General features: G+C 37.6%; 56 protein-coding genes, 1 tRNA gene and 1 pseudogene (2 of these 58 cut by a window edge). 36 read left to right on the top strand and 22 right to left on the bottom strand.

Features of this window, described 5'->3' with window-relative positions; all coding sequences use genetic code 11:
• From mutL to dksA, 6 genes are all read right to left on the bottom strand, one after another.
• Positions 1 to 459, bottom strand: partial view of a DNA mismatch repair endonuclease MutL gene (mutL, locus tag DV415_RS03000; protein WP_118791520.1) — the 5' portion only. It extends 1,431 nt beyond the left edge of the window; 459 of the gene's 1,890 nt are visible here — the first part of the coding sequence; its start codon is at positions 457 to 459; its stop codon lies beyond the left edge, outside the window.
• Positions 460 to 1,830: an N-acetylmuramoyl-L-alanine amidase gene (locus tag DV415_RS03005; RefSeq protein WP_118791519.1), complete on the bottom strand. Its 1,371-nt coding sequence runs from the start codon at positions 1,828 to 1,830 to the stop codon at positions 460 to 462. It lies immediately after the preceding gene.
• A 7-nt stretch (positions 1,831 to 1,837) separates the two neighbouring features.
• The gene (gene tsaE / locus DV415_RS03010; protein ID WP_118791518.1) at positions 1,838 to 2,314 is read right to left on the bottom strand and encodes a tRNA (adenosine(37)-N6)-threonylcarbamoyltransferase complex ATPase subunit type 1 TsaE; all 477 of its coding nucleotides are present in this window, start codon (positions 2,312 to 2,314) and stop codon (positions 1,838 to 1,840) included.
• Between the two features lie 75 nt (positions 2,315 to 2,389).
• Positions 2,390 to 2,872, bottom strand: a complete 483-nt coding sequence (folK, locus tag DV415_RS03015) for a 2-amino-4-hydroxy-6-hydroxymethyldihydropteridine diphosphokinase (protein WP_118791517.1) — start codon at positions 2,870 to 2,872, stop codon at positions 2,390 to 2,392.
• A gap of 8 nt (positions 2,873 to 2,880) precedes the next feature.
• Positions 2,881 to 4,239, bottom strand: coding sequence for a polynucleotide adenylyltransferase PcnB (gene pcnB, locus DV415_RS03020; protein WP_118791528.1), 1,359 nt, complete (start codon positions 4,237 to 4,239; stop codon positions 2,881 to 2,883).
• 248 nt (positions 4,240 to 4,487) lie between these two features.
• Positions 4,488 to 4,925, bottom strand: coding sequence for an RNA polymerase-binding protein DksA (gene dksA / locus DV415_RS03025; RefSeq protein ID WP_005630220.1), 438 nt, complete (start codon positions 4,923 to 4,925; stop codon positions 4,488 to 4,490).
• 259 nt (positions 4,926 to 5,184) lie between these two features.
• On the opposite strand from dksA, the gene DV415_RS03030 reads away from it, so the two are divergent.
• The 6 genes from DV415_RS03030 to DV415_RS03055 all read left to right on the top strand — a co-directional run bounded on the left by DV415_RS03030 (position 5,185) and on the right by DV415_RS03055 (position 13,903).
• A complete protein-coding gene (locus DV415_RS03030; RefSeq protein WP_118791516.1) occupies positions 5,185 to 7,551 on the top strand; it encodes a DNA internalization-related competence protein ComEC/Rec2 in 2,367 nt (788 codons plus the stop codon).
• A gap of 40 nt (positions 7,552 to 7,591) precedes the next feature.
• Positions 7,592 to 9,355: a lipid A ABC transporter ATP-binding protein/permease MsbA gene (msbA, locus tag DV415_RS03035; RefSeq protein WP_118791515.1), complete on the top strand. Its 1,764-nt coding sequence runs from the start codon at positions 7,592 to 7,594 to the stop codon at positions 9,353 to 9,355.
• Between the two features lie 72 nt (positions 9,356 to 9,427).
• Positions 9,428 to 10,426 (top strand): tetraacyldisaccharide 4'-kinase, encoded by a 999-nt coding sequence (gene lpxK / locus DV415_RS03040; RefSeq protein ID WP_118791514.1) that lies wholly within the window; start codon positions 9,428 to 9,430, stop codon positions 10,424 to 10,426.
• A gap of 70 nt (positions 10,427 to 10,496) precedes the next feature.
• Entirely contained in the window at positions 10,497 to 11,261 is a 765-nt protein-coding gene (kdsB, locus tag DV415_RS03045; protein WP_118789100.1) for a 3-deoxy-manno-octulosonate cytidylyltransferase, read from the top strand.
• Position 11,262: 1 nt separating this feature from the next.
• Complete coding sequence (gene uvrC, locus DV415_RS03050; RefSeq protein WP_118791513.1) at positions 11,263 to 13,092, top strand: excinuclease ABC subunit UvrC; 1,830 nt, start codon at positions 11,263 to 11,265, stop codon at positions 13,090 to 13,092.
• Positions 13,093 to 13,189: 97 nt separating this feature from the next.
• Positions 13,190 to 13,903 (top strand): TerC family protein, encoded by a 714-nt coding sequence (locus DV415_RS03055; RefSeq protein WP_118791512.1) that lies wholly within the window; start codon positions 13,190 to 13,192, stop codon positions 13,901 to 13,903.
• A gap of 52 nt (positions 13,904 to 13,955) precedes the next feature.
• On the opposite strand, the gene uxuA is transcribed toward DV415_RS03055, so the two are convergent.
• Genes uxuA through DV415_RS03080 form a run of 5 tightly spaced genes read right to left on the bottom strand, consistent with a single transcriptional unit; the run spans position 13,956 to position 20,149 of the window.
• A complete protein-coding gene (gene uxuA / locus DV415_RS03060; RefSeq protein WP_118791511.1) occupies positions 13,956 to 15,140 on the bottom strand; it encodes a mannonate dehydratase in 1,185 nt (394 codons plus the stop codon).
• 19 nt (positions 15,141 to 15,159) lie between these two features.
• A complete protein-coding gene (locus DV415_RS03065; RefSeq protein ID WP_005691025.1) occupies positions 15,160 to 15,915 on the bottom strand; it encodes an FCD domain-containing protein in 756 nt (251 codons plus the stop codon).
• Positions 15,916 to 15,930: 15 nt separating this feature from the next.
• A complete protein-coding gene (locus DV415_RS03070) occupies positions 15,931 to 18,306 on the bottom strand; it encodes a glycoside hydrolase family 31 protein (RefSeq protein WP_118790213.1) in 2,376 nt (791 codons plus the stop codon).
• A 21-nt stretch (positions 18,307 to 18,327) separates the two neighbouring features.
• Positions 18,328 to 19,629: a TRAP transporter large permease gene (locus DV415_RS03075; protein WP_118782171.1), complete on the bottom strand. Its 1,302-nt coding sequence runs from the start codon at positions 19,627 to 19,629 to the stop codon at positions 18,328 to 18,330.
• A gap of 1 nt (position 19,630) precedes the next feature.
• Positions 19,631 to 20,149 carry a TRAP transporter small permease gene (locus DV415_RS03080; RefSeq protein ID WP_105877363.1) on the bottom strand — a complete coding sequence of 173 codons (519 nt, stop codon included), beginning with the start codon at positions 20,147 to 20,149 and terminating at the stop codon, positions 19,631 to 19,633.
• Between the two features lie 205 nt (positions 20,150 to 20,354).
• On the opposite strand from DV415_RS03080, the gene DV415_RS03085 reads away from it, so the two are divergent.
• From DV415_RS03085 to DV415_RS03105, 5 genes are read left to right on the top strand one after another with little or no spacing between them, the layout of a single operon-like run.
• Positions 20,355 to 21,347: a TRAP transporter substrate-binding protein gene (locus DV415_RS03085; protein WP_112102169.1), complete on the top strand. Its 993-nt coding sequence runs from the start codon at positions 20,355 to 20,357 to the stop codon at positions 21,345 to 21,347.
• 51 nt (positions 21,348 to 21,398) lie between these two features.
• On the top strand, positions 21,399 to 22,343 hold the full coding sequence (locus tag DV415_RS03090) for a sugar kinase (protein ID WP_118790214.1): 945 nt from the start codon (positions 21,399 to 21,401) through the stop codon (positions 22,341 to 22,343).
• An 11-nt stretch (positions 22,344 to 22,354) separates the two neighbouring features.
• Positions 22,355 to 23,200, top strand: coding sequence for an SDR family oxidoreductase (locus DV415_RS03095; protein WP_192879082.1), 846 nt, complete (start codon positions 22,355 to 22,357; stop codon positions 23,198 to 23,200).
• Positions 23,201 to 23,209: 9 nt separating this feature from the next.
• On the top strand, positions 23,210 to 24,613 hold the full coding sequence (uxaC, locus tag DV415_RS03100) for a glucuronate isomerase (RefSeq protein ID WP_118790216.1): 1,404 nt from the start codon (positions 23,210 to 23,212) through the stop codon (positions 24,611 to 24,613).
• A gap of 8 nt (positions 24,614 to 24,621) precedes the next feature.
• Entirely contained in the window at positions 24,622 to 25,260 is a 639-nt protein-coding gene (locus tag DV415_RS03105) for a bifunctional 4-hydroxy-2-oxoglutarate aldolase/2-dehydro-3-deoxy-phosphogluconate aldolase (protein ID WP_118775217.1), read from the top strand.
• Positions 25,261 to 25,313: 53 nt separating this feature from the next.
• Here DV415_RS03105 and DV415_RS03110 read toward each other — a convergent pair whose 3' ends face one another.
• Positions 25,314 to 25,640, bottom strand: a complete 327-nt coding sequence (locus DV415_RS03110) for a zinc ribbon domain-containing protein YjdM (protein WP_118790217.1) — start codon at positions 25,638 to 25,640, stop codon at positions 25,314 to 25,316.
• Positions 25,641 to 25,743: 103 nt separating this feature from the next.
• Between DV415_RS03110 and DV415_RS03115 the strand changes: the two genes are divergently transcribed.
• Entirely contained in the window at positions 25,744 to 26,298 is a 555-nt protein-coding gene (locus DV415_RS03115; protein WP_118790218.1) for a YtfJ family protein, read from the top strand.
• Positions 26,299 to 26,354: 56 nt separating this feature from the next.
• On the opposite strand, the gene DV415_RS03120 is transcribed toward DV415_RS03115, so the two are convergent.
• Positions 26,355 to 26,444 (bottom strand) — tRNA-Ser (locus DV415_RS03120).
• Between the two features lie 180 nt (positions 26,445 to 26,624).
• Between DV415_RS03120 and DV415_RS03125 the strand changes: the two genes are divergently transcribed.
• From DV415_RS03125 to DV415_RS03145, 5 genes and pseudogenes are all read left to right on the top strand, one after another.
• Complete coding sequence (locus DV415_RS03125) at positions 26,625 to 27,287, top strand: Bax inhibitor-1/YccA family membrane protein (protein ID WP_105182504.1); 663 nt, start codon at positions 26,625 to 26,627, stop codon at positions 27,285 to 27,287.
• Positions 27,288 to 27,346: 59 nt separating this feature from the next.
• Positions 27,347 to 28,411 carry a YcjF family protein gene (locus DV415_RS03130; protein WP_118791510.1) on the top strand — a complete coding sequence of 355 codons (1,065 nt, stop codon included), beginning with the start codon at positions 27,347 to 27,349 and terminating at the stop codon, positions 28,409 to 28,411.
• Positions 28,411 to 29,084 (top strand): annotated as a pseudogene (locus DV415_RS03135) (TIGR01621 family pseudouridine synthase). The gene DV415_RS03130 and the pseudogene DV415_RS03135 overlap by 1 nt, the downstream one beginning before the upstream one ends.
• Before the next feature lie 47 nt (positions 29,085 to 29,131).
• Positions 29,132 to 29,935, top strand: coding sequence for an exodeoxyribonuclease III (xthA, locus tag DV415_RS03140; protein WP_118790220.1), 804 nt, complete (start codon positions 29,132 to 29,134; stop codon positions 29,933 to 29,935).
• A gap of 9 nt (positions 29,936 to 29,944) precedes the next feature.
• Positions 29,945 to 30,721, top strand: coding sequence for a TIGR01619 family protein (locus DV415_RS03145; RefSeq protein ID WP_118790221.1), 777 nt, complete (start codon positions 29,945 to 29,947; stop codon positions 30,719 to 30,721).
• A 52-nt stretch (positions 30,722 to 30,773) separates the two neighbouring features.
• Here the strand turns inward: DV415_RS03145 and mreD are convergent, their stop codons facing one another.
• The 4 genes from mreD to DV415_RS03165 form a co-directional block, all read right to left on the bottom strand.
• Positions 30,774 to 31,262 carry a rod shape-determining protein MreD gene (gene mreD, locus DV415_RS03150; protein WP_118790222.1) on the bottom strand — a complete coding sequence of 163 codons (489 nt, stop codon included), beginning with the start codon at positions 31,260 to 31,262 and terminating at the stop codon, positions 30,774 to 30,776.
• Entirely contained in the window at positions 31,262 to 32,317 is a 1,056-nt protein-coding gene (gene mreC, locus DV415_RS03155; protein WP_118790223.1) for a rod shape-determining protein MreC, read from the bottom strand. The genes mreD and mreC overlap by 1 nt, the downstream gene beginning before the upstream one ends.
• Before the next feature lie 83 nt (positions 32,318 to 32,400).
• Complete coding sequence (locus DV415_RS03160) at positions 32,401 to 33,456, bottom strand: rod shape-determining protein (RefSeq protein WP_005637582.1); 1,056 nt, start codon at positions 33,454 to 33,456, stop codon at positions 32,401 to 32,403.
• Between the two features lie 135 nt (positions 33,457 to 33,591).
• Positions 33,592 to 35,370, bottom strand: a complete 1,779-nt coding sequence (locus DV415_RS03165) for an ABC transporter ATP-binding protein/permease (RefSeq protein WP_118790224.1) — start codon at positions 35,368 to 35,370, stop codon at positions 33,592 to 33,594.
• A 205-nt stretch (positions 35,371 to 35,575) separates the two neighbouring features.
• Here DV415_RS03165 and DV415_RS03170 point away from each other — a divergent pair, with 205 nt between their 5' ends.
• The 11 genes from DV415_RS03170 (at position 35,576) to miaB (ending at position 47,009) form a co-directional block, all read left to right on the top strand.
• Complete coding sequence (locus DV415_RS03170) at positions 35,576 to 37,231, top strand: putative transporter (RefSeq protein WP_118790225.1); 1,656 nt, start codon at positions 35,576 to 35,578, stop codon at positions 37,229 to 37,231.
• Between the two features lie 125 nt (positions 37,232 to 37,356).
• Positions 37,357 to 37,665 (top strand): ribosome silencing factor, encoded by a 309-nt coding sequence (gene rsfS / locus DV415_RS03175; RefSeq protein ID WP_118790226.1) that lies wholly within the window; start codon positions 37,357 to 37,359, stop codon positions 37,663 to 37,665.
• Positions 37,666 to 37,718: 53 nt separating this feature from the next.
• Entirely contained in the window at positions 37,719 to 38,186 is a 468-nt protein-coding gene (gene rlmH, locus DV415_RS03180; protein ID WP_005649848.1) for a 23S rRNA (pseudouridine(1915)-N(3))-methyltransferase RlmH, read from the top strand.
• Positions 38,187 to 38,207: 21 nt separating this feature from the next.
• A complete protein-coding gene (gene mrdA, locus DV415_RS03185) occupies positions 38,208 to 40,163 on the top strand; it encodes a penicillin-binding protein 2 (protein WP_118790227.1) in 1,956 nt (651 codons plus the stop codon).
• The gene (rodA, locus tag DV415_RS03190) at positions 40,153 to 41,268 is read left to right on the top strand and encodes a rod shape-determining protein RodA (protein ID WP_005630284.1); all 1,116 of its coding nucleotides are present in this window, start codon (positions 40,153 to 40,155) and stop codon (positions 41,266 to 41,268) included. The genes mrdA and rodA overlap by 11 nt, the downstream gene beginning before the upstream one ends.
• 52 nt (positions 41,269 to 41,320) lie before the next feature.
• Positions 41,321 to 42,181, top strand: a complete 861-nt coding sequence (locus DV415_RS03195; protein WP_118790228.1) for a septal ring lytic transglycosylase RlpA family protein — start codon at positions 41,321 to 41,323, stop codon at positions 42,179 to 42,181.
• A gap of 15 nt (positions 42,182 to 42,196) precedes the next feature.
• On the top strand, positions 42,197 to 43,378 hold the full coding sequence (locus DV415_RS03200) for a D-alanyl-D-alanine carboxypeptidase family protein (protein WP_065246864.1): 1,182 nt from the start codon (positions 42,197 to 42,199) through the stop codon (positions 43,376 to 43,378).
• Positions 43,379 to 43,481: 103 nt separating this feature from the next.
• Positions 43,482 to 43,760 (top strand): DUF493 family protein YbeD, encoded by a 279-nt coding sequence (gene ybeD, locus DV415_RS03205; protein WP_118790229.1) that lies wholly within the window; start codon positions 43,482 to 43,484, stop codon positions 43,758 to 43,760.
• 1 nt (position 43,761) lies between these two features.
• The gene (lipB, locus tag DV415_RS03210) at positions 43,762 to 44,400 is read left to right on the top strand and encodes a lipoyl(octanoyl) transferase LipB (protein WP_118790230.1); all 639 of its coding nucleotides are present in this window, start codon (positions 43,762 to 43,764) and stop codon (positions 44,398 to 44,400) included.
• Positions 44,401 to 44,451: 51 nt separating this feature from the next.
• A complete protein-coding gene (lipA, locus tag DV415_RS03215; RefSeq protein ID WP_118790231.1) occupies positions 44,452 to 45,414 on the top strand; it encodes a lipoyl synthase in 963 nt (320 codons plus the stop codon).
• 170 nt (positions 45,415 to 45,584) lie between these two features.
• On the top strand, positions 45,585 to 47,009 hold the full coding sequence (gene miaB, locus DV415_RS03220) for a tRNA (N6-isopentenyl adenosine(37)-C2)-methylthiotransferase MiaB (RefSeq protein ID WP_114909325.1): 1,425 nt from the start codon (positions 45,585 to 45,587) through the stop codon (positions 47,007 to 47,009).
• A 70-nt stretch (positions 47,010 to 47,079) separates the two neighbouring features.
• Here the strand turns inward: miaB and ung are convergent, their stop codons facing one another.
• A complete protein-coding gene (gene ung / locus DV415_RS03225; RefSeq protein ID WP_118790232.1) occupies positions 47,080 to 47,739 on the bottom strand; it encodes a uracil-DNA glycosylase in 660 nt (219 codons plus the stop codon).
• 268 nt (positions 47,740 to 48,007) lie between these two features.
• Here ung and grcA point away from each other — a divergent pair, with 268 nt between their 5' ends.
• From grcA to era, 5 genes are all read left to right on the top strand, one after another.
• Positions 48,008 to 48,391, top strand: a complete 384-nt coding sequence (grcA, locus tag DV415_RS03230; RefSeq protein WP_005628746.1) for an autonomous glycyl radical cofactor GrcA — start codon at positions 48,008 to 48,010, stop codon at positions 48,389 to 48,391.
• 167 nt (positions 48,392 to 48,558) lie between these two features.
• Positions 48,559 to 50,355 (top strand): translation elongation factor 4, encoded by a 1,797-nt coding sequence (gene lepA, locus DV415_RS03235; protein ID WP_114891690.1) that lies wholly within the window; start codon positions 48,559 to 48,561, stop codon positions 50,353 to 50,355.
• An 8-nt stretch (positions 50,356 to 50,363) separates the two neighbouring features.
• Positions 50,364 to 51,413 carry a signal peptidase I gene (gene lepB, locus DV415_RS03240; protein ID WP_118790233.1) on the top strand — a complete coding sequence of 350 codons (1,050 nt, stop codon included), beginning with the start codon at positions 50,364 to 50,366 and terminating at the stop codon, positions 51,411 to 51,413.
• A gap of 1 nt (position 51,414) precedes the next feature.
• The gene (gene rnc / locus DV415_RS03245; RefSeq protein ID WP_005628729.1) at positions 51,415 to 52,098 is read left to right on the top strand and encodes a ribonuclease III; all 684 of its coding nucleotides are present in this window, start codon (positions 51,415 to 51,417) and stop codon (positions 52,096 to 52,098) included.
• On the top strand, positions 52,095 to 53,003 hold the full coding sequence (gene era / locus DV415_RS03250) for a GTPase Era (RefSeq protein ID WP_009766812.1): 909 nt from the start codon (positions 52,095 to 52,097) through the stop codon (positions 53,001 to 53,003). Before rnc ends, era begins: the two co-directional genes overlap by 4 nt.
• 63 nt (positions 53,004 to 53,066) lie before the next feature.
• Here the strand turns inward: era and rsmC are convergent, their stop codons facing one another.
• Positions 53,067 to 54,059 (bottom strand): 16S rRNA (guanine(1207)-N(2))-methyltransferase RsmC, encoded by a 993-nt coding sequence (gene rsmC, locus DV415_RS03255; protein ID WP_118790234.1) that lies wholly within the window; start codon positions 54,057 to 54,059, stop codon positions 53,067 to 53,069.
• Positions 54,060 to 54,153: 94 nt separating this feature from the next.
• Here rsmC and DV415_RS03260 point away from each other — a divergent pair, with 94 nt between their 5' ends.
• From DV415_RS03260 to rimI, 3 genes are read left to right on the top strand one after another with little or no spacing between them, the layout of a single operon-like run.
• Entirely contained in the window at positions 54,154 to 54,741 is a 588-nt protein-coding gene (locus DV415_RS03260) for a YdgH/BhsA/McbA family protein (protein WP_118791509.1), read from the top strand.
• A gap of 1 nt (position 54,742) precedes the next feature.
• A complete protein-coding gene (gene holD, locus DV415_RS03265) occupies positions 54,743 to 55,147 on the top strand; it encodes a DNA polymerase III subunit psi (protein WP_118791508.1) in 405 nt (134 codons plus the stop codon).
• A gap of 2 nt (positions 55,148 to 55,149) precedes the next feature.
• On the top strand, positions 55,150 to 55,590 hold the full coding sequence (gene rimI, locus DV415_RS03270) for a ribosomal protein S18-alanine N-acetyltransferase (RefSeq protein ID WP_118782148.1): 441 nt from the start codon (positions 55,150 to 55,152) through the stop codon (positions 55,588 to 55,590).
• Between the two features lie 45 nt (positions 55,591 to 55,635).
• On the opposite strand, the gene fdhE is transcribed toward rimI, so the two are convergent.
• From fdhE to fdxH, 3 genes are all read right to left on the bottom strand, one after another.
• Complete coding sequence (fdhE, locus tag DV415_RS03275; RefSeq protein WP_118791507.1) at positions 55,636 to 56,544, bottom strand: formate dehydrogenase accessory protein FdhE; 909 nt, start codon at positions 56,542 to 56,544, stop codon at positions 55,636 to 55,638.
• 73 nt (positions 56,545 to 56,617) lie between these two features.
• Positions 56,618 to 57,334 carry a formate dehydrogenase subunit gamma gene (locus tag DV415_RS03280; protein WP_005628717.1) on the bottom strand — a complete coding sequence of 239 codons (717 nt, stop codon included), beginning with the start codon at positions 57,332 to 57,334 and terminating at the stop codon, positions 56,618 to 56,620.
• Positions 57,327 to 57,671: the 3' end of a formate dehydrogenase subunit beta gene (fdxH, locus tag DV415_RS03285; RefSeq protein ID WP_005635030.1), read on the bottom strand. The gene runs 588 nt beyond the window's last position; 345 of the gene's 933 nt are visible here — the last part of the coding sequence; the start codon falls outside the window, past its right edge; it ends in the stop codon at positions 57,327 to 57,329. Before fdxH ends, DV415_RS03280 begins: the two co-directional genes overlap by 8 nt.

Raw genomic sequence — 57,671 nt, forward strand, 5'->3', positions numbered from 1 at the left:
GTTGAAAAAAAGATTGGCGACTTCAACTGTCGTGCCGACAGGATGTGATGCGGGTTTAATCGTTGTTTCCATATCACGACCTTGCGCATAAACTTGCCAAGCTTCAGTTTGCGCTTCAGTGCGAGAAGTCAGCGTTAAGCGTGATACCGAGCTGATACTAGCCAATGCTTCGCCTCTAAAACCCAAACTTAAAATGGCTTCTAGATCGTCAAGGTCGGCTATTTTACTCGTAGCATGTCGGGCTAACGCCAGGCTTAATTCTTCTTTTGGAATGCCACAGCCGTTGTCACGAATGCGGATTAAATTTGCCCCACCATTTTCGATATCGATTTGGATTTTATTTGCACCTGCATCAAGGCTATTTTCCACTAATTCTTTCACCACAGACGCAGGGCGTTCTACCACTTCACCGGCAGCAATTTGGTTCGCAAGTTGTGGGGAAAGAATTTTAATTGGCATTTATTTTTCTCTTAATTTAATTTTTTGTCCGCTCAGGGCTTTACCATCTTTTAATTTTGGATTCAGTTTTAAAATTTGCTTGACTGAAATATTGTATTCTCGCGATACAGCATAGATCGTTTGATCTTTCTGAATTATATGGTAAAGCGGAATTTCTTTTTTCTCATCAGATTTTTTAGTGGATGAGGTTTCCTCTTTTTTTGTTTTATTTGAGGATTTATTTTTATCTGTTTTATTTTCTGATTTTTCTACTTTTAGAGTATTGGTTTTTTCAGTGGTTTTCTCTGCCTTTTTTACCGTACTTTCTTTATTTTGGGGTGAGTTTATTTTGGAATCTTGTGGCTTCTGAGTTTTTCCATTATCTGGAATTTTTACGGTTTCACCAATCCAAAGTGCTTGGCGTTTTAGTTTATTTAACCCCATAATATCTGATACTTTAACATCATATTTATTCGCAAGGTTTCCTAAACTTTCTCCCTTTTTCACAATATGACGAATACCACTGTCTTTTATGTTATTTTCATTTGTATTTTGTTCGGAAGTGCGGTTATTTTTTTCTGAATTTTTTGTGTCATTTTGTTTGATATTTTGAACAAAATCATCATTAACAAAGGGTTTTACTTTTCCACCTCGGAATGTAACCAGCCCTTCATAAATCATATAAGCAATGCGGCGACGATAGGCTTGAGAGTTAAGTTTTTTTTCTTCTTCTGAATTGGAAAGAAATCCCGTTTCTACCAACACAGAAGGAATATCTGGCGAACGTAGAACACCTAGACTTGCATGTTGTGGCGTACTGCGACTTAATGTTGTTACTTTAGCAAAATGGTGCAAAATATGTTCGCCTAACGCATAGCCAGTACGTTGGCTATGTCCGAATTGCAGATCAAGTACAGTCTGGTCAAGGTATTTATCATTATTGTGTGAAAGTACTTTTCCTGCGCCACCGAGTAGTTCAGAGCGTTTTTCATCGTCTTCTAACCATTGACCCATTTCATCATTAGCTCGACGGTTTGATAACACCCAGACTGATGCACCGCGGCGCTCAGGTGATTCAGATGAGTCCGCATGAATGGAAATGAGATAATTCGCTTTAAATTTTCGTGCGATTTCTGAACGTTCTGGCACGGAAATATAATAATCACTTTTACGCGTTAATACACCGCGAAAATGTGGATCTTTATCTAATAAGGCTTTTAATTCTTTTGCAATCGAAAGGGTGACATTTTTTTCATAAATGCCCAAGTTTCGGCTGATTGCACCGGGATCTTTCCCCCCATGACCTGGGTCAATCGCAATCGTAATAGGAGCTGCAAAAATAGAAACGCTAAATATTGAGAAAAAAAGAAAAAATAAAATTTTAGTTTTCATAAATAAGTTAATTAGAAAATTCGCTTATAATATTTTTACCCAAATTTGTTTGTGCGATTAATTCAATATTTCGTGCATCATCATAATAATCAATATTTACTAAAATATCAGCTTCTGGCAATATGCCTTGACCTTTTTCAGACCATTCAATTAAGCAAATGCTACCCGTATTAAAATAATCTCTAATACCCATAAATTCGAGTTCTTCAGGATCTGCTAACCGATATAAATCAAAATGATAAATCATTTTGCCAGCAATATTGTATTCTTCAACCAGCGTATAAGTTGGGCTTTTTACATTACCCTGATGACCGATACCTTGCAGCATTCCGCGTGTCAGCGTTGTTTTTCCTGCGCCAAGATCACCGTTAAGATAAACCATAATTGCTTTTTCAGTATGCAATTTTAAAAGAATTTCCGCGAATTTTTTGCCGAAGCGGAGCATAGAAAATTCATCAGGGATATATTGAGTTAAGCTTTCCATAACGGGTCATGAATGAAGAAAAATGTGGGCAGATTCTACCGCACTTTTGAGGTTCATAAAAGTGCGGTGAAATTTCTAGGGATTTAATTTTATCATTTCATGGTCAGCAAATTGCTTGACCAAATCTGCTAGTGGCTGAGCGTTAGGTAAGACCAAATCCGATGCGATTTCAAATAACGGCACAATGACAAACTCACGGTTATGCATATCATAATGGGGAATCGTTAAGCGCTCGTTTTGAATAATTTCATTGCCGTAGAGCAAAATATCCAAATCTAATGTACGCTCACCCCAGCGGCGTAAACGTACTCGACCTTGCTCGTTTTCAATGCGCTGTAATTCATCTAATAGTGCAAGTGGGCTAAGCTCGGTTTTAATTTTTGCAACAGCATTCACATAATCGGGTTGATCTTGTGGACCGAGCGGTTTACTTTTATAAAAAGAGCTCGTCGTTACCAAATGAGTGTTTGGTAACTGACTTACCGCTTTAAGCGCAGTATGTAATTGTTCTACTGGTGTGTTTAAATTGCTACCTAGGGCAATATATGCAGTAATCATCTCTTCCCTTATTCTGCTGAGCGTGTTGTTTTACGACGGCGTGGGCGATAGTATTTTTTCTTTGGTTTAGGATGTAGGCGTTGTTGCTCGTGTATCAACTGTTCGCGCTGTTCACCATTGCTGAATTGATATTCGTGCCACCATTTGGCTAATTCAATCGTTTCTCCACCTTCAATTTCTGCACGCATAGCCAGTAAATCAAAGCCAGCACGGAATTTTGGATGTTCCATGGTGCGTATTGATGCTGAACCAGTACGTTTTAATAATTGCAGTTGTAAGAACCAAATATCACGAATAACCGCAGTATGACGACGTGGTGCAGCTAAAGCACGGCAGAACAAATCTAAAACTTCATTACCCGCCAAAGCATAAGCATCATGATTATTTAAACCGCCTTCATTTTTCAAGATTTCCACTTTTTCGCGTAATGGATACCAGAAAAATGCCGCAAATAAGAATGCAGGATTAATACGAAGTTTATCCGCAACACGTTCATCCGTAGAAGTCAGGGCGGTAACGATCATGCGTTCTGCAAAACTATCTTCTTTCTCTGTAAAATATGGGCTTAATGCAGGGAAAAGTTGTTCAAATAAACCATATTGGCGTAATAAACGATAGGTTTTTACCCCTTGTCCTGCTTGTAATAATTTTAAACTTTCATCAAATAAGCGAGCTGGCGGAATATTTTTTAATAAAGGCGCAAGTTCACGAATTGGTTGTTCGCTTGGTTTTTCAAGGAACATATCAAGTTTTGCCATAAAGCGAATTGAGCGCAGCATCCGCACAGGATCTTCTTGATAACGTGTAACTGGATCACCGATTAAGCGTAGTTTTCCCGCTTTGAGATCCTTAATGCCCTCGAAATAATCTCGTAACGTATTATCTTGTGGATTGTAATACAGCGCATTGACCGTAAAATCACGGCGTACTGCATCTTGTTCGATCGTACCGTAAACATTATCGCGCAGTAACATTCCTTCATTACTTTGCTTTGCTTGATTTTCATTGCGAGCATCACTGTGATTGGCACGGAAGGTGGCGACTTCAATAATATCTCGACCAAACATAATATGTGCTAATCGGAAACGGCGGCCCACTAAACGGCATTGGCGTTGAAAAATATTTTGGATTTGCTCAGGACGGGCGTTGGTTGCAACATCAAAATCTTTTGGTTTTTTACCGAGTAATAAATCGCGGATACATCCACCGACAATATAAGCCTCAAAACCTTGGCGTTGCAGTTTTTCCACTACGGTGAGTGCATTACGGCTAAAATCACGCGGTGAAATATTAAATTGAGCCGCTTTAATCACATTTTTATCGTAGCGGTGTGGTTGTTCTGGTTTTTTTGCCCGCGCTTGTGACATTTGACTATTAGAACGCTCAACTCGTTTAGAATGAGCACTTGTTTTGGCAACCTCTTTTGATTTTTTTGTCTTCTTGCCAAACAAATTTTTGATATAAGTAAGAATAATTTACTCCGTTTTTTTAGTTGGAAATAAATGAGTTAGCTCTTTTTCTGTAAAGAAAAAGGTAAGGTGATTTTTCCGCATTTTTAAGTGCAAAAAAGTGCGGCTAATTTTAACCGCACTTTGGTATTTTTCAATAGAATGAATTAACCAGCGACTTGTTTTTCGCGGATTTCAGCTAAAGTTTTGCAATCAATGCAAAGATCTGCTGTTGGGCGTGCTTCTAAACGGCGAATGCCAATTTCTTCACCACAACAATCGCAGTAACCAAAATCATCGGTATCAAGTTTTTTCAAGGTAGCTTCAATTTTTTTCATTAGTTTGCGTTCGCGATCACGATTACGCAATTCTAGACTAAATTCCTCTTCCTGAGTTGCTCGGTCTGCGGGATCGGGGAAATTGGTTACTTCATCCTGCATATGTGCAACGGTGCGAGAAGCTTCTTCCACGATTTGCTCGTGCCAAGCATTAAGAATTTTTCTGAAATGAAGAATTTGCTCTTCATTCATATATTCTTCATCTTTTTTCATTTGATAAGGCTTTACGCCTGCTAAATCTAGCAAGCTCAATGATGCTCTTGACATCTCTCACTCCTAATACATACAGAATTTAAGCGCGGACTTCACGACTTCCTGTCTTGTTATTTTAGTTTGTTCCTGATTGCTATTTTAGGAACCCAATTTTTGCGGGCGGTATAAATATCAGAAGTTGTTTGTTTTAGCAAGTAAATTTTCCTGAAAAATTTATTTTTACGATATGGATCGCAAAATCTGAGGCAACCGTTTGCATATTTAAATAAAACTAGCCTAGGCTTAGAGAGACTGGAATTAATCTTTTATAAAAATGAAATTAAACTTAATAACTTTAGCTGTCTTGTTAATTGTCGCAGATTTAACGTTGTTATTTCTACCGCAGTCATGGCTACTGCCTTGGCAAGTTGCTCTCGTTATTGCGTTTGCTTTGATTTTTCTTTTTATCTTTATTCGCAGAAACTTCTTAGTTTTTCTTGCTTTTTTTGTCGTTTTTCTAGGGTATGCACACCATTCGGCGATTAGCTTGTTACAACAAACACAAAGTATTACCGCTCAAAAGCAAGTGGTGACGTTTGAGATCCAAGAAATTTTACACCAACAGGATTATCAAACTCTTATCGCCACAGCAACATTGGCGGATAACTTACGAGAGCAACGAATTTTTTTAAATTGGAAAGCGAAAGAGCTTCCTCAATTATCGGAAATTTGGCAAGCGGAAATTTCCTTACGCCCCCTTTCTGCGCGATTAAATTTTGGCGGATTTGATCGGCAACAATGGTATTTTTCAAAAGGAATTACTGCTGTTGGAACCGTAAAAAGTGCGGTGAAAATTGCTGATGTTTCATCATTGCGTGCAGAAAAATTGCAACAAGTGAGAAAGCAAACGGAAGGGTTATCACTACAAGGTTTATTGATCGCGTTAGCTTTTGGCGAACGGGCTTGGTTAGATAAAAACACTTGGTCAATTTACCAACAAAGCAATATCGCGCATCTTATTGCCATTTCTGGCTTACATATTGGGTTGGCTATGGGAATTGGATTTTGCTTGGTGCGTGTTATGCAAGTATTTTTATCCACCAGTTTTATTCATCCTTATTTTCCTTTAGTTTTTGGTGTTTTATTTGCTTTAATTTATGCGTATTTGGCTGGTTTTAGTGTGCCCACTTTTCGTGCCATTTCAGCACTTGTTTTCGTTTTCTTCATTCAAATAATAAGGCGACATTATTCGCCCATTCAGCTTTTTACGGTGGTTGTCGCTTTTTTGATTTTCTGCGATCCATTAATGCCGCTTTCGGTCAGTTTTTGGCTTTCTTGTGGGGCGGTTGGGTGTTTGATCCTCTGGTATAGTTATGTTCCTTTTTCACTTTTTCAATGGAAAAATCGCCCTTTTCCTCCAAAAGTGCGGTGGATTTTTAGTTTATTTCATTTGCAATTTGGGTTATTGCTCTTTTTTACACCTTTGCAACTTTTTCTATTTAATGGCTTATCGCTGAGTGGATTTTTAGCCAATCTTATCGCCGTTCCACTTTATAGCTTTTTGCTTGTTCCTTTGATTTTATTTGCTGTTTTTACCAACGGTGCGTTTTTTTCTTGGCAATTTGCAAACAAGCTGGCTGAAGTGATTACTGGGTTAATTTCTGTTTTTCAAGGAAATTGGCTCACGGTTTCATTTAATTTAGCATTGGTTTTAACCGTACTTTGTGGCGGAATTTTTATGTTAATTATTTGGAGTATTTACCGAGAATCCGAGATTTCATCATCAACCAGGCAAGTAAAACGAGCAAGATTTTTTACATTAAATCTTAGTAAACCTTTGCTAGAAGATGATCGAATCAACGTTTTACGATGTTCTTTTGGCATTATGTCGCTTTGTTTTATGATTTTGTTATTTAAACAATTGAACAAGCCAACTTGGCAGGTAGATACTTTAGATGTGGGGCAGGGCTTGGCAACGTTGATTGTGAAAAATGGTAAAGGGATTCTCTATGATACAGGCCCTGCATGGCAAGGAGGGAATATGGCTGAATTAGAAATTTTGCCTTATTTGCAAAGAGAAGGGATTACTTTGGAAAAGTTGATTTTGAGCCACGATGATAACGATCATGCAGGTGGTGCTTCGACAATCTTAAAGATGTATCCCAATGTGGAATTTATTACCCCTTCACGAAAAAACTATGGGGAAAATCACCGCACTTTTTGTACTGCTGGACGTCATTGGGATTGGCAAGGGCTACATTTTCAAATACTTTCGCCGCATTCTATTGTGGAGCGAGCAGATAATGCCCATTCTTGTGTGATTTTAGTCGATGATGGAAAGCATCGAGTTTTGCTGACGGGCGACGCTGAAGCAAAAAATGAGCAAATTTTTGCCCGTACTTTAGGTAAAATTGATGTGTTGCAAGTGGGGCATCACGGAAGTAAAACATCTACAAGTGAATACTTGCTTTCTCAGGTTAGACCAGATGTAGCGATTATTTCTAGTGGGCGTTGGAATCCGTGGAAATTCCCTCATTATTCGGTTATGGAAAGGCTACATCGCTATAAAAGTGCGGTAGAAAATACCGCTGTTTCGGGGCAAGTGCGGGTAAATTTTTTTCAAGATCGATTAGAAATCCAGCAAGCTCGCACAGAATTTTCCCCTTGGTATGCGCGTGTAATTGGATTATCAAAGGAATAAAAGGTACAATGCGCGCAATTTTTACCATTAGATAGCGATTATGCAAGAGCAAAAATTACAAGAAAATGATTTTTCAACTTTACAAACGTTTAAGCGTTTATGGCCAACAATTAAACCTTTTAAAGCGGGGCTTGTTGTTTCGGGCATAGCATTAGTTTTGAATGCGTTGGCTGATTCAGGTTTGATTTACTTGTTAAAACCTTTGTTGGACGATGGTTTTGGCAAGGCAAACCATTCATTTTTGAAAATTATGGCTTTTGTCGTCGTTGGAATGATTTTTTTGCGTGGGGTCTCTAACTTTATTTCTAATTATTGTTTAGCATGGGTATCAGGCAAAGTTGTCATGACAATGCGTCGTCGTTTGTTTAAACATTTGATGTTTATGCCAGTGAGTTTCTTTGACAGAAATTCAACAGGTAAATTACTTTCTCGTATTACTTATGATTCGGAGATGATTGCAAGTTCTTCTTCAGGATCTTTGATTACTATTGTGCGAGAAGGGGCATATATTATTTCACTATTGGCAGTAATGTTTTACACAAGCTGGGAATTAACCCTTGTTTTATTTGTTATCGGGCCAATTATTGCGGTATTGATCACTATCGTTTCAAAAATTTTCCGTAAATTGAGTAAGAATTTACAAGATTCAATGGGGGAATTAACCTCTGCAACGGAACAAATGCTAAAAGGGCATAAAGTGGTGCTTTCTTTTGGTGGGCAATTAGTGGAAGAAGAACGTTTCGATAAAGTGAGTAACGATATGCGTCGTAAAGGTATGAAAATGGTCACTGCAGATTCCATTTCCGACCCTGTTGTGCAGATTATCGCTTCTCTTGCTTTGGCTGCAGTATTGTTTTTAGCGACGACTCCGTTGATTGCAGAAGATAACTTAAGTGCGGGTTCTTTTACGGTGGTTTTCTCATCTATGTTGGCGATGATGCGTCCATTAAAATCTTTAACGAACGTAAACTCTCAATTCCAACGTGGAATGGCAGCATGTCAAACTTTATTTGCCATTTTAGATTTGGAGCCAGAAAAAGATAACGGCACTTATCAAGCTGAACCCGCGAAAGGGGCGTTGGAATTTAAAAATGTGAGTTTTGCATATCCAGGAAAAGAGGAACTTGCATTAAATAATATTTCTTTCAGCGTGCCAGCAGGAAAAACCGTAGCCCTAGTGGGGCGTTCTGGATCGGGTAAATCAACCATCGCTAATTTAGTGACGCGCTTTTACGATATTGAGCAAGGCGAAATTTTACTGGATGGCGTAAATATCCAAGATTATCGTTTATCTAATTTACGTGAAAACTGCGCTGTGGTTTCTCAACAAGTACATTTATTTAACGATACCATTGCGAATAATATTGCTTATGCAGCACAAGATAAGTATTCTCGCGAAGAAATTATTGCTGCAGCAAAAGCGGCTTATGCTTTAGAGTTTATCGAAAAATTACCACAAGGTTTTGATACGGTCATTGGTGAAAACGGTGCGAGCTTATCCGGTGGGCAACGTCAACGTTTAGCGATTGCTCGTGCTTTATTGCGTAATTCTCCAGTATTAATTTTAGATGAAGCCACATCTGCACTAGATACGGAATCAGAACGAGCAATTCAATCTGCATTAGATGAATTGAAGAAAGATCGCACTGTTATCGTAATCGCCCATCGTTTATCAACCATTGAAAATGCGGATGAAATTCTTGTGATTGATCACGGAGAAATTCGTGAGCGCGGTAACCATAAGGCATTGCTTGAACAAAATGGCGCCTATAAACAATTACACAGTATGCAGTTTAGTGGCTAATTTATTGATTATCGAAAACGCGAGTTGAAAAACTCGCGTTATTTTATCCGCACTTATTAGAAAGGATTTTCTATGCCCTTCTGGTATTCCAACTCCAAACTTATTTGGCTCTTATCGCCTTTTTCTTTATTGTTTTGGTTGATTAGCCAAATTCGTCGCGCCTTATTCTCTTTGGGGCTCAAGTCTTCTTATCGCGCACCAAAACCAGTGATAGTTGTGGGAAATTTGTCTGTTGGTGGAAATGGCAAAACGCCTGTGGTTGTTTGGCTTGTGGAAGAATTAAAAAAACGAGGTTTACGCGTAGGTGTGATTTCTCGTGGTTACGGAAGCAAATCTAAAACTTATCCGTTATTCGTCACTGAAAATACGCATCCGATTGAAGGTGGTGATGAGCCTGTATTGATCGCTAAACGCACCAATACGCCAGTTGTGATTTCTCCGAATCGCCAGGAAGCGATTGAATTACTCTTAAACCAAGCAGAGTGCGATATTATTATTTCTGATGATGGTTTACAGCATTATAAATTACAGCGTGATTTAGAAATTGTCGTAATGGATGCTGAGCGCGCGTTGGGAAATGGTTTTGTATTGCCAGCAGGCCCATTGCGTGAATTACCAAGTCGATTAAAATCCGTAGATTTTGTAATCACTAATGGTGGAAAAAATCAGTATTCAGATGCGGTTATGCGTCTTGTGCCTCATTTCTCGATTAATTTAAAAACCAATGAAAAACGCCAATTAAATGAATTTAAATCAGGTGTTGCTATCGCAGGGATTGGCAATCCACAGCGTTTTTTCACTATGTTAGAAAACTTAGGGATTCAATTACAGCAAACTCAAGCATTTCAAGATCATCAACATTTTGAAGCCTCTCAATTAGAAAAACTTGCTGAAAATCAACCGCTCTTTATGACGGAAAAAGATGCCGTAAAATGCCAATCTTTTGCCAAAGATAATTGGTGGTATGTCCCTGTGGATGCGGAGATTATTGAGGCTGAAAAACAACGTGAAAATTTACCGCTCTTTTGGATCAAAATAGACAAACTTGTGGCGCAATATAGAAATAGCTAAAAGGATTAATCCCCAGTTGTTTTGATTGCTTGCCGATAAAGCTGAAATATTAAAGAATAAGGAATAAATTATGTCATTTACCGTGATTATCCCCGCTCGTTTTGCATCAAGTCGTTTGCCTGGAAAGCCTCTTGCTGATATTGCTGGTAAGCCAATGATTCAACATGTATTTGAGAAAGCACTGCAGTCTGGGGCAAGCCGAGTGATTATTGCCACCGATAATGAAAATGTTGCTGATGTTGCCAAAAGTTTTGGCGCGGAAGTGTGCATGACTTCGGTTAATCATAATTCTGGTACAGAACGTTTAGCGGAAGTTGTAGAAAAATTAGCGATTCCTGACAATGAAATCATTGTCAATATTCAAGGCGATGAGCCTTTGATTCCACCCGTTATCGTGCGACAAGTGGCAGATAATTTAGCAAAATTTAATGTCAATATGGCAAGTCTTGCGGTAAAAATTCATGATGCTGAGGAATTATTCAATCCAAATGCAGTGAAAGTATTAACAGATAAAGATGGCTATGTGCTGTATTTTTCCCGTTCGGTTATTCCTTATGATCGTGATCAGTTTATGAATTTACAGGATGTTCAGAAAGTACAGCTTGCGGACGCTTACTTACGTCATATTGGCATTTACGCATATCGTGCGGGTTTCATAAAACAATATGTGCAATGGGCACCGACTCAACTTGAAAATCTAGAAAAACTTGAGCAGCTTCGCGTGTTATATAACGGCGAACGTATTCACGTAGAACTTGCGAAAGAAGTGCCTGCAGTGGGGGTGGATACCGTTGAAGATTTGGAAAAAGTGCGGTCAATTTTAGCGGCGAATTAAAATGTTTGATGCTAAAAAGTTCTTAGCGGATGTCTCTCACGAACCTGGTGTTTATCGTATGTATGACGATAAGGATCAGGTTATTTATGTTGGGAAAGCAAAGGATCTAAAAAAACGTCTTTCAAGCTATTTTCGTAAAAATCTGAGCAGTAAAAAAACAGAGGCCTTGGTGGCGTCAATTCATCATATTGACACCACGCTAACTTCATCTGAAACGGAAGCTTTACTGCTAGAGCATAATTTTATCAAGCTTTATCAGCCTCGCTATAACGTATTATTGCGTGATGATAAGTCCTATCCATTTATTTTATTAACCAAAGAACGTCATCCAAGAATCACGTCCTATCGTGGGTCTAAAAAATTTGCCGGTGAATATTTCGGACCTTATCCTCACGCAGGAGCCGTGCGTGAAACGTTATCACTTTTGCAAAAACTTTTTCCTGTTCGCCAATGTGAAAATTCCGTTTATTCCAACCGCTCTCGTCCTTGTTTGCAATATCAAATTGGGCGTTGTTCTGCGCCTTGTGTACAGGGATATGTTTCCGATGAAGAATATAATCAGCAAGTTGAATTAGCCCGTTTATTTTTACAAGGCAAAGATCAACAGGTGTTAGATTATTTAATTGGTAAAATGGAGCAGGCAAGCAGAAATTTAGATTTTGAACAGGCGGCGCGTTATCGTGATCAGATTCAGGCGGTACGTTCGGTTATTGAAAAACAATTTGTATCCAATGAGCGTTTAGATGATATGGATATTATGTCCATCGCTTACCAACATGGTTTAGCCTGTGTACAAGTGATGTTTATTCGTCAAGGAAAAGTGCTCGGCAATCGTAGTTATTTCCCAAAAGTACCTGCCAATACGGATTTATCTGAGCTTACAGAAACTTTTGTGGGGCAATTTTATTTACAAGGTCATCAAGGACGAAGTATCCCGAATAGTATTATTGTCGATCGTCAATTAGCTGAAAAATCAGAGCTTGAGCAACTTCTTACTGATCAAGCGGGCAGAAAAGTGACGATTCAAGAAAGTGTAAAAGGCGATAAGAGTAAATATTTACAGCTCGCACAGGTTAATGCTAAAGCGGCTTTAAATGTACAACTTAAACAATCTTCACGAATGTCAGAGCGTTATCAAGCGTTGTGTGAGTTGTTAAATCTTCCTGAAATTAAGCGTATGGAATGTTTCGATATAAGCCACACGATGGGCAATCAAACGGTAGCATCTTGTGTTGTCTTTAATCAAGAAGGTCCAATGAAATCTGATTATCGTCGTTTTAATATTGAAGGGATTACTGGCGGGGATGATTATGCTGCGATGGAACAAGCGTTGCAGAAACGTTATGAGCGTGATTTAGAAGAAGATAAAATTCCCGATATTATTTTTATTGATGGTGGAAAAGGGCAATTAAATCGTGCATTGAATGTATTCCAACATCTTCAAGTAAAATGGGATAAAAATAGACCGCACTTAATTGGCGTGGCAAAAGGTGTGGATCGTCGAGCAGGGCAGGAAGTACTGATTATCAGCAAACAAGACCGCCAAATTCATTTACCTGATGATAGTTTGGCATTGCATTTGATTCAACATATCCGCGATGAAAGCCATAACCACGCCATAAGCGGACACCGTAAAAAACGTCAAAAAGCCTTTACACAAAGTGGTTTAGAAACTATTGAAGGGGTCGGTGCTAAACGTCGTCAAGCTTTACTTAAATATCTTGGTGGTTTACAAGGTGTGAAAAAGGCGACCTTAGATGAAATAGCCTCTGTACCGGGCATTTCCCCTAAACTTGCTGAAAGGATTTTTGAAACGCTTAAAAACGACTAATCAATCATTTCTCAAATATAAATAACGATTGCTTTTCATTATAAAGCCATTATGATCCGCACTTTCGGATTTATTTAACTCTATTATAGGAAAAATTATGTTTGAATGGATTACTGATCCAGAAGCGTGGATATCACTTGCGACACTTGCTGCTTTGGAGATCGTTTTAGGGGTCGATAATATTATTTTTATTAGTATCCTAGTAGGGCGTTTACCTGAAAGCCAACGCCAATCTGGTCGTATTCTCGGGCTTGCTTTGGCAATGCTGACAAGAATTTTACTTTTAATGTCACTGGCGTGGATGATGAAGCTTACTGCACCGTTATTTACTGTGTTTAATCAAGAAATTTCTGGGCGTGATTTGATTTTATTAATCGGTGGTTTATTCCTGATTGTAAAAAGTTCAGGCGAAATTAAAGAAGCAATCAATCATCAAGACCATCATGAATCGGAAAGAAAAAATAAAGTGAGTTATCTTGGCGTATTAATTCAAATTGCAGTGCTAGATATTGTATTTTCTTTAGATTCCGTGATTACAGCAGTAGGTATGGCAAGCCACCTTCCTGTGATGATTTTGGCGATTATTATTGCCGTTGGCGTGATGATGTTTGCGGCAAAACCAATCGGTGATTTTGTAGATACGCATCCAACGTTGAAAATTCTGGCTTTAGCTTTCTTGGTTTTAGTGGGAATTAGTTTAATTGCAGAAAGTTTAGATATTCACATCCCGAAAGGTTACATCTATTTTGCAATGGGATTCTCTGTTGTGGTCGAAATGATCAATATTCGAATGAGAAGATTGATGAAATAAATTAGAAGTGCGGTCGATAAAAATAATGTTTTTTATGACCGCACTTTTTCTTTTACTTATTGAAATACACTTTTTTTAGTGCCATCTCTAAACCGCGAAATTCAGCTAGACCTTTTAACCGACCAATGGCAGAGTAGCCAGGGTTGGTTTTTTTACGTAAGTCATCCAACATTTGATGCCCATGATCTGGGCGCATTGGGATTAAACGTGTTTCTCCTTGGCTTAATCGACGATATTCTTCGTTTAATAAAGCTTTTACTACATTAAACATATCTACGTCTCCTTCTAGATGAGCTGCCTCATGGAAGGTTAGTGGATTATCTTCACGTTGAGTAGAACGTAAATGAGCGAAGTAAATACGATCAGAGAATTGTTCAGTCATTTTTACTAGATCATTATCGGAACGTACGCCATAAGAACCGGTACACATTGTAAAACCATTTGCTGGTAATGGTTGAGTTTCTACAAACCATTGCATATCTTCAATAGTTGAAACTATGCGTGGTAAGCCTAAGATTGGGCGTGGAGGATCATCTGGATGAATCGCCATTTTGATTCCTACTTCTTGGGCAACAGGTACGATCTCATTTAAAAAATAAGCCAAATGCGTACGGAATTTTTCGGGTGAAATATCTTTATAGCGATCTAATTGAGTTTGAAATTCATCAAGAGTGTAACCTTCTTCAGCCCCAGGTAAGCCCGCAATAATATTGCGAGTTAATTGCGCTATATCTTGCTCTGACATCTTGTCATAATAGGTTCTGGCAGCAACTTGTTCTTCTTGATTATAGGCTTTCTCTGCATCAGGACGTTTTAAAATATGAAGTTCAAATGCTGCGAAAGCGATATGATCAAAGCGCAATGCTTTAGAACCATCTGGTAATTCATAAGCGAGATCAGTACGAGTCCAGTCTAAAACAGGCATAAAATTGTAACAAACCGTGTCAATTCCGCATTGAGCAAGATTGCGAAGAGTTTGTTTATAGTTATTAATCCATTTTTGATAATTTCCAGTCTGAGTTTTAATCTCTTCATGAACTGGTACACTTTCCACTACTGACCAGCTTAAACCAGCATTCTCTATTTCAGTTTTGCGTTTTTTAATTTCTTCAATACTCCATATTTCACCGTTAGGAATATGGTGAAGTGCAGTGACTATACCAGTTGCGCCTGCTTGACGAATATCAGATAAAGAAACAGGATCTTTTGGTCCATACCAACGCCATGCTTGTTCCATTTTTAACTCCTATAGTTTTCTAACGATCAACAACAATTGGACTCATATTAAATAGATAACCATCAAAATTAGGATCATCTACATCAGATAATTCAAAAAGTTTTTGCTTAACATTTTCTAAATGTTGCCACATTGCTTTTTTTGCCATTGCAGGATCTTTTCTCTGCAGGGCTGTAATAATATTTTCATGATCTTGTAACCAAAGGTGACGATAACTTTGATTTGGAATATGAAGATGTAAACCTTTCCACATTTGACTATTAGTACGAAGATCCCACAGTGCTTTTTGCATTTGTAAGATAACTTCATTTTGGGTTATTTCTGCTATAGTACGATGAAAATCTTCATCTGCCACATAATCTTCATCACCTTGTTCAAGAGTATTTCGCTCTCTTGCTAGAATGTCTTTTAATTTAGTAATATCTGCTCTTGTCACTTGTAATGCTGCAAATTCAGCCATACTACTTTCTAATAATTGGCGAGCTTGTAAAAGTTCAAAAGGGCCTACATCAACCTTATCTAAAAATTCATCATTACTTGCAGTGCGTTGTGGCAATGCAATCACATACACTCCAGAACCTTTGCGTACTTCAACAAGGTTTTCTAATTCAAGCATAATTATGGCTTCTCGAATGACTGTACGGCTTACATCAAAATAATCAGCCAAGTCTCTTTCTGCTGGTAGTTTGTCGCCTATTTTATATTGATGATTATTTAGCTGTTGTTTTAATTCATTTCCTATCTTCTTATAGGATCGCAAGTCATCAATGTTCATAAATTTTTCCTAATTTTAATCTGATAAACTCAATTTATAGCCTTTAGTGACTGTTTTACCATTAATGATCAATTTTCTATTTTCTTCATTAGGAAGGTTAAAATTAATTTCATTATATTTTGGTAAATAATCACCTGATTTTTCTAAAACAAGTTCAACTGTTTGACTAGTGCATTTTAGATGAATATTAAGTTTCAAAAATTTACCTTTTAAATAATCGAAACTTTCACCGTCATCATCAAATAAAGTAATATTTTTCTCTCCTTGATTAATAAAAGGCAGAATTAATAATTCTCTATAATTATCAGATAACGTATTTTTATGACCTTTTTTTGCCATTGGAATAATGCTTCCAGCTTTTAAGAATAACGGAATTTTTTCTAATGGCGCCTCGGCTATGATTTTTTCACCGCCATTAAACCATTTGTGCGTGTAAAAATCATACCAACCAACGAAATTTTGTGGTAGATATACTTCACGTTTTCGCAGGTTAGGCTCCACAACAGAAGCAACGAGTAAATCTTCACCTAAAAGATAGTCATCATTTTCTTCAAAGGTATTTTTATCATGTTCGTGATCAAGGAATGTTGGACGCAGTATTGGTTCATGTTCATGATGAGCCTTCCATAATGTGTTATATAAATAAGGCATTAATATATAACGTAATTGGATAGCATCACGAATAATATTAATTATTTGTGGATACATCCAAGGTTCATTGACAGTTTTATCATCATTCCAAGAATGAATAGTGAAACGTGGATGCATTACACCATTTTGTACCCAACGTACAAATAATTCAGGATCTGGTTTATTTCCAGAGAAACCACCTACATCATGCCCAACGTTATAAAGTGCAGAAAGGCTCATACCTAATCCCATTTTGATATTGTAACGTAATGTATTCCAACTGGTACGATTATCTCCAGACCAAGTTTGTACATAACGGTTCATCCCAGGTGAGCCAGAACGTGAAATTAAATAAGGACGTTTATTTGGTGCGTACTCTAATTGAGCTTCATAGGAAGCTCTCATCATTAATAATGGTTGTAGTGGGCGCAATAATTTTATTGGCATACCTTCACCGAAATAATGGCATTTTGCGTAGTTGTCCCATACTTCAAATTCATTATTATCATTCCAAGTAGAATCAATGCCGTAATCGAGTAATTGTTGTTTTACATTCTTTTTCCACCAATTTACCGTGTCTATATTGGTAAAATCTAAATGAGAACCTTCATCATCCCAGAACATAGATTTTTCAGGATTATTTGATTCAGAATCTTTAATAAATAATCCAAGTTTTTCCACTTCTTGATAACGTGGGTGATCTAGCAATAAACATGGTTTAATGTTTGCAGCTAATTTCATCCCCGCATTCTGAAAATATTTTGTCATTTCTTTAGGGGTTGGAATCTTGTCATAATTCCAGTTGAAAACATAACGCTTCCCATTTATAGAGGTATAACCTGAAGAGAGTTGGAATGAATCACAAGGAATATCATGTTCATTACATAAATTGACAAATTTTTTTAGTTGCTCTTGAGCATCAGGTGCATCGGTATAGTGCATAGTTGAACCACTATAACCTAAGCTCCATTTAGGAGCAAAAATAGTACCTCCTGTAAGGCGACAATATTTTTTTGTTACATCAAGTATTTTGGGGCCGAGAATAACGTAGTAATCAAGATCTCCATCCTCAGCTTTATAGTTACGATAGTAAGAATGATAATTGTCAATTTCACTACCTAAGGTAAACCAACAAGGGGCAAGATTATCGTAATATAGCCCATAACTTACTTCAGGAGCGTGTGTAATATAAAATGGAATATGTTTATAAAGAGGATCCGTATATTCAGCATTATAGCCCATTGCATCAATATTACGCATTTCAAAGCGGCGTCCATGGCGATTTAGATTTCCTGTTTTTTCACCGAGTCCATAATAATGTTCTTGAATATCTCGTTGTAAATAATGAGAAATGGTAGTATTTGAAATACCCATTAAATAGGCACCAGTTTTTCGGTCTTTAAATAATGGTTTCCATTTATCGCCGTGTTTATATTCCCATTCTAGATAGAGGGGTTGATGAATTGTTACTTTTAAAAGTGCGGTTGAGATTTCAAGCGTTTTTTCTGTTTGTAAAATGGCATAATCAGGGCAAGTAAATCCTTCTAATGACCATTTATTGCGACCTTGCCAAAATACATCTGTTTGATTTGGTGCAATAGCCCAAGTATGAGTAACTTTGAAAGTATTATTTTTTGTAAATGCAATACGTAACAGATCATTTTCTAAGACGAAAATATGCATTTTATAACCGTGATCACAACTTATTTCAATTTGATGATTATGGTTTCTTATCAATTTCCAATGTTTTATTGATTTCATCTTATTTTCCTATTTAGATAACTAATAACCTAATAACATTTGAGGTAAAACTAAACTTAATGCAGGCCAATAAGTAACCAGCAAGAGGGTTAAAATCAATGCAGCATAAAATGGTAATAATGGTTTAATTACTTGGTTTATTTTTACGCCACCAACAGAACAACCAATAAATAGCGCACTTCCAACTGGTGGTGTGCAAATACCAATAGAAAGGTTGAATGCCATCAAAATACCAAAATGAACAGGATCCATTCCTAATTCAGTAACAATTGGTAAGAAGATAGGCGTAAAGATTAACAAAGCAGGTGTCATATCCATGAACACTCCAACAATCAATAAAATTATGTTGATGATTAAGAGAATGACAATAGGGTTGTCGGATACATTTAATAACGCATCACTAATTGTATAAGGAATATCTGCATTAGCCATTGCCCAAGACATACCCATTGATGTGCCTATTAACAGCAATACAATGGCTGTTGTTACCACTGAATCTAAAATAATTTTAGGTAATGCTTTGAGAGTGACTTCACGATAAAAAAATACAGCAAGAATTAGAGTATAAACAACAGCAAAAGCAGAGGCTTCAGTTGCTGTAAAAATACCACCTATGATTCCGCCCATTATCACAATTATCAAACCAAGACTTGGTAAAGCGTCCAGCGTTTTCTTTATTACTTCGGCGCTTGTTGGTTTAGCGGATACTGGATATTTTCTTTTTTTCGCGATAATGGACACAATCAGCATAATTGATAAGCCCATTAAGGCTCCTGGAATGTAACCAGCAAGGAATAATGCGCTAATAGATGTTCCCCCTGAAATTAATGAATACACGATAAAGGTATTACTAGGCGGGATGAGTAGTCCAGTTGGACAAGAGGCAATATTTACTGCGGCGGAAAAAGCTGGATCATACCCTTCTTTCTTTTGTAAAGGCGACATAATCCCGCCCATTGCTGCTCCTGATGCTACAGCAGAGCCAGAAATTGAACCAAACATCATATTGGCTAATACATTCACATGAGCTAGAGAGCCAGGTAATCGCCCACCAATTACTTTAGCAAATTCAATTAGTCGCATCGCAATGCCGCCACGATTCATAATATTGCCAGCTAGGATGAAAAAAGGAATGGCGAGTAATGAAAAGCTATCTAATCCAGATGCCATTTTTTGCGAAATAACAGCAATGGCAGCATCAAAAGGAATAGAAAGCATAATAGTAAGCAGTGAGGCAATTCCAATTGAAAATGAAATTGGTACACCAATAAAAAGTAGGACAAAGAAACTTGAGCTAAGCACAATAATATTGGACCATTCCATTTTATTCTCCTTGATTATCTGAAAGCGGTGATGATTTAAGATTCAAATGATGAAAGTTATCTATAATATCTCTTAAAAGATAAATCAGCATAAAGCAACCACTTAAAGGAATTGCTAGATAAACTATTCCCATTTGGATACCTAGGACAGGTGATGTTTGCCCATTGTTTACAGTGTCTATTACCAAGTTACCTCCTCCATAGCACATAATCATTGTTGCAAAAGCTACGCTGATTAAATTAATTACAAGTTGTAATCGATGTTGAAGGCTGGGCGAGTGTTCGAATTTACTGACTAGAAGATCAATCGCTAGGTGTTTCTTTTGACCAAGAGCATAAGCTGCGCCCATTAAGCCCACCCAAATAAAAAGAAATCTAGCTATTTCATCTGTATAAGTGCTAGGCGTATTTAATAGATAGCGAGATAGCACCTGCCAAACTACGCAACATACTAGAAATGAACTTAAAGCTACACAAATCGTTGATAATGCCCAATTCATAATGGATATAAATTTATTCATCATAGGTTCCTTATGTTATTAACTTAATTTGGTGAACCAATTTTGTGTGTTTTTTTTGTTTTTGACAAGTTTTTTTATTTAAAAGTGTGATGTGGATCACCAATTTAAATAAATTGGATTGACCGCATTGTTTTTTGGTTTATGATTCTTGCTACATCCAAGTTGTTAAGGATGGTTTTTTATTGACTTACTATGGAGATGCCTTATGCAAATCAAAAAACATATGCTTTCTTGCGCTTTAACGCTGGCGTTGTCTGCAGGAGTTGTTTTCTCAGCTTCTGCTAAAACCGTATTAAAATTAAGTCATAACAATGACAAAACTCATCCTGTTCATATTTCAATGCAGTATATGGCAGATGAAGTAAAAAAATTAACTAATGGAGAAGTTGTGATCCGCATTTATCCAAATAGCCAATTAGGTAGCCAGCGTGAATCAATGGAACTATTACAAGCAGGTTCTCTTGATATGGCAAAATCAAATGCGAGTGAATTGGAAGCATTTGAGCCTTCTTATGGCGCATATAATATCCCGTATCTTTTTCATGATGTGAACCATTACTATCGTGTTTTACTTGATCCTGCGGTAGGGCAAAAAATCCTTGATTCATCAAAAGGAAAGGGGTTTGTTGGTTTAACTTATTATGATGGTGGCGCACGTAGTTTCTATGCTGCTAAACCAATCCAGTCTCCTGAAGATTTAAAAGGTATGAAAATTCGTGTTCAACCAAGCCCAACCGCAGTTGAAATGATCAAATTGATGGGCGCAAATCCAACACCATTAGCTTATGGCGAACTCTATACAGCATTGCAACAAAAAGTAGTGGATGGAGCTGAAAATAATGAAACTGCTTTAACATTAGCACGTCATGGTGAGGTTGCGAAATACTTTAGTCGTGATGAACACACAATGATTCCAGATGTGTTAGTAATAGGTCAAAAATCTTGGGATAAATTAACACCAGAGCAACAACAGGCTCTCAAGAAAGCTGCTGATGATTCTATGATGTATCATAAAGATTTATGGCAAAAAATGATTGCTGAAACAACTCAGGAAGCAAAAGATAAATTAGGTGTAACTTTTGTTGAAGTTGATAAAAAACCGTTTATTGATGCAACAAAGGATATGCATGATGCTGCTAAATCAAATCCTTTACTTAAGGAATATATTGAACGTATTGATAGTTTAGCAACCAAATAATTGGCATTGAGAAGGGTAGGCGTTTCGCATACCCTTTACTTTGGGGCGAATATGAAAAAAATAGCATTTATCGGCGAGTGTATGATTGAACTCAATGGGAAACCCTTTGCGGAAATGTGGCAAAGTTATGGTGGAGATACCTTAAATTCTGCAACTTATCTTAGCCGAGTAAGTTCATCAAAAGAGATTCAAGTTCATTATGTCTCTGCATTAGGAACCGATAATTTAAGCAAGCAAATGCTTAAATATTGGCAAGAAGATGGCATCCAAATAAATTGTGTTTTACAGGATGAACAGCATCAACCAGGTCTTTATCTAATCCAATTAGATGCTCAAGGCGAACGCACGTTCCTTTATTGGCGTAATCAATCTGCAGCACGTTATATGGTTCAACATCCTGATTTTGCTAAGGTTATTGCAGAACTTCAGCAAGTTGATTTGATTTATTTAAGTGGTATTTCATTAGCAATCTTACCGAAAAATGACCGCACTTTTTTAATTGAACAATTATCTTCTTTAGCTAAAAAAGGCGTAGAAATTGTTTTTGATAGTAATTATCGCCCAAAACTTTGGGATTCATTAGAAGAAGCACAAGATTGTTATTTGCAGCTTTTGCCTAGTGTCAATATAGCGTTGGTAACTTTTGATGATGAACAAGCATTATGGAAAGATAAAACATCAGGGGATACTTTAGAGCGATTACATAAAATTGGTATACCGAAAGTGATAGTGAAGTGCGGTAAGAATGGCGCAATTTTTTCAGATAGGTATTCATCTCTGTATGGACAAGTGATACCTGAGTCTATTTTAAATGTGGTAGATACAACTTCTGCTGGTGATTCTTTTAATGCTGGATTTCTAAACGGTTATTTACGAAATAAGCCTTTAGAAACTTGTTGTCAGCAAGGTAATCGTATTGCTGGCATCGTCATTCAACATAAAGGTGCGATCATAGATAAAGTCGCAACTTCTCATCTTCAATCTGAATTTAATTAATGGAGTTTACCATGAATATTGCAGCAAACCATAACTTAGAAAATAAACTAATTATAATCACGGGGGCTGGCGGAGTGTTATGTTCATTTCTAGCTAAGCAGTTAGCGTATACTAAAGCTAATATTGCCCTGTTAGATTTGAATTTTGAAGCAGCAGACAAAGTAGCAAAGGAAATTAACCAATTAGGTGGAAAAGCAAAAGCTTATAAAACTAATGCGTTAGAACTTGAAAATATTAAAGAAGTGCGTGATCAAATAGCTATTGATTTTGGCACTTGTGATATTTTAATTAATGGTGCTGGTGGGAATAATCCAAAAGCGACAACAGATAATGAGTTCCATCAATTTGATTTAAATGAAACGACAAGAACATTCTTTGATTTAGATAAATCTGGTATAGAATTTGTATTTAATCTCAATTACTTAGGTTCATTATTACCAACCCAAGTTTTTGCAAAAGATATGCTTGGTAAACAAGGGGCAAATATTATTAATATTTCCAGTATGAATGCCTTTACGCCACTCACAAAGATTCCTGCTTACTCTGGTGCAAAAGCTGCAATCAGTAATTTTACTCAATGGCTTGCTGTATATTTCTCAAAAGTTGGTATTCGTTGTAATGCTATAGCACCAGGATTTTTAGTTAGTAATCAAAACCGCGCTTTATTATTTGATACTGAAGGAAAACCAACAAATAGAGCAAATAAAATTCTAACTAACACACCAATGGGACGTTTTGGTGAGCCAGAAGAATTGCTCGGTGCATTACTTTTCTTAATAGATGAAAATTATTCGAGTTTTGTCAATGGTGTGATCGTGCCGGTTGATGGTGGATTCTCTGCTTATAGCGGTGTGTAGGGGGATAATATGAAACAATTTATGGATGAAGATTTTCTTCTTTCAACAGATACAGCAAAGATTCTCTATCATGATTATGCCAAAAATAAACCTATTTTTGATTATCACTGTCATTTAAATCCAAGAGAAGTGGCGGAAAATCGTCAATTTAATGATTTAGCTGAAATTTGGCTAGAGGGTGATCACTACAAATGGCGAGCTTTGCGTACAGCTGGAGTACCAGAAGAATTGATTACAGGGAATGCTACTAATTATCAAAAATATTTGGCTTGGGCGAAAACAGTCCCCCTTTGTATTGGTAATCCAATTTATCACTGGACACATTTAGAATTACGTCGTCCTTTTGGTATAACCAATATGTTATTTAATCCGCAAAATGCGGAAAAAATTTGGCATCAATGTAATGAAATGTTGCAACAACCTGAATTTTCTGCGCGAGGCATTATGCAGAAAATGAACGTGAAATTAGTGGGGACAACAGATGATCCCATTGATTCTTTGCAATATCATCAAGCAATCAAGAATGATGAAAGTTTTGATATTGATGTTGTACCAAGTTGGCGACCTGATAAAGTATTCAAAATTGAGTTGCCACAATTTAATGACTACCTTGTACAGTTAAGTGAAGTTGCAGATGTAGATATTTATACGTTTGCAGATTTAAAAAAAGCGTTGTTAAAACGTCTCGAATATTTTGATGCTCAAGGTTGTAAATCTGCTGATCATGGTATGGAAATTGTCCGTTTTTCAGCTATTCCAGATGAATCAGTATTGAATAGTATTTTACAAAAACGTTTGCAAAATCAACCGCTCTTGGAGCAAGAAATCGCTCAATTTAGTACGGCCATTTTAGTGTGGTTGGCTTCGGAATATTGTAAACGTAACTGGGTAATGCAAATGCATATTGGTGCAATACGTAACAATAATAGTCGAATGTTTGCTTTACTCGGTGCAGATAGTGGCTTTGATTCCATTGGTGATCGAACTTATGCATATCCTCTCTCTCGTTTGTTAGATGCAATGGATAAGGAAAATCAACTGCCTAAAACAATTTTGTATTGCTTAAATCCTCGAGATAATGAAATGATCGCTAGTATGATCGGAAACTTTCAAGGCGATGGTATTGCAGGGAAAATACAGTTTGGTTCTGGATGGTGGTTTAACGATCAAAAAGACGGAATGGAACGTCAGTTACAACAGCTTTCTCAATTAGGGTTACTCAGTCAATTTGTTGGAATGCTAACTGATTCACGTAGCTTTTTATCTTACACTCGCCATGAGTATTTCCGCCGTATTTTATGTGAAATGATTGGTGGATGGGTTGAAAAAGGTGAAGCGCCAAATGACATTTCATTACTGGGTAAAATGATTGAAGATATTTGTTTCAACAATGCAAAAAATTATTTTAAATAGGGAAAATTATGTCATACACAACTCAACAAATTATTGAAAAACTTCGTGAACTCAAAATTGTGCCTGTAATTGCGTTGGATAATGCAGAAGATATTTTGCCGCTAGCAGATACGTTGGCTAAAAATGGTTTACCTGTGGCAGAGATTACTTTTCGCTCTGAAGCAGCGACAGATGCGATCCGTTTGTTGCGTGCAAATAGACCTGACTTTTTAATTGCTGCCGGTACAGTTTTAACAGCTGAACAAGTGATGCTAGCAAGAAATAGTGGGGCGGATTTTGTGGTAACACCAGGATTTAATCCAAAAATTGTGAAATTATGTCAAGATTTAAATTTTCCAATAACGCCAGGGGTGAATAATCCTATGGCAATTGAAACTGCATTAGAAATGGGAATTTCGGCGGTAAAATTTTTCCCTGCAGAGGCTTCAGGAGGAGTGAAAATGATTAAAGCATTGCTCGGTCCTTATGCTCAATTACAGATAATGCCGACTGGTGGTATAGGGCTTCATAACATAAGGGATTATCTCGCTATTCCTAATATTGTTGCTTGTGGAGGCTCTTGGTTTGTGGAGAAAAAATTGATTCAATCCAAAAATTGGGATGAAATTGGACGATTAGTCAGGGAAGTGATTGATATTATTAAATAAATTTATTTCTTTAAAGTGCAAAGTGCGGTCTATGTAGACCGCATTTTTTTCGATTAAGCTTTTTTCAAAAACTCAGATTTCAACATGATTTTGCCGCAATCGACGTTATGATCGCCATTTACTAAGCGGATATTTTTGAATTTTGTACCTTTTTTCAATACTTCTGATGAACCTTTTAATTTTAAATCTTTAATCAAAAGTACATCATCACCATCCGTAAGCAAATTCCCATTGCTGTCTTTTACGATTAGTTGATCGTCATCTGATTCTTGAATTTTATTATTATCCCATTCATTACCGCAATCAGGGCAAACAAAATTAATTGAATCGTGGTAAACGTATTCACTTTGACATTTTGGGCAATTAGGCATTTGATCCATTGGGTTTTCCTTCTTGATTACATATAATAGGCGCGCGAGTATAGCAAAAAAGATGTCTTTCGCCAAAGCGTGAAAGTTTTTGATGAATTTTTGAGGAAAATGTATGAAAAAACAAATTCTTGCCTTAGTTTGTGGCGTGATGTTTAGTAGTTCGACTTGGGCACACAATTTGCAATTAGAGCAATCTTTACCATCGGTCAAAGTGAGTGAGTATGGTGAAATTGTACTTTCTGGAAAAGATACCGCGTTTCAACCTTGGGGTTCTGCGGAATTAACGGGTAAAGTGCGTGTTGTCCATCATTTAGCGGGTAGAACTGCCGCAAAAGAGAAAAATCAGCCTATGATTGATGCGATAAAAGCAGCTCATTTTAATCCTGCAAAATACCAAACAACGACTATTATTAATGCAGATGATGCGATTGTTGGTACAGGTATATTTGTAAAAAATAGTGCGCAAAAAGGCAAACAGGAAAATCCACATAGCCAAGTTGTGCTAGATGATAAAAGTGCGGTGAAAAATGCTTGGGGATTAAATCCTAAAGATAGTGCAATTATCGTGGTAGACAAAACGGGAAAAGTAAAATTTGTGAAAGAAGGAAAATTGTCTGATAGCGATATTCAGACTGTTATTTCACTAGTGAATGGATTGACCAAATAACGTAATACAAAGTAAAAATCCCTAAGCCTTTCGACTTAGGGATTTTTTTATTCTGATGGCGGAGGAATAGGGATTCGAACCCTAGGAGGGCGTAAACCCTCGCCGGTTTTCAAGACCGGTGCCTTCAACCACTCGACCATTCCTCCGTGATTGATGGACGTAGTATAATGAATATTTTATTGATGTAAACAGAAATCTAATGATTTAAGTTTAGATGATGATAATTTATTCATTTTGATGAAATTAGTTCTATTAAGACCATTGACTTTTTTAACTCTACCCCTTACTTTACAGGAGATTTTTTACTTATTTTACAAGGAGCTTTTATGCAATCACGTTTTATTGTGGATGCTCAAAAAGAATCGTTACTCAGCACACATAAAGTGTTACGTAACACGTATTTTTTACTGGGATTAACAATGGCTTTTTCAGCGGTTGTTGCGTTTATTTCAATGAGCCTAAACTTGCCCTATCCAAATATTATTGTGTTACTAGTGGGTTTTTATGGCTTACTTTTCTTAACAAATAAATTAGCTGATCGCCCTGCTGGTATTTTGGCTGCCTTTGCTTTCACTGGATTTATGGGATACACCATCGGGCCAATTTTAAATATGTATGTAGCACGTGGAATGGAAGATTTGATTATGCTTGCATTCGCGGGAACTGCTATCGTATTTTTTGCGTGTTCCGCTTATGTATTGACCACGAAAAAAGATATGTCATTCTTATCTAGCGCAATGTTCGCTTTATTTATTGTGTTATTGCTTGGTATGGTGGCAAGTTTCTTCTTCCAAATTCCTGCGTTATCAGTCGCAATTAGTGCATTATTTGTTGTGTTCTCAACAATGACCATTTTGTATGAAACCAGTAATATTATTCACGGTGGAGAAACAAATTACATTCGCGCAACCGTGAACATCTATGTTTCAATCTACAATTTATTCTTGAGTTTATTAAGATTACTTTCTATCTTTTCAAGTGATGAATAATGATTGAATTTTGACTTTATGACCCCACTATTTAGTGGGGTTATTTTTTGGAATAGACAATGGAAAAACAAATTTTTGAACATTCAGTCAATGTTGAGGAAGAACAATATCAGCCTAAGCAAGAGTTTCATCATGTAGAAACAAAGCTGGATGAACCCTTGGAAGGGGAATTACTTGATGCTCAACTTGAACAGGCATTGAAACCAAAATCAGGTTTTGGAAAAACTTTATTAAAATTTACCGCACTTTTATTTGGTGCAGCGACAGTTGCACAATCCGTGCAGTGGATTTGGGATAGCTATCAACAACATCAATGGATTTATCTTGCTTTTGCTTTAGTCAGTTTAATTGTCATTTTATTGGGGATTAAAGAGATTATTGGCGAGTGGCGACGTTTAGTTCGTTTAAAAAAACGTGAGCAATGGCAACAACAAAGTCAGCAGATCTGGTTGGAAAGTGCGGTAAAAAATGGTGATGTTTTTTCTGTTCAGAGCGTAGAAAAAAGTAAAGTGCTTTGTTTAGAGGTCGCAAAATCTCTAGGTTTGGAAAATGATTCTCCAGCGGTAATTCAATGGCAACACCAATTAAATGAAGCTTATTCAGCACAAGAAATTACGCATTTATTCAGTCGTAATGTTTTGTCTTCTTTTGATGCACAAGCTAAAAAATTGATTAGTAAAATGGCAGCTGAATCAGCGGTGATTGTCACGATTAGTCCACTTGCTGTAGTGGATATGTTTTTTATTGCGTGGAGAAATCTTAGATTAATGAATAAGATTGCTGAAATTTATGGGATTGAATTAGGGTATTTTTCGCGTATTCGATTGTTAAGAATGGTATTGGTCAATATCGCTTTTGCTGGGGCAACCGAAGTGGCACAAGATATTGGAATGGATTGGCTTTCTCAAGATGTGACAGCAAAACTTTCTGCGCGTATAGCTCAAGGGATCGGCGTGGGATTGCTCACTGCTAGATTAGGCGTGAAAGCAATGGAGCTTTGTCGCCCATTAGCATTTCAATTAAATGAAAAACCAAAACTCTCACATATTCAACAGGAATTACTTAGCTCGGTGAAAGATATTGTTCTCGGTAAAAATAAAATTTACAAAAAGGAGCAAGTCTGATGAAAATCGAGGTTGTTTATCAACATAGCGATTTTATTATTATCAATAAGCCTGAAGGTATTAGTGTTCATAAAAATCAAGAAGAACAAGGCTTAACAGAATTTGTTGCAAAACAACTGAATGTACCTCAAGTATGGTTGGTTCATCGCTTGGATAAAGTGACGTCGGGGCTATTAATTTTGGCACTGAATGCTGAAAGTGCGGCTGAATTTTCACGACTTTTTTTGAACACAAAATTCATAAAACTTACTTGGCATTAAGTAACCAAAAGCCTAAAAAGAAACAAGGATTGATCGTCGGGGATATGAAGAAAGCTCGAGATGGCGCATGGAAACTTTGTCAAACAAAAGAAAACCCCGCAATTACGCGTTTTGAAAGTGTAAGCTGTGAGCCTAATTTACGTTTATTTATTTTAAAACCACAAACGGGGAAAACTCATCAATTACGTGTTGCGATGAAAAGTTTAGGTAGTCCGATTTTAGGTGATGGGCTTTATGGTAAAAATACTGAAAAAATTGACCGCACTTATTTGCATGCTGCCCAATTGGAATTTGATTATTTGAATGATTTTATTTCGGTAACTTGTTTACCCTCTCAAGGTCAATTTTGGATTAAATCAAGCGTATCTGCGCAAATTAAGGCTTATCTGGCAAAGCCGTTTTTATCAAAATAGAAATCTCTGTATAATAAAGAAAATTTTACTCTTTAATAGGAACAAAAATGAAATTTATCTCTTTTAATATAAATGGTTTACGTGCTAGACCACATCAACTTGAAGCCATTATTGAAAGATATCAGCCAGATGTAATCGGCTTGCAAGAAATTAAAGTCGCTGATGAGGCTTTTCCTTATGAAATTACAGAAAATTTAGGTTATCACGTATTTCATCACGGTCAGAAAGGTCACTATGGCGTAGCATTATTGACTAAACAAGAACCTAAAGCGGTTCGTCGTGGTTTTCCAACAGACAATGAAGATGCGCAAAAACGCATTATTATGGCTGATCTTGAAACTGAATTTGGTTTACTGACTGTAATTAATGGTTATTTCCCCCAAGGGGAAAGTCGTGCGCACGAGACTAAATTTCCAGCTAAAGAGAAATTTTATGCAGATCTTCAACAGTATTTAGAAAAAGAACACGACAAATCGAATCCTATTTTAATTATGGGCGATATGAATATTAGCCCAAGTGATTTAGATATTGGTATCGGAGATGAAAATCGTAAACGTTGGTTACGCACAGGTAAATGTTCTTTCTTACCCGAAGAAAGAGCGTGGTATCAACGTTTGTATGATTACGGATTAGAAGATAGTTTCCGTAAGATTAACCCAACAGCAAATGATAAATTCTCGTGGTTTGATTACCGCTCTAAAGGTTTTGATGATAATCGAGGTTTACGAATTGATCATATTTTAGTAAGTCAAAAATTAGCTGAACGCTGTGTCGATGTGGGCATTGCACTAGATATTCGAGCAATGGAAAAACCTTCTGATCACGCACCGATTTGGGCTGAATTTAAATAGGAAAGCGAAATGGGTATGGCAAATTGGCAGAATTATCGTTCTACCGTGAATGGTATGCCCGCCGTGTTTACCGCAAATATTGAAGATGTTGAAAAATATCACGGTAAAGATCTCGATAAAATAGTGCAATTCACTATCGCTTATAAGGCAGATGATGAAACCGGTTTGCCCTCAGAAATTGAATACGATAAGTTAATTAATCGCGTATTTAAAATTCTGGCGCAATTAACCGCACTTCCAAATGTATTTTTTGCGGGACATTTTATTTGTAATTCCCAAGCTAAAATGCATTTTTACTGTGAGCATGAAAATCTTGTAGTAGAAACCTTACAACAAATTGATTTTGTTAAAGATATTAATGTACAAAAGGATTTAAGTTGGGATACTTATTTTGACTTTTTACTTGCTTCTCCATTAGAGATTAAATTAAATGCAACGGAAGAGTTACTTGATTTGTTGAAAAATAAAGGTCGCGATTTAAGTGATACCTATCTGGTGGAGCATAGTTTTCATTTTGATGAAGAAGAGAAAATGTTCCCTTTTATGGATGAGCTTAGTTTAGGGGATTATTCTTTCACGACATTACAATATTCCGCACAAGCTATTCAGTTTAATGAAGATGATGAACCTTATTTCTTGGTGAAATTAGAGCAAGAAATTTCATTAGATAATGGTGAGATTTTTGAACAAGTAGAACGTTTTGAAAAACTTGCTGGACAATTTGCGGGAGAGTATATCGGCTGGGAATGTGATTCTTTGATGGATTCTAATAAGCAGCTGAATTAGTTTTTTTAGATACTCGTAAGTCATAAAAAAGAGAGATATTTATCTCTCTTTTTTAATGTAATTTAACTTTTCGGCGCATTTTACGCATTAATAAAAATACCCACGGCCATAGTATTCCCGACGCTAAAGCCCCAAAGATTTCTTGCCAGTTAAAAAATGCGGTATGTAGGGAAAATTCGACTAAGAAAATAGATAATCTGACAATAAATACAAACGCAATCACTAAAAGACTTTGAAACCAAAGCGATAAATTTCTGAGTACGAGATAGTTTTTTGCCACAAAATAAATTGTCACAGAAAGGACCAGGGCATGAATACCCAATGTGGAACCTAGGATTAAATCCCATACGAGACCTAATAAAAATGCCCATCCAATACTGACTTTATTTGGAATAGCCAGAATCCAGTAAAGTAAAACGAGAACTAACCAAGCAGGCTTAAATGCCTGAAAACCAAGTGGCCAGGGGGCGAGTTCTAGCACTAATGCCACGACAAAGAAGCTTAAAATTGTGAGCCATTGTAAAATAAAGCGAGTTTGCATTAATCTTCTTCCCTATGTTCTTGTTGTTCTGACGGTACAGCTTCTTCATTTTGCGGTGCATCGGTTGGAATTTCAGGTTCAACTGTTGATTTATCCTTATTTTCTTGAAGATTATCGTCTGTTAACGGGGCTTTTTTTACTTTGTAATCAGCTTCATTCGCTTGGCTTTCTAAACGTTTTTGTACTAAATTACGCACCTCTTCTGGAGACATAGATTTTACTTTGGACATATCTAAATTGCTTGGCCAAAGTAGTAATACATAGCGTAAGCGTTCAAGGGCTGCGAGAGGTTTGGCTTTGACAGTCGCAAAGTAATTGGAACCATCACGTGAAACGCTTTGTACAACCGCTACTGGATAGCCTTCAAGGAAGCGGCCACCAAGACCAGACGTTACAAGTAAGTCGCCTTTTTCGATATCCACAGAACGAGGTACATTATCAAGAGTTAGCTCATCAGTATGCCCTGTACCACTTGCAATGACGCGAACATCGTTACGTAGAACTTGTACGGGAATAGAATGGGTAACATCGGTTAAGAGTAGTACTCGACTGGTGTTCTCGCCCACAGAAATAATTTGACCAATAACGCCTTTTTCATCAATTACAGGCTGGCCTACATACGCACCGTCTTTTTCGCCTTGGTTAATAACAATTTGTTGACGATAAACATCGGTTTCTGCAGTTAAAATTTCCGCAATCTTTTTGTATTCATCGGTGCGTAAAGGGGAGTTTAACAATAAACGTAAACGCTGATTCTCGACTTTGAGTTGATCTAGTAAGAGTAAATCTGCATTTTTTTCACGTAATTGTTCGCGTAACACTTTATTTTCGATTTGTAATTTACTGGTATCCACTAAATTATCTGATACCCCATCTAATACTGTACGAGGGCTATTGGCAAGATAATAGAGTCCACCCACTGCAGTTTCCATGGCGCTGCGAGCTTTAGTCATTGAATTAGTTTGACCATCAGCTAAGATTAAAGAAAGGGAAGTCGCTACAGCTAATAATAATCGAATGCCAAGCGGGGGGGCTTTACCGAAAATAGGCTTCATTAAGCGTCCTACGTTGAGATAAAAAGATTAAAAGGAAAAGTGCGGTCATTTTTAACCGCACTTTTTATTTATTTTGGTCTAAATTAAATTTCGTCACTAAAAATATCGCCACCGTGCATATCGATCATTTCTAACGCTTCACCACCACCGCGAGCAACACAGGTTAATGGATCTTCAGCAATGATGACTGGCACTCCCGATTCTTTAGAAAGGAGAATATCGATATTGCGTAGTAGTGCACCACCACCAGTTAATACCATACCACGCTCAAAAATGTCTGCTGCATGTTCTGGCTGACATTCTTCAAGTGCGGTTCGAACAGCCGCAACAATACCATTTAATGGCTGTTGAATAGCTTCTAAAACATCGCGTGAGGTTAAGGTGAATGAACGAGGTGCGCCTTCAGCAAGATTGTGACCATGCACTTCCATTTCTTTAATTTCATCACCTTCTTGAATATAGGCAGTACCGATTTCTTGTTTGATACGTTCTGCTGTTGGTTCACCGATAACAGAACCAAAAGTGCGGCGAACATAAGAAATAATCGCCTCATCAAAACGGTCACCACCGATACGAACTGAAGAAGAATATACGATACCGTTTAAGGAAATAACAGCGACTTCAGTTGTACCACCTCCGATATCAATTACCATAGAACCAACTGCAGTAGAAACAGGTAATTTAGCGCCGATTGCGGCAGCCATTGGTTCTTCAATTAAATATACTTCACGCGCACCAGCACCGATTGCAGATTCTTTAATTGCGCGACGTTCTACTTGAGTTGCTCCAGCAGGCACACAGACAAGTACACGAGGGCTTGGACGCATAAAATTACCGCTGTGAACTTGTTTAATAAAGTATTGCAACATTTTTTCTGTAACAAAGAAGTCTGCAATTACGCCATCTTTCATTGGGCGAATGGCAGCGATGCTTTTCGGTGTACGTCCAAGCATTAATTTTGCTTCTTTACCTACAGCCGCGATGCTTTTTAGTGAACCAACACGATCTTGTCGAATGGCAACAACTGAAGGCTCATCTAAGACAATACCTTGACCTTTCACATAAATTAATGTATTTGCAGTACCTAAGTCGATAGAAAGATCATTTGAGAAAAGTCCACGAATTTTTTTAAATAACATAATTATCCTATTTCTAAAATCAGAGTTAATTTTGCTTGGCTGAAAAAGTGAAATTATCTCATCGCCAAGCACGCAAAAAAATTGTGCTAAATGTACCAAAAAATGTGTTGAAATTACAGTTGTTTTTCGTGTTTTTTACGTTAGTTGCCACTGGCCTTTATCTTGCAGAGTCAGTTGCTGCTGATGTAAAGCTTTCAGCGTTGAACGGTGGCCAACACTGATTAGCGTGGTTTTTGGTAGCTCTTGTTTTAATAGTTGATACATCGCAAATTCTAAACCTTCATCCATACTTGCTGTGGCTTCATCTAAGAAGGCCACGGCAGGTTTGTGTAGAATCAAACGCGCAAACGCTAAACGCTGTTGCTCGCCAAGAGAAAGAATACGCGTCCAGTCTTGTTCTTTGTTTAATTGTTCAGCCAAATGTCCTAGTTGTACTTTGTTTAATATTTCTACCGCTTGCGTATGTGAAATATTGTCGGGCTTATTGGGATAAGTTAATGCCGACATCAAATTTCCTTGTGGTACATAGGGTTTTTGCGATAAGAAAAGTTGACTGTTTGTTGGGCAAATCACCTCACCTTCTGCGTAGCTCCAGAGTCCAGCGATTGTTCGTAAAAGTGTCGTTTTTCCTGCACCAGATTTTCCTTGAATGAGTAAACTCGTTCCTTGCGGTAGCGTAATGTTGAGATTTTCTACCAGTGTATGACCTAATGGATTTTTAACACTTAAGTTTTTGAAAATCACATCTGTTGGATGATTGTGGATCTGTGTTTGTGATTTATTATTTACTTTTTCAATGGCATAACTAAACCCAGTTAAACGATCTAGCGTTGCTTTATAGCTTGCAAAATTATCATAAGTATTGCGGAAGAATGAAAGATTTGCGTGTAACTGACCAAATACTTGCAAGGTTTGCATTAGATCGCCTAGTTTTATTTGTTTTTCAAAGTAACGTCCAACTTGAATTAACAATGGAAAAACAACAGAAATTTGGCTTACGACTAGGTTAAATCCTGAAAATTTTAGTGTTCTAAATACAATGACCCACATATTATGAATGACGGCGTTGAATTGCTGATAAAGCTTATTTTTTTCGACTTTTTCGCCCGCATAAAAAGCAATGCTTTCAGCATATTCTTTAATGCGAATTAAAGAATAACGATAGTTTGCGTTTAGGCGTTCATTAATAAAATTCAATGAGATTAATGGACGACCGAGCCAAAATGCAATGAAGGTAGTGAAAATGACATAACCAAACACTAAAAATACCATCATATGCGGAATTTCTACACCAAGTACTATCATTGGTCCTGCTAATCCCCATAATAAAATACTGTAAGAAATGATTGAGGTTACAGCATCAATGACGCCTGTGCTTAAAGAAAGGGTGGTTTTTACATAAGATTGCACGTCTTGTTGAATACGTTGATCGGGGTTATCTAGGTTTTCGGATAAATACTGAGTTTTGTAATAGGCTCGATGTGCCATCCACTTATCAACAAGCTGTTCGTTAAGCCACTCAATCCAGTTGATGACGAAACGTTGCTCTAAATAATAGCTTACTAATGCTGCTGAAACAGAACTTGCGGCAATGACGCAGAACAAGCCCATTTGTTGCCAAAATACATGTTCATTAAATTCTTGCAATGATGTGTACATATTTTTGTACCACTCAGAATGTACAAGGCTGATACGTACGCTGAGTAATGTCATCGCAACAATAAGTAGAAAGAATAGGATAGGTTTTATGCTGCGTTTAGGTGAAAGATAGCCACCTGCAAACATCCAAAATTGTTTTCCCCATTGGGTAAAACGTACCAAAAGAAAAATGCCAAAACTAAAGACGACTGAGGTGATGGCTAGCGTTTGTAAAATCCAAATAAGAGAAGTAATGGCTTCTTGGCCGTAATCCATAAATATTCCATCCGAGATAAAAGTGCGATGAAAAATAACCGCACTTTTTGTAAAAGGGTCAAAAATTTTCGGTATTGTAGAGTCTATGCTCAATTTCGCAAGAAAAAATGTGACGAACGTAGCATTTTTTGAGTTTGGTTAAGGTTTTCAAAAAACAACTTGGATATAATCCGAAGGAGTTAAATTTCATTTTTAAGGGGTCAATATGAGTGATATTGCAATCACGATTAGTCTTCTTTCCCTTGTTGCCGTAATCGGTTTATGGATCGGGCATTGGAAGATCCGTGGGGTTGGGCTTGGCATTGGTGGCGTGCTGTTTGGCGGCATTATTGTTGCCCATTTCACTAATCAATATGGCTTGAAACTGGATGCGCATACGCTGCATTTTGTGCAAGAATTTGGTTTGATTTTATTTGTTTACACTATTGGTATTCAGGTTGGGCCGGGCTTTTTTTCTTCTTTACGAAAATCTGGTTTAAAGCTAAATGCCTTTGCTATTTTGATTGTTTTACTGGGTTCTATTGCGGTGGTTCTTGTACATAAAATTACAGATGTTCCACTGGATATTGCCTTAGGTATTTATTCTGGTGCTGTCACCAATACGCCTGCGTTGGGGGCTGGACAGCAAATTCTGGCAGAATTAGGGGTGCCTCAAACCACTGTGACTATGGGGATGTCTTATGCGATGGCTTACCCATTCGGAATTTGTGGTATTTTGCTTGCAATGTGGTTAATCCGCTTATTTTTTAAAGTCAAAGTAGACGATGAAGCAGCACGTTTTAATGCTGAGAGCGGTCAAGAAAAAGAAAGTTTACATAATATTTCTTTAAAAGTGACTAACCAAAATTTAGATGGTTTGACATTAATCCAAATTCCCGGATTTAGCGATGAAGAAGTCGTATGTTCGCGTTTAAAACGCGATGATATGGAAATTGTTCCAAAGGCGAGTACTGAGATTCATACCAACGATATTTTGCAACTAGTGGGAGATGATAACGCTCTTGCCAAAATGCGTTTGATTATCGGGCACGAAGTTGATGCACCAACCGTTGCCTATAGTGGCGAAATTCGTTCTGAGCGAGTGGTAGTGACGAACGAAAAAGTCTTAGGTAAAAAGATCCGCACTTTGGGGATTCATCAAAAATATGGCGTGGTGATTTCACGTTTAAATCGTGCAGGTATTGAGCTAGTTCCAACGGGAAATACCACACTGCAATTTGGCGATGTGCTACATATGGTGGGACGCAGTGATGTACTAAATCAAGCCATTTCAGTCATTGGTAATGCACAACAGAAATTACTTCAAGTGCAAATGTTACCAGTGTTTATCGGTATTGGTTTAGGTGTGCTTGTAGGCTCGATTCCATTTTACATTCCAGGTTTCCCTGTCGCATTAAAATTAGGGCTTGCTGGCGGACCATTGGTGGTTGCGTTGATCTTAGCGAGAATTGGCACGATTGGTAAACTTTACTGGTTTATGCCACCTAGTGCTAACTTGGCATTGCGCGAAATAGGGATTGTTCTTTTCTTGGCTGTGGTAGGTTTAAAATCAGGTGGAAGTTTCTTTGATACCTTATTGAATGGCTCAGGTCTTGAATGGATGGGATACGGTATTTTTATCACCTTTATTCCATTAATGATTACTGGTATTTTGGCTCGTCTATATGGCAAACTGAATTACCTTACAATCTGTGGTTTACTTGCCGGTTCAATGACAGACCCTCCCGCTTTAGCATTTGCTAATGAAATTAAAGAAGATAACGGTGCAGCAGCACTTTCTTATGCCACAGTGTATCCATTGGTGATGTTCTTGCGGATAATGTCGCCACAATTATTAGCAGTGTTATTGTGGGCGGCATAGCCAAAATAAGTTCAATTTATACAAACAAAAGCGCGGTTAATTTCGCGCTTATTTTTTGCGTGGATTTTGCGCGAGAGAGTATTCAATGATAGAATCTCGCACTTTTATTGCGAAGCGAGAACAAAATGGCACTAGTTGAATTTTTGATGGAAACCTTAGATGGGTTAAAGGGAACAGATATTGTACATTTTGATGTACGTGGAAAATCATCAATTACGGATAATATGATTATTTGCACGGGTACATCAAGCCGTCAAGTTTCTGCAATGGCAGATAATTTAATTACAGAATGTAAAAAAGCAGGTTTTGAAACTTTTGGTGAAGAAGGTAAAGATACTGCAGATTGGATTGTAGTGGATCTTGGTCAAGCAATCGTACATATCATGCAACGTGACGCGCGTGAAATGTATCAATTAGAGAAACTTTGGGCGTAAATTTTAGTAAAGTGCGGTGAAAAATAACCGCACTTTTTAGATAAGGATGACTTGTGAAAATCACGTTAATTGCTGTCGGAACAAAAATGCCTTCTTGGGTTACAACGGGTTTTGAGGAATATCAACGCCGTTTCCCAAAAGATATGCCTTTTGAACTGATTGAAATCCCAGCAGGTAAGCGTGGAAAAAATGCTGATATTAAACGTATTTTAGAACAAGAAGGTAAAGCGATGTTAGCTGCCTGTGGGAAAGGTAAAGTCGTGACATTAGACATTCCAGGTAAACCTTGGACCACACCACAGTTAGCCGAGCAACTAGAAGCGTGGAAAAACGATGGCCGTGATGTATGTTTGTTGATCGGTGGTCCTGAGGGGCTTTCGCCTGAATGTAAAGCTGCCGCAGAGCAAAGCTGGTCGCTTTCGCCCTTGACATTACCTCACCCGCTTGTTCGTGTTGTGGTGGCTGAAAGTTTATATCGAGCGTGGTCCCTCACGACTAATCATCCTTATCACCGAGAATAGTAAATCCTCATTTTTAGTCAGATGAATTTAAAACGATTCTTCAATACGCCAACTCATGAACCGTTTCGCGATAAAAAAGCGGAGCGTAACCTTTTTGCACGCCGAACTTTAGTGGCTTTTTTGGGGATTTTGCTACTAACAGGCGTGTTATTTACTAATATTTATCAGCTACAGATTGTTAATTTCGATACTTATCAAACTCGTTCTAATGGTAACCGAATTAAATTATTACCTTTACCTCCAACACGTGGCTTAATCTATGATCGTTACGGTAAATTATTAGCCGAAAATCTTACTTTTTTTGGTTTATACATTGTGCCGGAAAAAACTGAAAATTTAGACCGCACTTTAGATGAATTACGCTACATTGTGGGATTGACGGATAACGATATTGAAAATTTTAAAAAGGAACGTCGCCGCGGAACGCGTTACACGCCTATTTTATTGAAACCGAATTTAACAGAAGAACAAATCGCACGTTTTGCAGTGAGTGGCTATCAATATCCGAGTTTAGATGTACGTCCTTATTTCAAACGCTATTACTTATATGGCGAGATTATGACTCATATTTTAGGTTATGTGGGAAAAATCAACGATAAAGACGTTGAACGTTTGAAAAAAGATGAAAAATTTGCCAATTATTCTGGTAGCAATGATATGGGCAAATTGGGGATTGAACGCTATTACGAAGATGAGTTACATGGCACCACAGGTTTTGAAGAAGTAGAAATCAACAACCGTGGTAAAGTTATTCGTAAGTTACGTGAACAACCTTCTGTAGCAGGAAAAAGTATTTATCTTACTATCGATTTAGAGTTGCAGCGTTATATCACTGATCTTTTGGCTGGGCAAAAAGGTGCAATTGTTGTATTGGATCCGAAAGATAGTGGTGTGCTGGCTATGGTGTCCACGCCAAGTTATGACAATAATTTGTTTGTTGATGGTATTTCGTCAGAAGATTATAAGCGTCTATTAAATGATCCTGCTCGTCCGCTTTATAGTCGTGCGACCCAAGGTGTGTATCCTCCTGCTTCTACGGTGAAACCTTTTATTGCAGTGGCTGCACAAACTGAGAATGTGATTAGCCAAAATACGACGATTTTTGACCCAGGCTATTGGGTATTGCCAAATACGACTAAGCGATTCCGAGATTGGAAAAAGAGCGGTCATGGTTATACAGATTTAAATAAAGCAATTACAGAATCATCCGATACTTATTTTTACCAAGTCGCTCATAGTATGGGAATTGATCGTCTTTCTGATTGGATGAAACGATTCGGCTTTGGTATGCCAACTGGGATTGAAATTCAAGAGGAAACGGCAGCCAATATGCCAACGCGCGAATGGAAACAAAAACGTTATAAACGTCCTTGGGTACAAGGCGATACTATTTCTGTGGGAATTGGCCAAGGTTATTGGACGGCAACCCCGTTACAAGTAGCAAAAGCGACAACGATATTGGTCAATAATGGCAAAGTAAATACACCGCATTTGATGAAAGCAATTGAAGTATCTACATTAAAACCTTATGAAGATCCTTTGCTTTATCCTGATATTACAGAGGCTAAACAAAGCTACTGGGATGCAGCGAAACGCGGTATGTACAATGTTGTTAATGCTGCAAATGGAAGTGGGCGAAAAGCCTTTGCAGATGCCAATTATCGTGTTGCAGGGAAATCTGGTACTGCTCAAGTATTTAGTTTAAAAGAAAATGAAAAATACAATGCGGCGGGATTGAAAAAAGAACTGCATGATCACGCATGGTTTACCGCATATGCGCCTTATGAAAATCCTAGATTGGTTGTGACAGTTATTTTAGAGAATGCGGGTGGTGGTTCAAGTAATGCCGCACCATTAGCGCGTAAAGTGATGGATTACTATTTAAATCAGCGTTTACCACAAGTTGAAAAATATAATGCAACCATTCAGCAAAAAGAAGATTTACCACAAGAGAGCGAGCAAATAAATGGAAGATAAAATTCCTTTCTGGTTGCGCGCATGGCAACGTTTGCATATTGATTTTTGGCTTTTTATCGGCTTAGTTGCAATAACAGCCTATGGCATGCTTGTGCTTTATAGTGCCACTGGTGCGAGTGAAACCATGTTTAACAACCGGATTATTCAGGTTTTTCTTGGATTTACTGTTATGCTCGTCATGGCACAATTTCCACCTAAATTCTATCAACGCATTGCGCCTTATCTTTATCTGATAGGCTTTATCATGTTGATTTTAGTGGATGCAATTGGAACAACCAGTAAAGGTGCACAGCGTTGGCTTGATCTTGGATTTATTCGTTTTCAGCCATCTGAAATTGTAAAGCTTGCAGTGCCATTAATGGTCGCTGTGTATTTAGGTAATCGTCCACTTCCACCTAAATTAAGTGAAACATTTATTGCGATTGCAATGATTATGATTCCGACTTTACTTGTGGCTATACAACCAGATTTAGGCACATCAATTTTGGTAAGTGCATCAGGTTTATTTGTAGTATTTTTAGCGGGAATGAGTTGGTGGTTGATTTTAGCTGCAGTGATTGGTTTAGCTGGATTTATTCCGATCATGTGGCTATATCTAATGCACGATTATCAACGCACTCGCGTTCTCACATTATTGGACCCAGAAAAAGATCCTCTCGGTGCTGGTTATCATATTTTACAATCAAAGATTGCGATTGGTTCTGGTGGACTTTGGGGAAAAGGCTGGATGCAGGGTACGCAATCTCAGCTTGAATTCTTACCTGAACCTCATACAGATTTTATTTTTGCTGTAATGAGTGAAGAACATGGAATGGTTGGTTTTCTTATTTTGATCTCCATTTACATGTTTATTATTGTACGTGGTTTGATTATTGCCGTGAACGCTCAAACCTCTTTTGGGCGAATTCTTGCTGGTGCAACGACGTTAATTTTCTTTGTTTATGTGTTTGTTAACATAGGCATGGTAAGTGGTATTTTGCCTGTAGTGGGAGTACCATTACCTTTATTCAGCTATGGTGGAACGTCTTACGTTGCTATTATGGCTGCTTTTGGCTTGGTGATGTCAGTTCATACACATCAAGTAAAATTTATGAAAGGGAACTAATTTCATTTTTACTTTTCTTAAAAGGGTAAATAAATGAAAATAGTCAACGCTTATGAAATTAAAAACATTATTAAATCTGACCGCACTTGCTTTGTTTGCTATAATTACTAGCTTTTCAGCCCATGCGGACACTCACAAAATGTATGGTATCCAAGGGGATAAACTTTCGATTATAACCAAAGTACCTTCTCCTAGTACTTATTCTGTGAAAGGGCAAACTTATACGACAAAAACTGAAGATGATGCTAAATCCTATACTAAAGAAGGGATGGCTAGTTACTATCATCTCAAATTTAATGGGCGTAGAACTGCAAGTGGTGATGTTTATAATTCAACACAATTTACTGCAGCACATAAAACATTGCCAATAAATTCTTATGCTTTGGTGACTAATTTACATAACAATCGTAAAGTTATCGTACGTATTAATGATCGTGGACCTTTTAGTGATAAACGTTTAATTGACCTTTCTCATGCAGCGGCGAAAGAAATTGGATTAATTTCTCGCGGTATGGGACATGTTAGAATTGAGGCGTTGCATGTTGCTAAAAATGGGAGTTTATCGGGCGCAGCGACAAGAACGCTGGCTAAGCATGCAAAAACTCAAGAGGCAGCTGATCGTTTAGTAAAATCTAATGAATCTTCTAATAAATCGTTTAAGATGGTAAATGAAAAAAAAGGAAATGAAGTTTATCGTTTGAAAATGCTTGAGGTTACTTCTCGTAGTCAAGCTGATAAGTTAATTACGCAACTTGCATTAGATAATATTCAAGCCGAAGTAAATCGCTCAGGCAATAAATACGAGATTCACATTGGGCCTTTTGATAACGAAACGCAAATGTCACAAGTGAGAACTAAATTACAAAAAATGGCAGTAAACAAGCCACTAATTGTTTACACATATAAAAATTAATTGTAGGAACACACTATGTTGAAAAGAACAACAAAAATCGCATTTTTATCAAGTTTTGTAGCACTTAGTGCTTTTTCGGTAGCTGCCGAGGATATCCAGTTTGGCGTAACTCCACCACAAATTACTGCTCAAACGTATGTATTGATGGATTACAATTCAGGAGCAATTTTGGCCGCACTTAATCCTGATGAGCGTCAATATCCCGCATCTTTAACTAAAATGATGACAAGTTATGTGGTAGGGAGCGCTTTAAAACAGGGTAAAATTCACAATACTGATATGGTAACCATTGGTGAGAGTGCATGGGGGCGTAATTTCCCAGATTCATCAAAAATGTTTTTAGATTTAAATACGCAGGTATCTGTAGCAGATTTGAATCGTGGTGTGATTGTTGTATCCGGCAATGATGCGACCGTTGCATTAGCTGAACATATTTCTGGCAATGTACCGAACTTTGTAGAAACAATGAACAAATATGTTCAACAATTTGGTTTGAAAAATACAAATTTCACCACGCCGCATGGTTTAGACGATCCTAATCAATATTCTTCTGCTCGTGATATGGCGCTTATTGGTGCACATATTATTCGTGATTTACCTGAAGAATATAAAATTTACTCCGAAAAAGATTTTACATTTAATAAAATCAAACAACCTAATCGTAATGGACTATTATGGGATAAAACCATCAATGTTGATGGAATGAAAACAGGCCATACTAGCCAAGCCGGATATAACTTAGTTGCTTCAGCGACTACACCAAACAATATGCGTTTAATTTCTGTAGTAATGGGGGTGCCAACTTATAAAGGTCGTGAAGTAGAAAGTAAAAAACTTTTACAATGGGGTTTTGCTAATTTCGAAACATTTAAAACTTTAGAGGCAGGCAAAGAAGTTTCAGAACAACCTGTTTATTACGGTAATAAAGGTAGCGTTAAATTAGGAACGTTACAAGATAGCTTTATCACAGTTCCGAAAGGCAAACAAAATGAGCTTAAAGCTCGATATGAGTTAGAAAGTAAAAATTTACAAGCGCCTTTAGCAAAAGGCCAAGTCGTCGGTAAAGTCATTTATCAATTAGAAGGTAAAGATATTGCAGCGGTAAACTTACAAGTAATGGATGAAGTGGGCGAAGCGAGTATTTTCGGAAAAGCTTGGGATTGGCTCGTGCTCACTGTAAAAGGCTTATTTGCATAAAATATGCCAGAAACTTACCGCACTTTTTTCATTTTTAACTGAGGCATTCGTAATGTGTGGGTGGTGTGCCATCCACACATCATTTTTATCATTGGGAAATAATATGACAACAGAAAACGATTACGCAAAACTTAAAGAATTAATGAAATTTCCAGCAAAAATGACATTTAAAGTTGCTGGAATTAATCGCGAGGGGTTAGCGCAAGATCTAATTCAAGTCGTTCAAAAATACATTAAAGGCGATTATATTCCTAAGGAAAAACGGAGTAGTAAAGGTACCTATAATTCGGTTTCAATCGACATTATTGCTGAAAGCTTTGAGCAGGTAGAAACACTTTATAAAGAACTTGCTAAAGTTGAAGGTGTAAAAATGGTTATCTAATATGAATAATTCCCTTATCGTTCGTCAGTTAGGGTTGCAAGATTATCAAGATATTTGGCATAAAATGCAGAATTTTACAGATAGTCGCACCGCGGAAACGCAAGACGAAATTTGGTTGGTGCAACATCCTTCTGTGTTTACCCAAGGGCAAGCAGGTAAACCAGAGCATCTTTTACAACGTAGTGAAATACCTGTAGTACAGTCGGATCGTGGTGGGCAAATAACCTATCATGCACCCGGTCAGCAAGTGATGTATGTGCTCATTGATATTAAGCGTCATGAGAATTTAAATGTACGTCAATTAGTTACCGCACTTGAACAAATGGTGGTAAAAACTTTAGCTGAATATCGTATTGAAAGCTATCCAAAACCTGATGCACCAGGCGTGTATGTGGATGGAAAAAAGATTTGTTCTCTTGGACTGCGTATTCGTCGTGGGTGCTCTTTTCACGGGTTAGCATTGAATATCAATATGGATCTGAATCCATTTCATTATATTAATCCATGTGGCTATGCTGGTCTTGAAATGTGTCAATTAGCGGATTTTGTTAATCAAGATGAAGCTAATTGCGATAAGGTTTCACCAAAATTAATTAAACACTTTGCTGAGCTTTTAGGCTATAATGTAACAAATTTGTAATATTTAATGATCAAAAATGCCCTGTTTGGGCATTTTTATTTAGGAACGCTTATGTCAACGCCTTTCAAAATGGAACGCGGTGTAAAATATCGCGATGCGGCAAAAACGTCGATTATTCCAGTAAAAAATATTGATCCAAACCAAGAGCTATTGAAAAAGCCCGAATGGATGAAAATTAAACTTCCAGCAAATTCACTTAAAATTGAAAGCATCAAAAATGGAATGCGTCGTCATGGTTTACATTCCGTTTGTGAAGAAGCATCTTGTCCAAATTTACACGAATGTTTTAATCATGGAACAGCAACTTTTATGATTTTAGGCGCAATTTGTACGCGCCGTTGCCCGTTCTGTGATGTTGCGCATGGCAAACCATTACCGCCCGATCCTGAAGAGCCACAAAAATTAGCTGAAACTATCCAAGATATGAAACTTAAATATGTGGTGATTACATCGGTGGATCGCGATGATTTACCAGATCGTGGCGCGGGTCATTTTGCAGAATGTGTAAAAGCTGTGCGCGAGCTTAATCCTAACATTAAGATTGAAATTTTAGTGCCTGATTTCCGTGGTCGCATTACACAGGCATTGGAAAAATTAAAAGATAATCCGCCAGATGTCTTTAACCATAATTTAGAAAACGTCCCGCGCCTATATAAAGAGATTCGTCCTGGGGCGGATTACGAATGGTCACTTAAATTATTGCGTGAATTTAAAGAAATGTTCCCGAATATCCCAACTAAATCAGGTTTAATGGTGGGATTAGGCGAAACCAACGAGGAAATTGTACAAGTCATGCAAGATTTACGTGATAACGGTGTGACAATGCTCACGTTGGGGCAATATCTTCAACCTAGCCGCCATCATTTGCCAGTTGCGCGTTATGTTCCGCCAAGCGAATTTGATGAATTCAGAGAAAAAGCCAATGAAATGGGCTTTGAACATGCGGCTTGTGGACCATTTGTTCGCTCTTCTTATCACGCTGATTTACAAGCCAGTGGCGGGTTAGTGAAATAATTTAAAACTGCTCTGAATTAAACCGCACTTTTGGCTTATCACGAAAGTGCGGTTTATTTTTGATGCTTTTTTTCACCGAATATTTACTAGCCAGAATTATTGCAAGCCTGTAAAATAGCCGACCGTTTTATTCGACTAATTATTTATAACACCTAACGATATTGTAGAAAATGACTCAAAAATTACATATTAAAACTTGGGGCTGCCAGATGAATGAATATGATTCATCTAAAATGGCCGATCTTTTATTAAGTACTCATGGACTAGAACTTACCGAAATTCCTGAAGAAGCAGACGTATTATTATTGAATACCTGTTCTATTCGTGAAAAAGCACAAGAAAAAGTGTTCCACCAACTTGGGCGCTGGAAAGAATTAAAGAAAAATAATCCAAATTTAGTGATTGGCGTGGGCGGCTGCGTAGCTTCTCAAGAAGGTGAACATATTCGCCATCGTGCGCCTTATGTAGATATTATTTTTGGTCCGCAAACTTTGCACCGCCTGCCTGAAATGATTAACCAAATTCGTGGTGGTAAGAGCTCTGTTGTAGATGTAAGTTTCCCTGAAATTGAGAAATTTGACCGCTTACCTGAACCTCGTGCAGAAGGTCCAACAGCATTTGTTTCGATTATGGAAGGCTGTAATAAATACTGTACTTTCTGTGTTGTACCTTATACACGCGGTGAAGAAGTCAGTCGCCCTGTGGATGATGTCTTATTTGAAATTGCGCAGCTTGCGGATCAAGGTGTGCGTGAGGTCAATCTACTTGGTCAAAATGTAAATGCTTATCGTGGGCCGACACATGATGGTCAAATTTGTAGCTTTGCTGAATTGCTTCGTCTTGTCGCATCAATTGATGGTATTGACCGTTTACGTTTTACAACCAGTCATCCAATAGAATTTACGGATGATATTATTGACGTATATCGTGATACGCCTGAATTGGTGAGTTTCTTGCATCTTCCAGTCCAAGCGGGTTCTGACCGTGTATTAACGATGATGAAACGTGGTCATACAGCATTAGAATATAAATCTATTATTCGTAAGCTTCGTGCTGTGCGTCCTGATATTCAAATCAGCTCAGATTTTATTGTTGGTTTCCCGGGGGAAACTGCGGAAGATTTTGAGCAAACTATGAATTTGATTGCACAAGTGAACTTTGATATGAGCTTCAGTTTTGTGTATTCTGCTCGACCAGGTACGCCAGCTGCAGATATGCCAGATGATGTCACGGAAGACGAAAAGAAACAACGTCTTTATGTGTTACAAGAGCGTATTAATCAACAAGCCGCACAGTTTAGCCGTCGCATGCTTGGCACAGAACAACGCGTGTTAGTTGAAGGGCCATCGAAGAAAGACATTATGGAATTAACGGGACGTACTGAAACGAATCGTATTGTCAACTTCCAAGGTTCTCCGGAAATGATTGGTAAATTTGTGGATGTGAAAATCACTGATGTTTATACCAATTCTCTACGTGGTGAAGTGGTGCGTACTGAAGATGAAATGGGATTACGTATTGCGCAATCTCCACAAGACGTGATGAATCGCACACGTAAAGAAGATGAATTAGGTGTAGGGCGTTATCACGGCTAATTGAAATCTTGAAATATTTAACCGCACTTTGAGAAATTAAAGTGCGGTTATTTTTTTAGGAATATATGGTTTAGATTTGCCAATCTATCGGTTTTATTCCGTGGCTTTCCAAATATGAATTTGTTTTGGAAAAATGATGACAGCCAAAGAAACCTCGATGAGCTGAAAGTGGGGAAGGATGTGGAGCCGTTAAAACAAGGTGACGAGTGCGGTCAATAATTTGCCCTTTTTTTTGTGCGTGACTGCCCCAAAGTAAAAATACGAGTTTCTCACGATGTTCATTAAGTGCTGCAATAACACGATCAGTAAACGTTTCCCAGCCGAAATTAGCATGTGAATGTGCCATACCACGTTCTACGGTAAGTACTGTGTTGAGCAGCAATACCCCTTGTTCAGCCCATTTGACTAAATAACCATGTGATGGCATTTGGAATCCCGAAATATCTTGTGTAAGCTCTTTATACATATTTACTAGAGAAGGGGGAATGGCGACTTCAGGTTTTACTGAAAAAGCCAATCCATGAGCTTGGTTTGGACCATGGTAGGGATCCTGACCTAAGATTACTACTTTTACATCTTCAAAAGCCGTATATTTGAATGCGTTAAATACATCTTCTTGTGGGGGATAAATCGTTTTCCCGCTTGCTCTTGCAAGATGAACCTGTTGTAGTGCGTGTTGAAAGTAAGGTTGTTCTTTTTCTTTTCCGATAACATCAGTCCAGGTTTTCATTATTTTGATCCTATTAATAAGTTTGCTCTTATTATAAACAAAAAGGTTAAGGCAATAAAAAGTTTAAAAGGTTAAGTTAATGTTAAATTATTTTGGGTGAATAGCTACATAAATGAGTAAAGTTTAATTTAGATCAAGTTTGTAAAATTATCTTAAAAAGATAACCTGTTCTTTATCAAAAAAATCCAAAATAATTTGAAATCTTCAAATTATTTGATAAAATTTGTACAGTTTTTATGATTATTCTAATGCCAATTAGGAGGCTATTATGATTAAAGGTATTCAAATTACTCAAGCGGCAAATGACAATTTGCTTAATTCATTCTGGTTATTAGACAGCGAAAAAAATGAAGCGCGTTGCTTATGTGCAAAAGGCGAATTCGCTGAAGACCAAGTTGTTGCAGTTAGCGAATTAGGTCAAATCGAATACCGTGAATTACCGGTAAACGTAGCGCCAACTGTTAAAGTTGAAGGTGGTCAGCACTTAAACGTAAACGTATTACGTCGTGAAACTTTAGAAGATGCGGTAAACAACCCAGATAAATATCCACAATTAACTATCCGTGTTTCTGGTTACGCAGTACGTTTCAACTCTTTAACTCCAGAACAACAACGCGACGTTATTACTCGTACTTTCACTGAAAGCCTATAATTTCAGTTTGAATGAAAAAAGAAACCCCGAAGTCATTCGGGGTTTTGTTTTATCTAAAAGGTTAAAAAATTTGACCGCACTTTTCCCTTTCATCCCTAGCGATTTCCGCGCTTTTCAGGTACAATCCGCCAGTTAAATTTAATGATTTTTGAGAAAAACTATCTTTTATGAAGAATATTCGCAACTTTTCTATTATTGCCCATATTGACCACGGTAAATCGACGCTTTCTGACCGTTTGATTCAAACTTGTGGTGGCCTTTCGGATCGTGAAATGGAAGCGCAAGTGCTAGACTCAATGGATCTTGAGCGTGAGCGCGGCATTACCATTAAAGCACAAAGTGTTACTTTAAATTATAAAGCTAAAGATGGCGAAACTTATCAATTAAACTTTATCGATACACCAGGACACGTGGACTTTTCCTATGAGGTGTCTCGCTCTCTTGCTGCTTGTGAAGGGGCTTTGTTGGTGGTTGATGCTGGTCAAGGGGTAGAAGCTCAAACCTTGGCAAACTGTTATACCGCAATTGAAATGGATTTAGAAGTAGTACCGATTTTAAATAAAATCGACTTACCAGCTGCTGATCCTGAACGCGTAGCTGAAGAAATTGAAGATATCGTGGGAATTGATGCGATGGAAGCGGTTAGATGCTCTGCTAAAACGGGTGTAGGTATCGAAGATGTATTAGAAGAAATCGTTGCAAAAATTCCTGCACCAGAAGGTGATCCTAATGCGCCATTACAAGCATTGATTATTGATTCTTGGTTCGATAATTATTTGGGCGTGGTGTCTTTAGTGCGTATTAAAAACGGGGTATTACGTAAAGGCGATAAAATTAAAGTGATGTCTACAGGACAAGCTTACAATGTTGATCGTTTAGGGATTTTTACGCCAAAACAAGAAGATACTACTGTTTTAGAATGTGGCGAAGTGGGTTGGGTAGTTTGTGCGATTAAAGATATTTTAGGTGCGCCAGTTGGGGATACTTTAACGCTTCAACATAATCCAGCAACTGAGGTTTTACCAGGCTTTAAAAAAGTAAAACCGCAAGTGTATGCAGGTCTTTTCCCAGTGAGCTCAGATGATTATGAAGCATTTCGTGATGCGCTGAGTAAGTTGAGCTTAAATGATGCTTCACTTTTCTATGAGCCGGAAACTTCAACCGCACTTGGTTTTGGTTTCCGCTGTGGCTTCCTTGGCCTTTTACACATGGAAATCATTCAAGAGCGTCTAGAGCGTGAGTATGATTTAGATCTCATTACTACTGCGCCAACGGTAATTTACGAAGTGCAATTAACGAATGGTGATGTCGTTTATGTCGATAGTCCATCGAAATTGCCTCCGCTTAATAATATTGCTGAAATCCGTGAGCCGATTGCAGAATGTAATATGTTGGTGCCGCAAGAATATTTAGGTAATGTCATTACACTTTGCGTGGAAAAACGTGGTGTGCAAACCAATATGGTATATCACGGTAATCAAATTGCGCTGACTTATGAGATTCCAATGGGAGAAGTGGTTTTAGACTTCTTTGACCGTTTAAAATCGACATCCCGTGGTTATGCTTCGTTAGATTACGGTTTCAAACGTTTCCAAGCTGCAGATATGGTTCGCGTAGATATTATGATTAATAGCGAACGAGTAGATGCTTTAGCTTTAATCGTTCATAAAGATAATTCACAATATCGTGGCCGTGAATTGGTTGAAAAAATGCGTGAGTTAATTCCTCGTCAGCAATTTGATATCGCTATTCAAGCCGCGATTGGAAACCACATAATTGCCCGTTCTACGGTGAAACAATTACGTAAGAATGTATTGGCAAAATGTTATGGTGGTGACGTAAGCCGTAAGAAAAAACTCTTACAGAAACAGAAAGAAGGTAAAAAACGTATGAAGTCTTTAGGTAACGTAGAAGTACCACAAGAAGCGTTTTTAGCAATTTTACATGTAGGAAAAGATAAATAAGGAAAATTATGTCAAATTTATTTTTTGTGATTTTACTGGCGGTTGGTTTTGGTGTTTGGAAAGTTTTAGATTATTTTCAATTACCAAACACATTCAGTATTGTATTGCTAATTTTGACCGCACTTTCAGGCGTATTATGGTGCTACCATTATTTTGTGGTAACGCCAAAACGTAATCGTAAAATTGCACGTGCTGAACAGCGTTCAGGCCAAGTATTAACTGACGAAGAAAAAGCAAAAATTGAACCGATTTCTGAAGCCTCTGAGTTTTTATCATCTCTTTTCCCGGTGCTTTCTGTCGTATTCTTAGTGCGCTCTTTTTTATTTGAACCATTTCAAATTCCATCTGGTTCAATGGAATCGACCTTACGAGTTGGTGACTTTTTGGTCGTGAACAAATATGCTTATGGCGTGAAAGATCCGATTTTCCAAAACACCATTATTGCTGGTGAAAAACCACAACGAGGTGATGTAATTGTGTTTAAAGCACCACAACAAGCTTTAATTCGTACTGGTCTTGGGGCAACTCGAGCAGCCTTTGCAGAAAATTTAGCGTTAAGCTCAAAAGATAATATGTCTGGTGTTGATTATATTAAGCGTATTGTTGGAAAGGGCGGAGATCGCGTCATTTTTGATACGGAACAAAAAACGCTAAAAGTGGTATATGGCAAAGAAGGTAAACCTTGTGAAATTGATTGTGAAACCAAGGCGTTTGAATATACACAAAATCCAACAAATCCTGCTTTTCCGAATGAATTAGAATTGACTGAGAAAGGCGATGTAACACATAACGTGTTAATTAGTGAATATCGTCGTTATTCAGGTCCTGAGTTTTTCCCACAAGAAGGTATGCAAACTGCAGAATGGCTTGTGCCAGAAGGGCAGTATTTTGTGATGGGCGATCACCGTGATCACAGTGATGATAGCCGTTTCTGGGGCTTTGTGCCTGAAAAAAATATTGTGGGTAAAGCCACTTATATTTGGATGAGCTTAGAAAAAGAAGCGAATGAGTGGCCAACAGGTTTCCGTTTTGATCGTTTCTTTACAGCAATAAAATAAGATGAATCATTTAGATCGACTTGAGCGTAAAATCGGTTATCGTTTTAATGATATTGCGCTATTAAAGCAGGCACTTACGCATCGAAGTGCGGCGACTCAACATAATGAACGCCTAGAATTTCTAGGCGATTCTATTCTTAATTTTACTATCGCTGAAGCACTTTATCATCAGTTTCCACGTTGTAATGAAGGCGAACTGAGCCGTATGCGTGCTACTTTGGTACGCGAACCCACTTTAGCGATTTTAGCGCGCCAATTTGAATTAGGCGATTATATGTCGCTTGGTTCTGGCGAGCTAAAGAGCGGTGGTTTTCGCCGCGAATCTATTCTTGCCGATTGTGTAGAAGCGATTATTGGCGCAATGTCTTTGGATCAAGGATTGGCTGTGACGACCCAAGTGATTCGAAATTGGTATCAACAATTATTGGCTGAAATCAAACCGGGTGATAACCAAAAAGATGCGAAAACTCGTTTGCAAGAATATTTACAAGGTAAACATCTGCCATTGCCAACTTATGAAGTGGTCAATATTCAAGGGGAAGCCCATTGCCAAATTTTCACTGTTGAATGCAAAGTGAAAAGTGCGGATAAAATTGACCGCACTTTTGTGGCAAAAGGATCTAGCCGTCGTAAAGCCGAACAAGCAGCAGCAGAACAAATTTTAAAAGAACTGGACATCAAATGACCGAACAATTCGACAAAACCTATTGCGGCTTTATTGCTATCGTAGGCCGCCCAAATGTGGGTAAATCAACGCTCTTAAATAAAATTTTAGGACAAAAAATTTCAATTACATCGCGTAAAGCACAAACCACGCGTCACCGCATTGTGGGAATTAAAACTGAAGGGGCGTATCAAGAAATCTATGTGGATACGCCGGGACTTCATATTGAAGAAAAGCGTGCGATTAACCGTTTAATGAACCGCGCAGCAAGTAGCGCTATCGGCGATGTTGATTTAATTATTTTTGTCGTAGATGGCACACACTGGAATGCAGATGATGAGATGGTGCTAAACAAATTACGCAATGCAAAAGCACCCGTTGTGCTTGCTATCAACAAAGTAGATAACATCAAAAATAAAGATGATTTGTTACCGTTTATTACAGAACTTAGCAGTAAATTTAACTTTGCTCACATTGTACCAATTTCTGCACAGCGTGGTAATAATGTTCATGAATTAGAGAAAATTGTACGTCAATCTTTACGCGAAGGTGTGCATCATTTCCCAGAAGATTATGTCACAGACCGTTCGCAACGTTTCATGGCATCGGAAATAATCCGTGAAAAATTAATGCGTTTTACGGGTGAAGAATTGCCTTATTCTGTTACTGTTGAAATCGAACAGTTCAAAGTGAATGAACGTGGCACCTATGAAATAAATGGATTAATTCTCGTTGAACGTGAAGGTCAGAAAAAAATGGTGATAGGTGCGGGCGGTCAAAAAATTAAAACTATTGGTATGGAAGCGCGTGCTGATATGGAACGTTTATTTGATAACAAAGTTCACCTCGAACTTTGGGTGAAGGTGAAATCTGGTTGGGCCGATGATGAACGTGCATTACGTAGTTTAGGATATATGGATGAATAAAGTGCGGTGAAATCCATAAGTAATAAATAGAAAAATCCCCATTATTGCGATGGGGATTTTTTTCTAATTTTTCACTGAATACACTTTAAATTTTCCTGTTTGAGCAAGCACTTCGTAATCACCGAAATGTTGTCTAAGTAATTCGGGATAAGGCAAAAATGAATTGGCGACAATGCGTAATTCTCCCCCTTGATTGAGGTGCCATTTTGCTTGAGTGATGAGTTCTGTCACAGCTCGGTAGGCAGTATCAATACCATCATGGAATGGCGGATTCGAAATAATCAAATCAAATTTTCCTTCTATATCAGAAAAGACATCACTGGTGTAAACTTCGCCTTGTAATTGATTTTCAGAAAGTGTTTTTCGCGCTGATTCTAACGCCATCGCATGAATATCAGTCATTGTAATTTGTATGTTAGGAGAGCGTTTTTTGATCATAGATCCAATTATTCCCGCCCCACAGCCAAGATCGAGTACTTTTCCTTTTATTTTATTATCAATGGTTGAAAGTAACAGTTCTGTGCCCGTATCTAATTCCGCTGCACTAAATACCCCAGGTAAACTATATATAGTTAAGTCTTGTAGCGTAGAATGTTGATAGGTTTTCCAGAAATTTTTAAGTTCAAAGTGCGGTTTGTTTTGTAGTGAAAAATGATATAACCCACAACGACGAGCAGAGTCAATTTTTGCTATTTCACCATAAGGTTCTAATGTTTTTTCTACTGAACGCACGCCACAACGATTTTCTCCAATAATTAATATTTCTTGGCCAATAGGTGCTTGAGCTAATAGTTGAAGCAGTTGGAAATTGACTTCTTGTTTGTTTTTAGTCCAATAATAAACGATTAAATCGGCTTGACCTTGAAATTCAACGGAAAAATTGACCGCACTTTGTGTTCTTGCATAGTCAAAATAGCAACTCCAAATTTGGATTGATTGGCATTTATAGGCTAATGTTTGAGGAAAATTATCAGAAATACCGCCAGCAAATAATACCGATTTTCCATCAAAAAATGAAAGATGTCGTTCTAAAACTTGGCTTTCTAGAGAAATCACGCTTTGAATCCTGTGGGTTATTAGTTAAAATTACGCGCTATTTTAGCAAAATTATTAATAAAAATTGATTAAAACTATTTTAGGAAAATTCTTTATGAAAAAAATTCTCTCTGCAACCTTAATGGCAACGTTACTATCTGGATGTCAAGTTCTGGACCTTGTTCAAGGTACGCCTCAAAAGGCATCTAAAGTATCAAAGCCGGTATTAACGCCTGCTCAAACTGAAGTATTACAAAAGTTAGATGCACAGTTTCAGCGTATTTCAGCTAAAGGTATCGAAATTGAATTCAATGGCGAGAAATATGTGAAACAAACACAAGTAGTAAAAGGTGACGATCCTCGTTTTGTGAGTTTGGCATTAAGTAAAAACAGCGAGGCTCGTAAAGCTGTGCTAAGTGATACATTTTATTTAACTGATGTTTCTCATGAGAAAGATATTACGGAACGTTATTTTGCAAAAAATAAAGAGACCTGCCAGTTACAGGCTGTGAAGTCAGATATTCATGATTATTATGCTTGTGCCAGTGATAAATTTAAACGTTACGTTGCTTTAGTGCATAAAGATAAAAATATTATTGCTTATCGTAGTTATACCTCATATCAAGTGGAACCTACACAGGCTGAAGAACGTGCGATTATTAAGGCATTAGTCGATTACCCATTTGATAGTATTGCTCGTTAATATGAATAGACGCGATCTTCTTTTACAAGAAATGGGTATTTCCCAGTGGACGTTATATCGCCCAGAGGTGCTACAAGGTTCGGTAGGAATTAGTGTTGCTGAGAATATTCGATTTATCACTGTTTCTGATGAAAATATAAGTGGCTCGCCTTTGTTGACTGATGTGCTACTCAGCCTTGATCTTAAAAAAGAAGATTGCTTATGTTTGAATTACGATCAAATCCAGCATATCGAATGTAAGCAGCCTATTCGTTACTGGTTACTATCAGAAAATAGTGACAAAATTGACCGCACTTTATCATTCTGTATGCTGGCTGAGCGTGTTTATCGCTCGCCAAGTTGGCAACAATTTCAATCTAATCACCAAGCCAAACGCGAGTTGTGGCAACAAATTCAGCAGCCTTAATTATGTCTATTATTTCTCAAATTGAAGCCAGTGATTTCGACAGATTGTATGAAATCGAGCAGCAAGCCCATCTGGTTCCTTGGTCATTTGGTACGTTAAAAAATAATCAAGGTGAGCGTTATCTCAATTTAAAATTGATAGAGAATAATCAGATTATTGGTTTTGCTATTTGCCAAACAGTATTGGATGAAGCGACTTTGTTTAATATTGCTATTGTACCCTCTCATCAAGGTAATGGATTTGGGAAATTATTGTTGAATCAGCTAATCATCCAATTGAAAGAAAAAGGTGTTCAGACCTTATGGCTAGAAGTCAGGGAGTCTAACCCTGCTCGTTTCTTGTATGAAAAAATTGGTTTTAATGAAGTCGATATTCGAAAAAATTATTATCCGAAACCCTGTGGTGGACGAGAAAATGCCGTAGTAATGGCTTGTTATTTATAGACACGAATGATATAGCCTAGGATGTTTATCCTAGGCTATATTTTTTTATGCTTCTTTTGCAGGAAAAACAAATGGATTTAATCCGCTGCGTGCGAAACCTTTTTCTTCCATTTCAATATCCAAGAAAATAGAAGCCAAATCGTCGGCTACTGGCTCTACATGAGGATCTTTTTCTTGGAACATGATTTTCAAGTAACTTTCACAGCTACCACAGGTTTCAGCACGAACAAGTGCAAGTTCTTCATCTAACGACCACATTTCAAGTTTGTCATGACTATTACAGTTGGTGCATTGTGCGCGTACTAAATTCCATTCACTTTCACATAAATTACAATGTAAGTAGCGTAAACCTTGTGATGTACCAATTTGTACAATACTTGCAACAGGTAAAGAACCACAAACAGGGCAGTGATGTAAATTTTCGGCGTTTTCAACTTGGCTATTATGGGGAATTTGATGGGCGAGCTGTAGCCAATAAAGGGAAAGTGCAGCCCAAATAAAGACGGCTTTATCACTGCTGACTAAATTAAATTCTTGTGCTAAGAGTTTATTTGCCATTTCTTCTAATTCAGCAGATGATGCTTTTTCAAGAAATTCAATTGTTGTAGAAACTTGCTCATTGGCTTTGGGTTTTATTTCATCAAGAATTTCAGTTAAATATTCACGCCAGATGCAGTTTCTTTTAAAGGTTTTCGCATTTAGTGGCTCGATATCATTTAGCTGTTCAAACTGTTGTTGCGGTAAAGGATTTTTTTCTAACGTGGAAAGTTGGCTTTCAACTATGTCTGCAGCAAATAATAAATAATCTGATAGTGGGTGATTTTGAGCTAAGTCTCTTAAACGTTTTGCTCTGCGTTGATAAAGATTTTTAGGATTGGCAAATAATACAGCAGGCGTTTGGAAAGAATTTGCCGCTTGTTTGATTTCTGATTCTGATAAGATTTTGATACTCATGTTCTTTTCTCACTTTCATAATAAAAAGTGCGGTCAATTTTAACCGCACTTTTTTCTTTTTCAAGATTTCAGCTTATTTGCCAAATCCTTTAAATAATACTTTGGTTTTGCCTTTTTTACCTGATTGCTCGTTGAGTAAATCTTTTTCAAGCTCAGGTAAAATTTCTTCGCGGTACCATTTCGGGTGGTGTTTCTTCGCCCAACGAACGGTTACCCAACCTTCAATGATTCCTCGAATCGAACCTTTAATCCAGAATGCCATATACATATGCACTAAGATACCAGTGAATAACATAAATGCACTCAAAGAATGGAGCAGAATCGAGAAACGCAATACTGGGATTGAGAAGTAGTGCGAAAAATATTGACGCCACATAATGATGCCAGTCACTAATAACGTTACCATCGCCAAATTTAATGTCCAGAAGAGCATTTTTTGACCAAGGTTATATTTGCCATTATCAGCAACCGCGTGTTCATTCCCTTTAAGAACTTCAACGACACCTTTTGCCCAGCGAATATCATTTTTTTCTGGAATATTGTGATCCCAGTACAATAATGCCAAGTAGATGAAGGCGAAGAACATTAAAATCCCAGTAAATGGGTGAATTGCACGCGCAATTTGTGGTGTACCTAAAATTTCTGTTAACCATGCGAAATCAGGGAAGAAAAATGCAACACCAGTGAACATTGTCATAAAGAAACAAATTACCAACATCCAGTGACTGATACGCGCTGGTGTTCTATGGCGGACGATTCGAGTATCGTTGTTGATCTCAATTTTACTCATTGTTTTCCCCCTTAGATGGTTTTTCTTCTTCAAATTCGTGGTGATGATCTTCCACATCTTCTTCAATATTAGGACCTACAGTTAAGTAGTGAGCGATTTCAGCTAATGCCAAGCCACCCATTGCAACTGCCGCTACTGGCTTCAATACATCTTTCCATAAGGTCACACTTAAATCAATTTGTGGATCTTTTGGAAGGCCATTGTAAAGCTCTGGTTTATCAGCGTGATGTAACACATACATTACGTGTGTTCCGCCTACGCCTGGAGGATCGTAAAGTCCTGCATTTTCATAACCACGAGATTTTAAATCAGCTATGCGTTTTTCCGCGTAGAGTTT

This window comes from Haemophilus haemolyticus (genome assembly GCF_003490595.1).
Taxonomy (GTDB): Bacteria; Pseudomonadota; Gammaproteobacteria; order Enterobacterales; family Pasteurellaceae; genus Haemophilus; species Haemophilus haemolyticus_L.

What these genes read in the sequence shown, in the direction of transcription:
- DV415_RS03005 (WP_118791519.1), bottom strand. Translation starts at nt 1,830, where the DNA reads ATGAAAACTAAAATTTTATTTTTTCTTTTTTTCTCAATATTTAGCGTT.
- tsaE (WP_118791518.1), bottom strand. Translation starts at nt 2,314, where the DNA reads ATGGAAAGCTTAACTCAATATATCCCTGATGAATTTTCTATGCTCCGC.
- folK (WP_118791517.1), bottom strand. Translation starts at nt 2,872, where the DNA reads ATGATTACTGCATATATTGCCCTAGGTAGCAATTTAAACACACCAGTA.
- pcnB (WP_118791528.1), bottom strand. Translation starts at nt 4,239, where the DNA reads ATGTCACAAGCGCGGGCAAAAAAACCAGAACAACCACACCGCTACGAT.
- dksA (WP_005630220.1), bottom strand. Translation starts at nt 4,925, where the DNA reads ATGTCAAGAGCATCATTGAGCTTGCTAGATTTAGCAGGCGTAAAGCCT.
- DV415_RS03030 (WP_118791516.1), top strand. Translation starts at nt 5,185, where the DNA reads ATGAAATTAAACTTAATAACTTTAGCTGTCTTGTTAATTGTCGCAGAT.
- msbA (WP_118791515.1), top strand. Translation starts at nt 7,592, where the DNA reads ATGCAAGAGCAAAAATTACAAGAAAATGATTTTTCAACTTTACAAACG.
- lpxK (WP_118791514.1), top strand. Translation starts at nt 9,428, where the DNA reads ATGCCCTTCTGGTATTCCAACTCCAAACTTATTTGGCTCTTATCGCCT.
- kdsB (WP_118789100.1), top strand. Translation starts at nt 10,497, where the DNA reads ATGTCATTTACCGTGATTATCCCCGCTCGTTTTGCATCAAGTCGTTTG.
- uvrC (WP_118791513.1), top strand. Translation starts at nt 11,263, where the DNA reads ATGTTTGATGCTAAAAAGTTCTTAGCGGATGTCTCTCACGAACCTGGT.
- DV415_RS03055 (WP_118791512.1), top strand. Translation starts at nt 13,190, where the DNA reads ATGTTTGAATGGATTACTGATCCAGAAGCGTGGATATCACTTGCGACA.
- uxuA (WP_118791511.1), bottom strand. Translation starts at nt 15,140, where the DNA reads ATGGAACAAGCATGGCGTTGGTATGGACCAAAAGATCCTGTTTCTTTA.
- DV415_RS03065 (WP_005691025.1), bottom strand. Translation starts at nt 15,915, where the DNA reads ATGAACATTGATGACTTGCGATCCTATAAGAAGATAGGAAATGAATTA.
- DV415_RS03070 (WP_118790213.1), bottom strand. Translation starts at nt 18,306, where the DNA reads ATGAAATCAATAAAACATTGGAAATTGATAAGAAACCATAATCATCAA.
- DV415_RS03075 (WP_118782171.1), bottom strand. Translation starts at nt 19,629, where the DNA reads ATGGAATGGTCCAATATTATTGTGCTTAGCTCAAGTTTCTTTGTCCTA.
- DV415_RS03080 (WP_105877363.1), bottom strand. Translation starts at nt 20,149, where the DNA reads ATGAATAAATTTATATCCATTATGAATTGGGCATTATCAACGATTTGT.
- DV415_RS03085 (WP_112102169.1), top strand. Translation starts at nt 20,355, where the DNA reads ATGCAAATCAAAAAACATATGCTTTCTTGCGCTTTAACGCTGGCGTTG.
- DV415_RS03090 (WP_118790214.1), top strand. Translation starts at nt 21,399, where the DNA reads ATGAAAAAAATAGCATTTATCGGCGAGTGTATGATTGAACTCAATGGG.
- DV415_RS03095 (WP_192879082.1), top strand. Translation starts at nt 22,355, where the DNA reads ATGAATATTGCAGCAAACCATAACTTAGAAAATAAACTAATTATAATC.
- uxaC (WP_118790216.1), top strand. Translation starts at nt 23,210, where the DNA reads ATGAAACAATTTATGGATGAAGATTTTCTTCTTTCAACAGATACAGCA.
- DV415_RS03105 (WP_118775217.1), top strand. Translation starts at nt 24,622, where the DNA reads ATGTCATACACAACTCAACAAATTATTGAAAAACTTCGTGAACTCAAA.
- DV415_RS03110 (WP_118790217.1), bottom strand. Translation starts at nt 25,640, where the DNA reads ATGGATCAAATGCCTAATTGCCCAAAATGTCAAAGTGAATACGTTTAC.
- DV415_RS03115 (WP_118790218.1), top strand. Translation starts at nt 25,744, where the DNA reads ATGAAAAAACAAATTCTTGCCTTAGTTTGTGGCGTGATGTTTAGTAGT.
- DV415_RS03125 (WP_105182504.1), top strand. Translation starts at nt 26,625, where the DNA reads ATGCAATCACGTTTTATTGTGGATGCTCAAAAAGAATCGTTACTCAGC.
- DV415_RS03130 (WP_118791510.1), top strand. Translation starts at nt 27,347, where the DNA reads ATGGAAAAACAAATTTTTGAACATTCAGTCAATGTTGAGGAAGAACAA.
- xthA (WP_118790220.1), top strand. Translation starts at nt 29,132, where the DNA reads ATGAAATTTATCTCTTTTAATATAAATGGTTTACGTGCTAGACCACAT.
- DV415_RS03145 (WP_118790221.1), top strand. Translation starts at nt 29,945, where the DNA reads ATGGGTATGGCAAATTGGCAGAATTATCGTTCTACCGTGAATGGTATG.
- mreD (WP_118790222.1), bottom strand. Translation starts at nt 31,262, where the DNA reads ATGCAAACTCGCTTTATTTTACAATGGCTCACAATTTTAAGCTTCTTT.
- mreC (WP_118790223.1), bottom strand. Translation starts at nt 32,317, where the DNA reads ATGAAGCCTATTTTCGGTAAAGCCCCCCCGCTTGGCATTCGATTATTA.
- DV415_RS03160 (WP_005637582.1), bottom strand. Translation starts at nt 33,456, where the DNA reads ATGTTATTTAAAAAAATTCGTGGACTTTTCTCAAATGATCTTTCTATC.
- DV415_RS03165 (WP_118790224.1), bottom strand. Translation starts at nt 35,370, where the DNA reads ATGGATTACGGCCAAGAAGCCATTACTTCTCTTATTTGGATTTTACAA.
- DV415_RS03170 (WP_118790225.1), top strand. Translation starts at nt 35,576, where the DNA reads ATGAGTGATATTGCAATCACGATTAGTCTTCTTTCCCTTGTTGCCGTA.
- rsfS (WP_118790226.1), top strand. Translation starts at nt 37,357, where the DNA reads ATGGCACTAGTTGAATTTTTGATGGAAACCTTAGATGGGTTAAAGGGA.
- mrdA (WP_118790227.1), top strand. Translation starts at nt 38,208, where the DNA reads ATGAATTTAAAACGATTCTTCAATACGCCAACTCATGAACCGTTTCGC.
- rodA (WP_005630284.1), top strand. Translation starts at nt 40,153, where the DNA reads ATGGAAGATAAAATTCCTTTCTGGTTGCGCGCATGGCAACGTTTGCAT.
- DV415_RS03195 (WP_118790228.1), top strand. Translation starts at nt 41,321, where the DNA reads ATGAAATTAAAAACATTATTAAATCTGACCGCACTTGCTTTGTTTGCT.
- DV415_RS03200 (WP_065246864.1), top strand. Translation starts at nt 42,197, where the DNA reads ATGTTGAAAAGAACAACAAAAATCGCATTTTTATCAAGTTTTGTAGCA.
- ybeD (WP_118790229.1), top strand. Translation starts at nt 43,482, where the DNA reads ATGACAACAGAAAACGATTACGCAAAACTTAAAGAATTAATGAAATTT.
- lipB (WP_118790230.1), top strand. Translation starts at nt 43,762, where the DNA reads ATGAATAATTCCCTTATCGTTCGTCAGTTAGGGTTGCAAGATTATCAA.
- lipA (WP_118790231.1), top strand. Translation starts at nt 44,452, where the DNA reads ATGTCAACGCCTTTCAAAATGGAACGCGGTGTAAAATATCGCGATGCG.
- miaB (WP_114909325.1), top strand. Translation starts at nt 45,585, where the DNA reads ATGACTCAAAAATTACATATTAAAACTTGGGGCTGCCAGATGAATGAA.
- ung (WP_118790232.1), bottom strand. Translation starts at nt 47,739, where the DNA reads ATGAAAACCTGGACTGATGTTATCGGAAAAGAAAAAGAACAACCTTAC.
- grcA (WP_005628746.1), top strand. Translation starts at nt 48,008, where the DNA reads ATGATTAAAGGTATTCAAATTACTCAAGCGGCAAATGACAATTTGCTT.
- lepA (WP_114891690.1), top strand. Translation starts at nt 48,559, where the DNA reads ATGAAGAATATTCGCAACTTTTCTATTATTGCCCATATTGACCACGGT.
- lepB (WP_118790233.1), top strand. Translation starts at nt 50,364, where the DNA reads ATGTCAAATTTATTTTTTGTGATTTTACTGGCGGTTGGTTTTGGTGTT.
- rnc (WP_005628729.1), top strand. Translation starts at nt 51,415, where the DNA reads ATGAATCATTTAGATCGACTTGAGCGTAAAATCGGTTATCGTTTTAAT.
- era (WP_009766812.1), top strand. Translation starts at nt 52,095, where the DNA reads ATGACCGAACAATTCGACAAAACCTATTGCGGCTTTATTGCTATCGTA.
- DV415_RS03260 (WP_118791509.1), top strand. Translation starts at nt 54,154, where the DNA reads ATGAAAAAAATTCTCTCTGCAACCTTAATGGCAACGTTACTATCTGGA.
- holD (WP_118791508.1), top strand. Translation starts at nt 54,743, where the DNA reads ATGAATAGACGCGATCTTCTTTTACAAGAAATGGGTATTTCCCAGTGG.
- rimI (WP_118782148.1), top strand. Translation starts at nt 55,150, where the DNA reads ATGTCTATTATTTCTCAAATTGAAGCCAGTGATTTCGACAGATTGTAT.
- fdhE (WP_118791507.1), bottom strand. Translation starts at nt 56,544, where the DNA reads ATGAGTATCAAAATCTTATCAGAATCAGAAATCAAACAAGCGGCAAAT.
- DV415_RS03280 (WP_005628717.1), bottom strand. Translation starts at nt 57,334, where the DNA reads ATGAGTAAAATTGAGATCAACAACGATACTCGAATCGTCCGCCATAGA.